The sequence below is a fragment of the Vibrio sp. Vb1018 genome (assembly GCF_033338775.1).
In the GTDB taxonomy this organism is placed as follows: Bacteria; Pseudomonadota; Gammaproteobacteria; order Enterobacterales; family Vibrionaceae; genus Vibrio; species Vibrio alginolyticus.
In genome coordinates, this window is sequence record NZ_JAWOTI010000003.1 from 115,343 (window position 1) to 171,007 (window position 55,665).

Below are 55,665 nucleotides of genomic sequence, written 5' to 3' on the forward strand. Positions count from 1 at the left end.
TGCTGGTGGTGTGATCTCAAACGTTGCACTTGCTGACACTTACATGGGCGGTAAAGTAGGTTACAACTCTCTAAACGATGCGTGTTACCTAAACGAACCTTGTGACGACGACAGTTTTGCAGCATCTATGCACTTAGGCTACAGCTTCAACAAGTACGTTGCGGCAGAGTATGGTGTTGATTACCTTGGTGACTTCACTGCAAACTTCAAAAAGCCTGGCCTAAACACCGTTGATGGTGATCTTTGGGCATTGACGCTTGCTCCTAAATTTAACCTACCACTAACGGATTCTTGGAATCTATTCGCGAAAGTTGGTGCTGCATACATGATGGCTGGTGACGAGAAAGATTTCGTACCAACTGGCTCTCTGGGTGCTGAATACCAAATCAACTACAACTGGAGCCTACGTGCTGAATACCAACGCTACCAAGATATGTCTGATGATGTAATTGAAGACATGGATTCAGATTTCTTCGGTATCGGTTTCAACTACAAGTTTGGTTCTGAGCCAGTCGTTCAAGAAAAAGCCGTTGAAGAGGTGGTAGAAGCACGTCCTGCAACACGCATTGTAGATCACGTTTACCCTGCTCAAACAACAGCGACAGTACAATTCGACTTAGAAAGTGCAGAAGTGAAAGACGCGTCGAACCTTTCTGGTACCGTTGATTTGATGAATACTTACCCACAAGCTCAAGTTGAGATCACGGGTTACAGCGATACGACAGGTTCTGCTGCTTACAACAAGCAACTCACAGAAAAACGTGCGAAAGCCGTTGCTGACGAGTTCCAAGCAAAAGGTATTGCGGCTGAGCGTATGACAGTGAAAGGCATGGGTGAAGCTAACCCAGTGGCAAGCAACGAGACACGTCAAGGTCGTCAAATGAACCGTCGTGTTGAAGTGGTTGTTCCTGCGTTTGAATACCAAACAACTGAAAAAGCAGAATAATTCCTGCTTAAGATAAAGTTCCAAAAGCCAGCGTGTATCACGCTGGCTTTTTTGATCCCGCTTAACAAACTCAGTAGTTGTGTAGAAACATAGTTATATCGGGACGCTTTGACATGTGCTCAACATACGTAAACTCAGCTCCTTCATCAATTTGTCATCACCAGTTCATAGCATGACAGCCAAGTGCTTGGGAGAATGATATGCAAAGTTTACCGCCGCTCAATTTGCTCCGAGCTTTTGAAGCCACGGCGCGACTACAGAGTTTTACAAAAGCCGCAGAGGAGCTAAATGTGACTCGTGCGGCCGTAAGCCAACAGGTGAAATCGCTAGAGTCACAGCTCAATGCGACGTTATTCGTGCGCAAGGGCACTCACCTTACGCTGACCTGCTCCGCACAAGAATACTGGCCTGTGGTTAATCATGTGCTTCAAACATTATCGACCACGACGCAGCATTTATTTACTCGTCCCAAGAATACGCAAGTTAACTTACATGTCGCTCACAGCTTTTGCTCTCAGTGGTTAATGCCAAGATTGGCTGATTTTCAGCGACAATTCCCAGACATTTCCTTTAAAGTCTCGACAACTGCTAATACAGTTCCAAACGCCAGTGCGATTGCGGATATCGAAATTATTAACGGAGATGGAGATTGGCAAGAGCAAGAAGCCATACGATTAACCCAAGAAAACTGGATTGTTGTCGCAAGCCCCGGCTTTATGCATTTAAACCCGATAAATGACCTCTCGCAGTTAGCTAAAGCGCCTAAAATCTGTACTAGCGGTTATCATGAATCTTGGCAAGAGTGGCTTACGCACCAAGGTTATCAAGGGAAGGTGAGCAAAGTCGTCGCCGAGTTTGAACACTCATTGCTTGCTATTCATGCTGCGATTAATCAACTTGGCGTGTTGCTGGTAAGAGACTTTCTTGTTGAGGATGAGCTGCAACAGGGCGTATTAGTCCAGGCTGGAAATTGGCATATGCCAAGTTCTGGTGCACATTATATGATGGTTCGAGCATCCGAAAAATCACACGTAAACACCTTTGCTCAATGGTTAATACAGAGTCTTTAATGTTCGTTCAGCGAGTAAGTAGAGCGCATGTGTGGTTTGGCTATTATTAGCAGTAGCAAGTCATCAGTCTAGGACTGAGCGACATGCTTAATGACATCTAATAACCACTGATTTACCGGAGCTTGCTGTTGAGAGCGACGACAGCTCATCACGTAGCGAACATCAAGCTCTAGCCCAGCAGGAAGCGCGATACTCCGGCAACCCTTAGGAACATGTCCACTCATCGTTATGCCAAAATGATTCGTTTGCAGAAGCACTTTTTTAATCATCGCTGGATGCTCAATTTCCACTTTAGGCGTGGTTCTAAAACCCATATGTTTGAGCCTTTCTAACACTGGGTATCGGTAGTCGTTCCATCCCGGCGTTTTAAAAAGTATAAAAGGGTATTCTTCTAGTTCTTGGGAGTTTTGAGCGGGATGATCTTGTCGAACAAAAAATACCGCTTTTCCTCGCCCTAGCTCGGTCTGAACAATTGACTGTGGCAGATCTTCATCAAAGTAATGAATCGCAATGGCGTTTTCACCGTCAATTAATCGTTTTTTTGCTTCGCTACCCCAGCGCAAACATGAGAATTTTGCTTCTGGAGCGTGCTTTAGTAACTCCAAGTAAAACTTGTCACCGAAGTACTCCCAAAACAATGTGTTGGCATAAATAGTGATTGAGCCGTCAAAATGAGCTGGTGAAAAATGCTGTGGTTTGATGGAATCAATACTGTTGATTATTTGCTCAAAATGCGCAATGTTCGCTTCCACAAAAGCTGTTGGTTCAAAGCCATTTTTGGTCTGAACGAATAGCGGATCATTGAGCTGAGTTTTCATCTTAGTCAGATTTTTGCTGATTGCTCCTGACGTTTTACCGAGTGATTCTGCGACTAACCGGACGTTACGTAGCTCATACATCCGTTTTAATACCAAAATGTTTTGAATATCCAGATTAACGCTCATACATTCTCTCGCTTGGCTTTTGTCGACAAATCATATCGCTGAATTTCTTAAGAAAAGACAACGCTCGGTCAATTTAAGTTGCTGCCTTATCCCTGATTTATTGAAGGTAACGATAAGTTATTCTTGGTTACATCAGTTTATTAGCATGGATTTCCATTTGGTAAATAATGGCTTTCCTCGTATGAGCGCGTTTCTGTTGTTACAGTTTTTCCACCGACAGAAAGTAAGAACGATAATAGAGGTGATGTATGAAAAAACTAATCGCACTTGTTTTGATGGTTTGCTCAACAAACGTAGCATTTGCTGGCGATGGGTCATACACGGGCACGATTGATATGACGATGGCAACGAAAAATCAGGTTGACGTAGAGCGTGCAGATTCTCAATTGACGCTGAAGGGTCGCAATGAAATGGCCTATGGCGGTGTAACAATCCATTCGGATGCTGCAACTCAAAAAATTGAACTTCGTGGTCGACGTGATTAATCGAATAGTTTCTTGTTAAGAAAATGCCGCGAAGAACGCGGCATTTCTATATGTAATATCATCAGATCATAATTACCAGATAAGCGTATGGTGAGAAGCTAAGCACAATGACCACTTGCCATTATTCGCATGGCGGTGCCATATGAATGACAGCTAAGCCCCCCAAAGAGGTTTCACGGTATTTTTTATTCATATCTTTACCAGTCTGATACATGGTTTCGATAACTTTATCTAACGAAATTAAACATTTACTTGTGCGCTTTAATGCCATACGCGATGCATTAATCGCTTTCATTGCTCCCATGGCATTTCTTTCAATACAAGGTACTTGAACCAAGCCGCCAATCGGGTCACAAGTCATACCCAATGAATGCTCCATCGCAATTTCCGCAGCAATACAAATCTGCTCGTTACTGCCCCCTCTTAGCGCTGTTAAGCCAGCGGCAGCCATGGATGAAGAAACCCCAACTTCTCCCTGACACCCCACTTCTGCACCAGAAATTGACGCGTTAGTTTTATATAAGATGCCGATAGCGCCGGCGACTGCGAGAAAGTCTTTTAGCTGTTTAACATCGAGCTCTTTGATGAAGCGATGGTAGTACATCAATACCGCCGGAATCACCCCTGCTGCACCATTCGTTGGAGAAGTGACGACTTGCCCTCCTGCTGCATTTTCTTCACTAACCGCAAAGGCGAAGAGATTGATCCAATCCATGATCTCCATCGGATCGTTTTCAACTGCAGCGTTGGCTTCGAGCTTTTTCAAAAGGTTTGGTGCTCGACGAGTGACATTTAGACCACCTTCCAAAATCCCTTCCGTATCGAAGCCACGTTGCATGCAGAGCGACATCACTTTCCAAATTTGCTCTGCTCTTTGGTTAATTTCTTCGTCTGAGCGAAATGCGAGTTCGTTTTGGAGGATCATGCCTCCCAAGCTGAAACCGTTCGTCTCGGCTTTTTCCAGCATCTCATCTGCGGATGTAAACGGAAATGGTACTGCGACCTCATCTTGTTGCGTGCCGTTCTCTAGTTCGTCGGCGGTGGCGATGAATCCGCCCCCAATGGAGTAATAAATTTCAAACGCTACTTGATCTCCAGCTGCGTCTAATGCCGTAATCGTCATGCCATTTTCATGCAGGGGAAGGTTGTCGCTATGAAAGACGATGTCATGGTCGTAGCTAAACTCAATCTGGTGTGTACCGGCGAGCATGAGCGTATTATTGTCTATGGTATTTTGTAGCGCACTTTTGGCACTGCTCATTTTGATGGCATCAGGTTTATTTCCCATCAAACCAAGGACCGTGGCTCGGTCTGTATGGTGCCCTCTACCTGTCAGTGACAATGAGCCATAAAGGTCCACTTGCACCCGATGCACTTTCGCCATAGAGTCGCTAACTAGCTGAGTGAAATGGAATCCGGCAAGCATAGGACCATTAGTATGGGAGCTGGATGGCCCGACACCAATTTTAAATATATCGAAAATCGACAGCATAATTGACTTCCTTTAGCAGTGAACCTTTATAAAGGTCTCTAGAACAGTGTTGTTAACTAGATGTTAAAGCTTGTGGGTCGGGAGTGAAAGAAGATTTTTGTAACACTGCCAACTAAGCGCGAGATTTTAAAATGAAGTTAGACAACATCGTCATCGTTTTAGGTAAACGCCTCGTCAATAACAGGTTGACCTCTGAGGGCATAACCAGAGTCGAAGCTTTGTCTTGTAGGACTGCATCACTACCGATAGAGCGAACGGTGATTGTTTTTTGTGGCGGAGTAACGCAAGGACAAAGCGTTTCTGAAGCAGAGGCGATGTACGCGTATTTTAGAGCCCTAAACACAGACTCTGTGAATCCGTTCCCTGAACGTCATATACTCTTAGAAACGGAGTCGTTGAACACGTTTCAAAACATGCGTTATGTTTCCCAAGTTTTGTGCAAAAGTGGGTTGTTCGAGTTATGGTCGGGGCATCCGGTTGAGGTTATCTTGCTGTCTAATGACTACCACCTCGAACGAATCATTGATATCCAGAATTTGATGGATGAGCAAGGCTTATTACGAGTACTTAAATCCGATTGCGAATCCATGGGGGTGACCCTCAATATTCCACTGGATATCAGCAAACATATTAGCGTGCCATACCCACATAAAGGGCTTATGGCGGAGACATTCTTGCTACTCGATGAACTCACAACCTACCGAGTTTATTTAGAAGGGGTCAAGCATGGCGTATTTTTCCGAGATTTATCAATTGTCCGAAAAAAGCCACTGATGATCGCAAGAGATGCTATTCACAAATTGCTCTCTTTCCCGCTCGATAAAGAGGCTTTGCAAGATATTGAAGAAATGAAAAAGGCCGTCGAAATGACGGCCTTGGATGAATCTGTAGGTGCTGCGGAAAAGGCATTAAGTATCTTCCATCCGATACTGACTGCATTGAACCGTCGCTTTGATCCTGAGTCTATTCATTAAGCTCGCGTTTTGTACGGACGGCGCTTAATGCGATCAAACAGTAGCAAAGCAGTTCTATACCTTCTTCTGAGATATTTTTAACATCACGGATGTAATTTTCATCCATCACTTGTTGCCAAAAACTGCCCATACCATACAAACGAGAGAAGACTAATAATAGCATCACAGCGCCTACTAATAGCTTCATATGTGGCACCGTTAAAATGGTCGCCATTTCGTTCATGGTACCTTTACCACCTTGGTAGGCTTTGGCGCAAGCCAGTGCGGTGACAGCAAGTGCTGGGAAAACCCAAGAGCCATGATGAATCATGTCTGTCCAATAGTCCGTTTCGCGAATAATAAGTACTGCAAAAAATCCTGCAATCAAAATAGCCGCATGCTTTAGCTGAGGCTGTTGTTTCGATAAGCTGAAAAACGACCATGATGCAATAGCAAGCATCACAAGCTGGAGCGTTTCTGTAACGGAAAGCTCGCCAAGGCTTGATCCCAACACGACATAATCAAGACGAAGACTAAGGTTAACGAGAATACTGATAGCGACAATCATCAAGGCGTTTAAACTCGATTTATAAATAATGCGCTTCGATTTTTCAGTAACAACGTTGCTTGGGGCTGACTCGGCTTCTTTTACTATTTGTGTTTTCATCTTGCTCACCTGTCCCAGAAAATGTGGAAGAAATGTGAATTAGTGTGATCTGTGTTTGGAATTTTATTGTCCAAGTGGAAAGTTATGTCAGGGGAATGTCAAGAATAGAACACTGTTCGATATAGGGTCGATGTGCGGTAAAGTCAGAGATATGTAAAAACAACGTAAGAACACTTTGATAAATCAAATAAAAAAGGAGCCCAAAGGCTCCTAAGTGATAGAGGGAAGGTGACGTATCGATAAAAATAATTAGTAGTTGTCACCCTCATTTTCTTTGTGATTCTCGCTATAGTATTCCCATTGCTCGACGCGTTCATTGTCCGACAGCACACAGTAAGTGACACGTTCGCCGTTTTCCGACACGGTATCCAGCTCACCACCTTGCTGAACACAGTATACGGCTGCGGGATTTGCAACGGAGGTATACTCAGTTGATCGGGTCGCTCCCTCGTAAGTTGAACAACCAGCCAGTACCAATGTTGCAGCCATAGCCATCATTAAATTTGTCTTTTTCATTCTTTATCTCCGCATGGGGTGGGCGAGTATTGTATTGATTATAGGCAACTTTAAGAGATTATTGTCTTATCGATGTTAAAAGTAAGAGGGACGTATAAGAATTTAGATATTCTCATTTATTGCTGATTAGCACGTCACACTTCTGTTCTTGGCGTATTGTTGTGAAGGTCATATCAATCACTTCCTGACAAGCGCTCGAACGTACCTGGCCTACAACAATGATTTAAAGTGTGAAATTCGGTAATATGCGCACAAAACATTGACCGTGGTATTTTCGATGAGACATTTAAAATCGACCGTTCATCCAGACATAGAGCATTTGGATGACAAAATTGTTTTTCAGCGCAATGCAGCGCGAGCCATTGTACTTGATGGTGAAGATGTGCTGTTGCTCTATACAGAACGTTACCATGACTACACGCTACCAGGCGGTGGTATTGATGATGGTGAAGATGTCATTGCTGGATTAGTCCGTGAATTAGAGGAAGAAACGGGCGCCCAAAATATACATGGTATTAAGCCTTTCGGAATCTTTGAGGAGTTTCGTCCGTGGTACAAGGATGACGCTGACGTGATGCACATGGTGTCGTATTGTTATACATGTAAAATCGAACGTGAGCTAGGCGAAACGGCGTATGAAGATTACGAAGTTAAAAATGGAATGCGCCCGGTATGGATGAACATACACGAAGCAATTGCACACAATGAAAAAACGATGGCAGAAAGCCCGAAAAAAGGCATGAGCATTGAGCGCGAAACGTTTTTACTTCAGTTGATTTCTAAAGAATTACTATAAACAGCTAGTTTGCATCATTACGACTTAGCTTCTGTTGGCTCTATTGTGGGCAAAGATTTTAGAGCAATAAAAAAGTCCGGACTCCCCCCCGGAACCCGGACTTATTCCAGACGCGCAAGCGAAGCGTCATCTTGATATGTTAGATTTGTTTCGAACTATGAAAACAATAGCTGTTTTACATTTAGTGTGTAAATAATTATTAGGTCTGACCATTGGTTTTCATGTTTTTTTGCAAACGCAATGTGACGCATATCTACCCAATTGCCAAGCGCAATTGGGGCGCTTTTTAGTAAACCACTACTCTTTCTTATCTTTGAGATACCTTACCTCAACTTTTTTGCACACGTTTGCATAGAGATCACGAGTTTTCAAATTCGCCGAACAGGATCTTGTAATTTTACGTTTCTCTGACATTGAGCTCTGTCGTAGCTTTTATCACAAATTAACTAGCGGAGGCAGTCGGCTAAAGTCGACCAGCGGTTGTGAAATCATAGGAGCGTCTGGAGCAAACAAGAGTAAAGGTTGAAATGATGAGGATTGTAACTGACCGATATCTATCAACTTTTCCAATGCATAGAAGCGGCTGACATATTGGCGAGTCTCGTTAGGCAGCGTGAGTTGTTGGAAATCTCGACTTCCTGCTCGCTGAATAGCACGTGCAACACGTCCTTCTCCGGCATTGTATGCAGCTAAAGTGAGAGCCATATTTTGATCGAATTTGTTGTATAAAAACGCCAGGTACTTGAGCGCGGCCGTTGTGCTGGCTTCTGTGTCAAAGCGATCGTCTTGTTTTGTATTTATCGTTAATCCGAATCGTTTCGCTGTGGTTGGTATCAATTGCCAAAGTCCGGCGGCGTTAGCGTGAGAAACGGCTTTGGGGTTGTAAGAAGATTCTAACATTGGCACTAAGGCTAGGCTATTTGGTAATGAGTGGTTTTGAAGCTGTTTGAAAATGTGGTTAATTACCGGCTTGGATGAATCGAGACGCTTGGCAATTTGTGGTTTGTATGGTGCTAATACTTGATACTGCGTTTGAATATCGACAGCATTTGGTTTTGCCTGGCATGTGATTGGAAGGTAGGACAGAAAGGCAATAAAAATAAAAAGGCCTACAGTACTCAGCCGAGATGGCGACTGAATCTGTAGGCAAGACGAACATCGTTTAGAACGATTTATCTTCATAAGTGTGTTGCACAGGTTGTTTGAGTTGACTGACCAACTCATGGAACGCCGCAGAGCTGTGGCCATTGCTCTGATTGTATTGTTGGCACTGACTTACCAACGTTTCCAATAGCGCCCATTGTTTTCTAGCTTGCATACCTATTTGGGCAGGCAAAGCATTGAAAATTCGTTTTACGCTGGCGTCATTACACGCTAACCCCAGCGCTCGCATACACTGGCTTCTGTCATTGGCGGAGCGGCTGAGTTTATTGAGTATCGGCATTTGTTTCTGAACATTGTCGTTCAGTGCCTCTCCATCAAACTTTAAGTACAATACCTTTTGCTGCTGCAGCAAAGGAAGCAGTTGTTGATAAAGCTTAATATCCTCAGATATAGAGCGAACAAATTGTTGAATTCGCTGCGATACTGCGCTTGCCATGATGTCTTCCTAGCGTTTTATTACTCGTGACCTGTATGGAACTGCATGATTGCCTTGGATAGCACTTTTGTATCTAGGCTAAGTTCACCACGCGCTAATGCGTTGCGTACTTGTTCTACTTTTTCCATATCAACATCAGGTAGTGATGCCATTTCAGCTTGAGCGCGATCTATCGCTACGGTATTCGCTTGAAATGCAGGCTCGTGTACTTTGCTCTGTTCGACGACGTCGACAGGCTGTTTGCTTGCTTGCTGTAATTTTGTTTGTGGGACATGACCGCCCGCGACTTTGTCGATTTTCATGCTGTGGTCCTCATCATCATGTTCTAAATTAAGTAGGCGGTTCGAATGTGATAAACATTAAATATTTTTTTTGTACTCGAAGTTCAGTGTTACTGACGAGAGCCAAAATTAAAAAATGTTACCCCGAGTCCAAAAATCAAAATTGAGTATGAACCTGGTTTAATCCAGTTACGACTGCTCTTATGACCTTGCCCGAACTTGGGTTTTCCACGTCAATTTGTTGCCCTTTCGCTCCATCTTCTAAGGCGACTCCTTTTGTGCTGGCACTAAATCCATTTTTGCTCGCAATGACTATGACTTCATTGCCTTTCTCGATTAGAGGTGGGGCCGACAAATTGGATGGATTAACCACTTGTCCAGCCCGCAAACGACGAGAGGTTTCTAAGCCTACTGCTTGCTCGGGGCGAGTATAAAAATCGTCTTGGCGAGAGATGGTTCGGGTTTCAAGCTTTATGTGTTTAGCCGTTACGACTTCATTTCGGCCAACCGTGGTTGTCGCGACCAAAACAGGCAGAGTCAGCGAAGACTTTATCGTAACGTTAATTCGCCATGGTGATGCGATATTGTCGCAGCTGACTGAGCGCTTGAGGTTACCGACTGGCAACGTGTTGTTGTCACGACCTGTGATAACTAAAGGCGATTCACATTCTGGCAAGTGATTGGCTGAACCGGGCACCCACATGTCGAAGTCCAGTTTGTACTTCCCCCACTGATTGGAGAGCGCTACGCGATCCACCTCTTGTTCGAAATCCGTTGCTACAACGGACCTTATCTCTTCAACGCTTAGGGTTTTGTCATTGGTGTTGGCGAATGCTTGTTCTGATGTCAAAGCGAGTAACGTCAGCATTATTGTTGAGGAAGTGGACACTTTCCTCTTGTTTTTAATGCTTTCCGAGAACCGGAAGTTTGGCTTCCATCCTTGTTTGTAAATCATTGATATATATGGCTATTTTTTATGGCACGTATCTTGTTTGTATGTTGGCGTATTCGAGCCAACTGTAAGGAAGATGCATGGCGATCACATTTGAAAATGCTTTAGGAGTACATCCAGAGGCACTTAATTTTCGCGTTCAGCGTACCAAAGTCCTCGCCAGTAACCTAGCAAATGTTGACACCCCTGGGTATTTGGCGAAAGACCTAAGTTTCACCACCGTAATGAACCAAGTAACGGCAGGTGGTGTGAACAAACCGGTGCCAAAGTTCCAGGTTCAGGCCCAATACTCGGTGCCTTACCAGAATAGCAAAAATGGCAACACCGTAGAGCTTGGTGTTGAACAAGCAAAATTCACGCAAAACAACATGGACTTTCAAACTAGCCTGACGTTTCTCAACATGAAATTTAATGGCTTAGCGAAAGCGATTGAGGGACGTTAATTATGTCATTCACTGATATTTACTCGATCACTGGTTCCGCGATGACAGCACAAACTGTGCGTCTGAATACGGTAGCCAGTAACTTAGCAAACGCAGATGCAGTATCTGCAAATCCAGAAGATGCTTATAAAGCGCTTAAGCCAGTATTTGCGACTGTGTACCAAAAAACGCAAATGACAACAGAAAATGGAGCTTATCCCAATGCAGAAGTTCGCATTGTTGACGTTGTTAAAAATGCTGGAGATGCAGAGAAGCGTTTTGAGCCGAACAACCCACTGGCTAATGATGAAGGCTATGTGTTTTACCCAGATATTGATGTAGTTGCTGAAATGGCAGACATGATGTCCGCAACACGCAGCTTCGAAACGAATGTTGAAGTATTAGCCAATGTAAAAAGTATGCAGCAAGGTCTGCTTAGATTAGGGCAGGGTAGCTAATGAGTATTGCACAATACACCCCTTTATCGTCTGACGCTCCAGTAAATACAAAAGCAAAAGACAGCAACGGTATCTCACCAAACCCTAAAGACATGAACAGTGCTTCTTCATTGGAGAATGAGTTTATTTCTTTGATGGTGGCTCAAATTCAAAACCAAGACCCACTTAACCCCCTTGATGGTACGGAATACGTTGGTCAATTGGCTCAGTTCTCGCAGGTACAAAGTACCGAGAATATGTCTAAGACAATGCAACAGAGCATGGTGTTACTGGACAACATGCAAGTGCTATCAACAGCGGGCCTTGTTGGGCAAACGGTTTACGTCAACGCGGATGAATTTCAGCTTGGTGAAGACGTACAAAACGGAAAAATCGAACTCGCTCATAGCTCAAACCAAGTCACGTTAGTTGTTAAAGATGAATTTGGTCAATCAACTAAAGTGCCACTAGGTGCTCACGGCAAAGGTGACGTCGACTTTTCAATTAATCCTGAAGAACTTGGTCTTAAACCAGGCAAATACTCAGTGGCCGTAGAAGTGCAAGAAGGGCAAGCAAGTCCAAATGTGCTGATGGCAGGCACTGTTGAGCAAGTGCGCATTCCTAATACCGGTGGCGCAGCATTAGTCAATGTCCATGGCGTTGGCAACGTTCCTTTCTATCAAATCACTCAGTTTGGTGCTTAACCAAATACGGAAATCAGAGGTCTATTTATGAGTTTTAACATCGCACTAAGTGGTCTGGACGCGACCAACACAGAGCTAAACACAATCAGCCACAACATTGCCAACGCATCAACGTATGGTTTTAAAGGTGGGCGCACAGAATTCTCCGCTGTATACAACGGCATGCAACCTGGTGGTGTGGAAGTCGCGTCAATTTCACAGAACTTCGACAAAGACGGCAGTATCACAGGAACTGGCCGTGCGATGGACCTAGCTATTAATGGCGGTGGCTTTTTTGTTACTAAAGATAATATGGGTCAAATGTTGTACACACGTTCAGGTGTGTTCTCAACGGATAAGAACAACTTTGTTACGGCTAACAGCGGTGCAAAGCTTCAAGGTTACAGTGTCGATAGCAACAACAACCTAATGACAGGTTCTGTGGGTAATATTCAGGTATCGACTTCCTCACTGAATGCTAAAGCAACAGACAGCTTAGATTTTGTTGCGAACTTCGACGCAAGCGCGTCTGTTATTGATAAAGCCGTAACGCCATTCAATCCAAAAGATCCAAGCTCATTTAACTCGTCTTACACAACAAAAGTCTACGACTCATTGGGTAACTCGCACACGGTAACTCAGTACTTTACTAAGACTGCTTCTAACTCGTGGGAAGTGAACGTTCAAGTAGATGGCGGTACGACGCCAGTAGCAACTGTGCCTGTAACGTTTGGTAAAGATGGCTCGCTTTCAACACCAACTGCGCCGTTTAATGTTTCATTCCCTGCAGCAGGCGCGAACGCGATGAGTGTAGACATTAACCTGAAAGGCAGCACGCAATTTGGTGCAGCTTTTGGCGTAAGTACTAATAGTCCTAACGGTTACACATCAGGTGAACTTGCAGGTGTACGCGTTGAAGGTAACGGCATGGTTTACGCGACTTACACTAACGGCCAATCACAGCTACAAGGTCAGGTTGTTCTTGCTGATTTTGCAAACACACAAGGCTTAGCGAAAGTGAGTGGAACATCATGGACTCAAAGCTTTAGCTCAGGTGCTCCAATTATGGGTGTTCCGGGTTCAGGTACGATGGGTGACCTAACTCCGGGTGCATTAGAAGGTTCTAACGTTGACTTAACCAGCGAGCTTGTTGCTCTAATGACTGCACAACGCAACTACCAAGCAAACGCAAAGACAATTTCTACCAGCGACAAGCTTACTCAAGCTTTGTTTAACGCGGTGTAATGGGAGTTTTGCATGGATAGTTTGTTATTTACGGCAACGTCGGGTGCCAGCCGAGTTCTTAAAGCGCAGCACGTTCGTTCAAACAACTTATCAAATGCTGATACTGCGGGTTTTCGAGCGGATATGGAGCGTGTGCGTAGTGTAGAGATGCAAGGCCCAGGTTTTGATGGTCGCACTATGGTTGTGACCAACTCTGCCTCAACACGTTTCGACGCTGGCGATATTGTGAAAACAGGACGTCCGTTGGACGTTGCGGTTATGGGTGAGGGGTATCTCTCTGTAGAAACCCCAGCGGGTAACGAAGCTTACACCCGTGCAGGCAATATTCAGGTCGATACTTTTGGCGCTCTAACAATCAATGGGTTCCCTGTCCTCGGTGACAATGGTCCTTTGGTTGTGCCGGATTATCAAAAGATTGAAATCAGCGAGCGTGGTCAAGTCTCAGTGATCCCACCAGGTGGCGGCGCAGAAATTGTGGCAGGCACTTTGAAGTTGGTTAAACCGGAAATTAATCAACTGCAAAAAGAGAGCGATAGCTTGCTGCACAGCGTAGATGGCGTGCCATTCGCGGCAGATGAAACCGTGCAACTCTCTCCTGAGCACATTGAGGGCAGTAACGTATCTGCTATTGATGAATTGGTTAGTGTGATGTCGCTGACGCGCAACTTTGAAATGCAAGTTCGCATGATGAAAACGGCGGAAACTTTAGCAAAAGCTGGTAACAAATTAATGGCGGCGAGCTAAGTCTCGCCCCGCAAGGAGTAAAAAATGCATTCAGCATTATGGGTAAGTAAAACAGGCATGGCAGCGCAAGACACGAAGATGACTGCCATTTCTAACAACCTAGCAAACGTAAACACGGTTGGCTTTAAGCGTGACCGAGTTGTATTTGAAGATCTTTTCTACAGCATTCAGCGTCAACCAGGCGCTCAAGTAGACCAAGTTAACGAACTACCAAGTGGTATTCAGCTAGGTAGCGGTGTTCGCGTTGTTGGCACACAAAAAGTATTCACTCAAGGTAATACCCAAAACACAACGCAAGAGTTGGATCTTGCTGTAATGGGTCAGGGTTTCTTTCAAATAGAAAACTCGGACGGACAGATCATGTATACACGTAATGGTCAGTTCCATAGAAACTCAGAAGGCTTAATGGTGAACAGTCAGGGCCTGCCTTTAGAGCCTCAAATCCAGATCCCAGACAATGCGGTCTCTTTCTCTGTGGGTGTTGATGGCACCGTGACTACAACAACAGCAGACGATCCAACACCTCAGCAGCTTGGTCAAATTACACTTGCAAAATTCATCAATCCAGCAGGCTTAGAGGCCATGGGTGGCAACTTATTCCGTGAAACGGAAGCCAGCGGTCCAGCTGATGAGCTGATTGCAGGAGCTGATGGTGCCGGCATTATCAAGCAAGGTGCACTGGAAGGGTCAAACGTACAAGTAGTAGAAGAGATGGTCGACATGATCACCACTCAACGTGCGTATGAGATGAATGCGAAAGTGGTCTCTGCTGCAGATGACATGCTGAAGTTTGTTTCGCAATCAATGTAAGTATGAAATTGGTGATGATGAAGGAAAAAGCAATGAAATGGCTTTCTAAGAGTTGGGCAGTAGCCGCCGTGTTGCTGGTGGGATGTGCTGGCCGTCAGGAATTTATTCCGCCTGAGCCGAATGCTGAGGAATATGCACCACCAACGCTCGATTACACGCTGCCGGAAACCCAATCTGGTAGCCTTTATCGTCACCAATACACGATGACCCTGTTCCAGGATCGTCGTGCTTACCGAGTTGGCGATGTATTAACGGTTCAATTATCAGAAGAAACCTCATCGAGTAAAAATGCGGGTACTAAGTTCGGTAAAAGTTCAGCAATTAACTTTGTGGCGCCGACCATAGGCACGAAAACTATCGATGAGTTAGGGGTTAGCGTGGATGGCAAACGTAACTTCGATGGCAGTGCATCAAGTTCACAAGGCAACAAGCTTCAAGGTGCCATTACGGTAACGGTACATGAAGTATTACCTAATGGCGTATTGCGTATCAGCGGTGAAAAATGGCTTCGTCTGAATCAAGGCGACGAGTTTATTCGTCTAACCGGTATCGTCCGTGTGGATGATATTAACCGCAGTAACCAAGTTTCTTCTCAACGAATTGCTGATGCAAGAATTACCTACGCAGGTCGCGGAGCGCTAGCTGACAGCAACGCAGCCGGGTGGCTAACTCAGTTCTTCAACAGCCCATGGGTACCTTTCTAATGAAGACAATGCAATCTTTCTTTATGTCTCTCCTATTGGTGTTGACCTTGGGACTACCAGGCACTTCACGTGCTGAAGCGGAAATTCCGATCATGGACTTGGTCGATGTTCGCGGCATTCGAGAAAACCAACTGGTTGGTTATGGTTTGGTAGTTGGCTTAGCCGGCCAAGGTGACCGAAACCAAGTGAAATTTACCTCTCAATCTATTACCAACATGCTACGTCAGTTTGGGGTTCAAATTGATGACAGTATGAACCCTAAGCTACGAAATGTGGCTTCTGTGAGTGTGACAGCGTCCGTTGACCCAATGGCAGGCCCAGGACAAACGTTGGATGTGGTTGTGTCTTCAATCGGTGATGCAAAGAGCCTTCGCGGTGGTACGTTATTGCTAACGCCTTTACGTGGTATTGATGGCGAAGTGTACGCGATTGCGCAAGGTAACGTGGTTGTGGGCGGCTTATCTGCAGAGGGGCGAAGTGGCTCCAAAGTAGAAGTAAACACACCAACGGCGGGTCGCGTTCCGAATGGTGCGACTTTAGAGAGAGAAATCAAAACCGATTTCAACCAACGTGATGAAATCACCCTAAACCTGCGCAAGCCTAGCTTCACTACAGCAAAAAATATTGCGCGTGAAATTAACAACACTTTTGGACCTAACGTTGCAGTTGCGATCAATAAAGCGCGCATTGATATGCGTGCACCAAAAGATACACAGCAGCGTGTCGTCATGATGTCGATGCTTGAAGAAATGAGCGTCGTTGAAGGCCGTAAACCTGCTCGTATTGTCTTTAACTCTCGCACTGGCACCGTAGTGATCGGTAAGAGTGTCAAAGTGAGTGAAGCAGCAGTAAGTCACGGTAACTTGACCGTGCGAATTTCTGAATCACAACAAGTTAGTCAGCCTAATGCGTTTGCAAATGGCGATACGAAAGTCGTTAACCAAACGGACCTTGATGTGAATGAAGATCTTGCTCAGATGGTGATTTGGCCTCCAGGCACGGAACTTAACACCATAGTTAATGCGGTAAATAGTTTAGGTGCCACGCCTACAGACTTGATGTCTATCCTGCAAGCTTTGAGTGAAGCGGGTGCATTGAACGCTGAATTGGTCGTGATATAAGGAGTTAAGGATGAAGCTAGACAGTACCAATGAACAAACTCAGTTAAATTCGATGCTTTATCACGACAATAGTGCATTGGCTAACATCAAGCATAGTCGTGATCAAGAAGGCGCACTTGAAGTCGTCGCAGGTCAATTTGAGGCAATGTTCCTACAAATGGTGTTACGCCAAATGCGCAGCAGTAGTGACGCTCTTGCTGATAAAGACAGCCCGTTTGCCAGTCAGCAACAAGGGGTGTTCCGTGATATGTATGACGGTCAGCTGGCGATGGAACTAGCAAAGAAACAGAGCTCAGGCATTGCCAATATGCTCATCCAGCAGCTGAGCCCGTCTATGCGTGAGGTTGCTTTCGATGCTGCGCGCAACATCTCATCCGCTAACGATGGTAAAGGTTCGAATTCTGAATCTATCTCACAAGTAGATTCTAAAGAGGTGGAGAAGAATTCAAGCCTATTTAATACCGCTTCTCAAGCCGTCGCCTCTGTTAAACAGGTATTCGGTGAGGCCGGTATGACTACCGCGTTTTCTCAGCCGTTGATCAGAAAAATGGAGCTGTAAATGAACCTAGTTAATATTGCCCTTTCAGGTTTAGGCGCGAACCGTGTGGCCCTAGACGTAACCGCGCAAAACGTGGCAAACGTGAATACCGTGGGTTACAGTCGTCAACAAGCGTTGATGGCGTCTGTCGATGATGGTAAAGCCAATCGCTTAAGTCCAGGTTTAGGGGTAGAAGTCACTAGCATTCGCCGCGTTACTGATCAATTTCTGATTAAGCAAACGTGGTCGACTAACAGTATGGCGGCATACGCATCTGGATACACCAGTAACATGAGTCAGCTGGAGAATACGCTTGGTGCCGATGGTTTCAGTATATCGGCTGGCTTGGACTCGCTAAACGCTGCGCTTAACGATGCGACCGTTAAGCCGGAATCCATACCTTACCGCCAGCAGATCATTAACGAATCTGAAGCTTTGGCCCGCCGTTTTAATACGCTTACCGAATCTTTATACAATCAACATAAAGACATGAGCGATCAACGTAATGCAGCGCTTAACCACGCGAATAGCCTTATGGAAAATATCGCGAAGGTGAACAAGCAACTGGTAGAGATGCAAGGTACAGGTGGTAACCCATCACAGTTAATGGATGAACGAGATAGGTTAATCGGTGAGTTATCTCAAACCATTGAAATCAAAACAACACAGCAGCATGACGGCAGTGTTCAGGTCACACTAACCTCTGGTCAACCGCTTGTGATGGGTACGGACCATGGCAAACTGGAAGCCATTCCTGACCCGAGTGATCCTTACTTGGCGGACTTACACGTCACGTTCTCGAATCAAAGTTTTGCGATTGGTGACTCGCTTGGTGGCAAATTAGGTGCGATTAATGACTATCAAACCGAAGTGTTGAAACCAAACCAATTGGCTCTGAATGACATGGCGAAAGCTCTCGCGGATGAATACAACGCCGTACTTGCGACTGGCAAAGACTTAAATGGCAACCCAGGTAAACCTTTGTTCAGCTATGACCCAGCAAACCCTGCAGCCAGTTTGGATATTACCAAGCTAACTCCAGATGAGCTTGCGTTCTCAAGTGATGGAACACCTGGTAACGCAGATGCGTTGCAATCATTGATCGAGTTAAGCAACAAGCCAGTGGCGGTATCAGGTTACGGCTCAGTAAGCTTGAACGATGCCTTTAGTTCAATGGTGGGTCAAACCGCAATTAAAGCACGCCAAGCTAATGCTGATTATCAAGCGAAGTTAGCCATGAACAAGCAAGCGCACGCAGCTCGCGATAATGTTAGTTCCGTAAACAGCGATGAAGAAGCGGCTAACCTAATGATGTTTGCTAATGCGCACAATGCCAACATGAAAGTGATCAGCACAGCAAATCAACTGCTCGATTCTATTCTGCAGTTATTCTAAGAGGAAAGTTTAGATGCGAATTAGTGACAATCAATTTAGTCAAATGATGTTGCACAGCTTGCAGAGCAATAGCGCGGGATTAGGCGAAGCTCTGCAACAGATGTCTACTGGCAAGCGCTTAACCAAGCTGTCTGATGATCCAATGGCTTCGATCAAGTTGCTTAACTTAGACCGAGAAACCAGTGCGATTGCTCAGTACAAAAACAACATTGAAAACGTAAAAACGACGCTATCGAGTCAAGAAACCCATTTAGATTCGATCAAAGAAAGCTTAAAAAGCATGCGAGACATCGCGCTTTGGGGTGCGAACGGCTCTCTTACTGACGAAAGTCGTGGCGGTATGATTACAGAGCTTAAGAGTTACCGTGACTCTATTGAGTCGTCTTTTAACGCGCAGGATGAAGAAGGGCACTACCTTTTCTCTGGTACTAAAACGGATACTGCGGCTGTAAGTAAAGCGAGCGGCAGCTACGTAATTGAAGGTAATAGTGACAAGCGCGTAGTAACAATTGCTAAAGGTGTCACGATGGATTCCAATATGACTGCAAAAGAAATATTGGACCTTGGGGGAGGCCATAACGTGCTTAACCAAATTGATGCGCTGATCAAAGAGTTTGAGAGCCCTACCGCCAACTTCAGAGCTGAAGTTGAGGCGAGTATCAGCGCTATCGACGATACTTTTTCAAACGTACTAGGGACCATGACTGAGATTGGTGGTCGACACAACAACTTAGATCTTGTTGGTGGCGCGCACAGTGAAAACAAGCTGTTCGTTGACAAAGTATCTGGAGACCTCTCTGCTCTGGACTATGGTGAAGCGTCGGTACGATTGAGTAATTACATGGCCGCTTTGCAAGCAACGCAAGCAAGCTATGTGAAGATCGATGGTTTGTCGCTGTTTGACCGTTTATAAGGTTAGGAAGTTCTTTTTATGGTAATGAGTACAGTAGAGGTTAGACCCCATAGCATACGCTTAGGTGGACAAGAACAAGCCTCTATCATGCCGACCCGTTCTGCAGACTCAAGTACGGCAATTAAACCGCGCCCGGCGCAAATTCAGGCTGACACTGCGTCAGCCTACTCTGTATCTGGTATTCAGCTTACGCAGGGTCAGCAGCAAGCCACGGCGGTTCAGATCGCGTCCAAATCGCTGCAGGTGATTGGCAAAGAGCTCACGCAAATTAAACGTGGTTTGACGCAAGCTATTAATCAAGGCGTACAAAATGTTCCTGGTTTGCAGGATACATTGGTTCGTTCTAAAGCCACCATCCAAAAAGTCGTTGAGCAAGCACGTTTCGATGGCCAGAAAGTCCTAAATAACGAACTGCACTTAAAACTGGATAAAGCGGATATTCGTCGCTTTTCTATTCCAGGTTTGAATGTTCATCGCTTAAGCGACAAGGCCGAGCAAATCCGTTTGGATTTTCCTCAAGGTCAAGCGGTGATGATTCAGTTTGATGGACAATCAGACGGTGAGCGAACGGTCAAAATGCTGGATCGCAGCTTGATTGCGTTAGGAATGCGAGCCTCATTAGCCGATGATGGCAGCATTTTATTTGAAGCCAGAGACAACGCTTATCAACAAATGCAGCAAAAGGTGATGGTAACGGGGGAAGGGCACCGATTCCCTGCGGGACAGCCTAACGTTTTGAACTTAAAGTCTGAGCCAGATGGTATTGCGGAGCTCGGGTTTGATCTAGGCTCACGCGACGGCATCAAGCAGACGATTGCCAAAGTAAATCAGCATCTGAAACAAGTTCAAACGAGTTTGCAAGAAGCGAAAGCTTTTCATGGTGAACTGAATACTCAAATGCGTTCTATCCAAACCAAAACCGCACAGCTTTCAGTCAATGAGGTGAATGCAAAACTGGATGGATTCATGCAAAAGTCTGGCGAGTTTACTTCGACTTTTCAGGCATTGAATGCGCAAGCAAACGTGCGTCGTCATACCGTGGTCGCTTTACTGAAGTAACGAACACTCCAATGATTCCCGGCTTTACACTGTTATCGTCCCCCAATAACGAAAACAGCGCACTGTCGGGAATCTCTCTTTGACTCGTCTAGGGCTCGAGTGCTTTTGCCACCGAACGATTCAATTTCTGGAATAGCCATCCAAGTGCTATCAAAGACGCACCTAAGCCTAAGAAGCTTATTGCTCGCCAGAACCCATCCAGAGAGCTCACATCCCATAAGAATACTTTCAGTGCGACACAGGCAAGGACCACTAGACCGACACGCTGCATCATCAGCCCCTGTTGGGTCACGCCGCGCCAAGTCAGCAATCCACCTACGAGCAAGCCAGCCACTGAATAACTGAACAACTCTGCCATGCTGGTTGGCTGATACAGCATCATCGATGTGGTTTGCCAGAATTGACGGATAGACATCCCCAACCAAATGGCTGCAAGTAAAAAGCCTAGACTAGCAATCGCAAATCGATGAACTTGCAACGTATTCCAGCGTTTAAAGGTTGCGATAAGCAGGATGCAAGCTGGTAACAGCCAGCCGATACTCAGCATGTTAAAGATGGGAAGTGCTTGTGCAGAGACGTTATCAGTCACCAACGGCGATTCTGCCGTATTAAGCAAAATAATCAATATAGCGAACGCGCACCAAAGCAAGTAACTATAGATTTCGTAGATACGGCTTAAGCGTTGCGCAAATTGGCTGCGGTAGCTGTATACCAAACCCATAACTAATGCTTGATTGGCAAAGACTGCCGCACTTGTGAAGTCGATGTTCCCCAAGTAACCATATTGTCCCGTTAACCAGTAGTTAGTTTGGGTGAACAATGCCATTAAGAATACATGTAAAAACGCCCCTTCAAACCAGTTGGTCAGTTCTCGGTCCACTTGTTTTAGTGTTGAACGAGCATAAGACAAGATGAAGAGAGAAGGCATATAACTCACAAGAACCCAAGCCCAATGCCCAGCTTCTACCGGTTGCCATTCGGGGATGAAAGGTAGCAGCGTGAGTCGGATAACCAGTATTCCCATTGCCACTTTAATCGCCCAACTCGCAGGTCGAAATAACCCGACTTGAGCCTGTAAGGCCATTATCGCAACTTGTATTGAGATTGCTGTTGTTAACCAAGTATCGCTCAACCAAACAAAAGCAATACCTATGATTAAAGCATGCATAACGGCAGAGCATTCTAATGCCAACGAACGTGCACGCTGACCAAGCACAACGTAGTAAGTGGCCATCAATGCGCAGAATGCAGTCCAATACCACAGGTAGCCCTGCATAAATTCGTCAATATAAAACAACGTAATTAAGCTCATCGCGGGAGCCAGTACCAGCAGAAGCAGCCCACTGAGTTGCGAACGGTCACTAAGTGATTGGCAATATGTTCGATAGCAGATCAGCGCAATACTCACCGCCAATGCGAATAGGATGCTAGCTTCTCGCTCTACCATATACAGCGCATCAAAAGCGATGGTAAGAACTATCAGCGCGGTTGCCGAGACGAGTATGGATGGCAAAAATACACGTAATGACCAGCCTGTACGAAGTGCTGGTAGCCAGATGATCGCAACAAGCAGCGTATAACAGTACGCCATTTGTAGAGTGTTCAGCTCCGGCATTCTGGTGACGGCAGAAAAGGTCAATAAAGCAGTTGCGAGAGCGGTAGCGGTCGGCGAGTTTGTCCACTTGCTTTGATAGTGACGAAAGCGAGGATTGAGCATCCAACCCATTCTCGGAACCGCGAAAATGAGATACAAAGTGATGGAGAGATAAATCGCGAGCCACGAGAACAACCGTTCTGTTGGTACACTCTCAATCAACAGCAACATCCAAATGACATGTGGAATCGCGATACTTGGCGTAATCCATGCCCTACGCACTTTTTGCATCAATAAGGTCGCCGCGAACGAAATTGCGCAGATGTATCCGGCTAACAAGAAGTAGTTGGGTTCATTACCCCCAATCCACAGTGGTGCTGTGTAGCCACCAATTAAGCCAAGCACGGCCATTAACGGCCCTTGTCGCAATGATAATGCTAAACTGAAAAATGCGGCTGAAGCCAAAATGATCAACGAGATACTCGGCGTTAGCATTTGATAAACCACAAAGGCAAAAATGACGGTGCAGTAAATGCCCGTTAATCCCGTACCGGTAACGGCAGCAGGAACATACGTAAAGCCTTGGGCTCGTGCTGCCCGTTGCGGATTCTGTTGTTCTTTACGGTGAAACCACTCGCCAACAAGCACCATAAGTAATGAGAGCACAAAGGCAAAGGATACTCGCATAAATGGCGAAAACTGGATGTGGCTACCAATCACCTGTACGAGATAACCTCCACCGATCAGCATGGCCAATGCGCCTACCCAAACCAACCAATTTTCTTGAATGTTGCTAAGCAGGCTCTGAACTTTACTCTGAAGGAATGACTCATTTTCTTGACTAAAAACATCCAGTTGCACTTCTCTTGTCTGGGCGTACCCTTGATTCGCAGCGCTCTGGTCAAAATCTAGGTTGGCAGCTGGATCATGTTCCCCAGAGGATGAGACATTTTTCTGTTGTGATTCTATGTGAGGTGACGTCGCTACAGATGGTGTGTCTTTTTCGATGCTGGATTGTTGGTGCACTTGTGGGTTTGAGCCCCCATGGACACTGGCTCGTAGTGATGTGACTTCCTCACGAAGTTTGGCTAGTTCTTTTTCTAAAAGTGCAGCTCGGTTGGCGGCTTTCACTCCGATGAGGATGGCGAGACACGCCATGAACAGTGCTAGTATTACGTACAATCCATTTCTCCTTGCGTACGTCGCGTGACCCACGATTCTTAACTTTGAGCACTTACGCTAAAGCTTAGTTCATGCTCTATGCCTTAGCCTCATATAGTGCTAGGTTCCGCGCTTTCTTTAGAAATCATTCTACATAATGAAACTCAATGCGTAATGATGAATTCGACAAAGTCGCACACTTGTGTGCCACTTTAAGACCTGATGAACAAAAATGAGTCGTTAAGTCATTGGGGGTCAACTATATTCATAATTCTGATGCGATCGCCAAAGGACTTCAAACATGTGCGTTTCGTAGCGATGTCATCGAAGGTCAGTCGTTTGATTTGCACGTTCGGTTGTTTCTATTTGACCGTAAGGCTGAATGTATTCGGGTATAGCGCATTCACGCGAAAAAAGACAAAAACAGGTAATTATTGATGCAAGTGGGTAATGAAGCGCTGGTGCTGTCAGCGGTTGGGGTTATTGGTTTAGTTTGCCAATGGTTAGCTTGGCGATTGCGTTTGCCAGCGATTTTATTTTTGTTGTTGGCAGGGCTGATCGTCGGGCCATTTATGCAGTGGTTAAATCCTGATGAGATATTAGGTAATTTGCTCTTTCCGTTGGTTTCTTTAGCGGTGGCAGTGATTTTATTTGAAGGCAGTTTGACCTTAAACTTTAAAGAAATTCGTGGCGTGAGTGGTTCGGTATGGAGCATTGTTTCCATCGGGGCGATCATTTCGTGGGCAGCGACCAGTATCGCAACACACTATTTCCTCGGCTTTACTTGGGAGCTTTCCATGTTGTTCGGCAGCTTAACCGTAGTAACAGGGCCGACGGTCATCGTGCCACTTCTACGAACCGTAAGACCTAACAGTACGCTTGCTAACATTTTGCGCTGGGAAGGGATTTTGATTGACCCGCTCGGTGCGCTTTTTGTTGTGATGGTTTACGAGTTTATCGTATCTCACAGTGCGATAAATAGCGTCGAAGTGTTTGGGACGATCATTGCTGTCGGTGTCATGCTAGGTGCGGCCTCAGGCTATGCAGTTGCGACGATCATGCGTCGCTCTTGGCTACCGGAATATTTGCAGCCATTTGCGGTTTTGATGGTGGTTCTAGGTGTATTTTCGGTCTCTAACCACATTGAGTCTGAAGCTGGGTTACTAACCGTCACCGTAATGGGTATGTGGCTCGCAAACGCTAAAGACATCAATATTCAGCAAATTCTGCACTTTAAAGAGCATTTAACCATTTTACTGATCACCGGATTGTTCATCTTCCTTGCGGCTCGAATCAGTCTGGATGATTTTGCTGCGCTAGGTAGCGGTGCGTTATTGTTGTTTGTATTTATGCAGTTAGTGTCGCGTCCGTTATCGATTTTTCTTTCAACCTTCCGCAGCAACTTGCGTCTCAAAGATAAGCTGTTTTTGTCTTGGGTTGCACCGCGCGGTATTGTTGCTGCTTCGATTTCGTCTCTTTTCGCGATCAAATTGACCGAATACGGCATTGATGAAGCGATTTTACTGGTCCCTATGACCTTCATGGTGATTATAGGAACGGTCGTGTTACAAAGTGCGACGGCACGTCCTGTAGCGCTGACGTTGGGCGTCGCAGAGCCAGCACCATGCGGCTTCTTGTTGATTGGTGCTAGCCGAGTAGCAAGAGAAATAGGGCAGGCGTTGTCGCGTTATGACCGTCGCGTATTAATGACTGACTCAAACTGGGAGTACATCAGTCAGGTTCGTATGTTGGGACTGGATTACTATTACGGCAACCCTATTTCTAGTCACGCGGACGACAACTTGAACTTGATAGGAATAGGACAAGTGGTTGCATTAACGCCCGACCAGCATTTCAACATTATGGCTTGCATGCAATTCGTCGACGAGTTTGGGGAAGATAAAGTTCACTGCTTACAAAAAGTGAAAACCAACGGCAATGGCAGCGAGAAGCACTCCGTGGCTCAGGAGTACCATGGTAAATTGCTGATGGGCGGCAATGTAAGCTACACCCAGCTAGCCAGTATGTTAAGTCGTGGTGCAGAGGTTAAACACACGAAATTGAGCGATAACTTCACGTATCAAGACTATTTAGCGCATCACAAAGGTAGTTCAGTTGTACCGCTGTTCCATGTAGAAGAAAAAGGAAAAATTCAATTCTGTGATGATCCAGAGCAGTTTGAACCAACGACGACAAGCACTGTTGTGTCGCTAATTCTGTCGGACAGCGTAAAGTAAACTACAGAGCAATGTGATCCATTTGCATCATGGGTATCGTACGCTGATTATCTCAATTTGAAGAGAAACTTGCCGGCTTGTTTAAAACGGAAAGCGAGTTTCTTTTCTTATAATGTCAGGGGCAGTCGAGATTCATTACTCGTTTCGGAAAAGTAATCCGGCAAATTCACAAAATTCGCATTGACGTTACTGATAAGGATCGCAATACTGCGCGACTGTTTTACTTTAGGGTGACATTATGGCTCCGCAAACTAACCGAAAAGATTTACACCTAGATGCTGTTTTACATCATGATATGAGCATGAAGCATAAAACGGCGGGTTTTGAGTCTGTCGAGTTTGAACACTGTGCGCTGCCAGAATGTGACTTTCACGCGATCGATTTATCGACAGAGTTTCTTGGTCATCAATTAGCGCTACCGTTTTTGATTAGCTCGATGACTGGCGGAGCAAAAGACGCAGAAACGATCAATTGTCGTTTGGCTGAAGCCGCAAGTGAATTAGGTATTGCCATGGGTGTGGGCTCGCAACGGATTAGCTTAGAAGAAAGTCAGCATTCGGGCTTGGGTAAAACCATTCGTGAGTTGGCGAAAGAAGTACCGTTGTATTCCAATCTTGGAGCCGCTCAATTGCTCGATAAAGGTAAACTCGATAATGCGCAACGTGCGGTTGAGGCGATTCAAGCCGATGCCTTGTTTGTGCACGTTAATCCAATGCAGGAAGCGTTTCAGAAAAATGGCGACCACAATTGGGTTGGTGTTTTCCAGGCAATTGAGATGCTTAAATCTCGCGTGAAGGTTCCTATCATTATCAAAGAAGTCGGTTTTGGTATTAGCGGACACGTTGCGCAGCGATTAATTGATGCTGGTGTGGATGCAATTGACGTTGCGGGCGCGGGTGGTACAAGCTGGAGTGCGGTTGAAGGGTATTGCCAAGACAATCCGAAAATGCAGCGTGCAGCCGAGCTTTTCCGCGATTGGGGTGTCCCTACAGCAACATGTTTGGCTCAAATCCGCGCACTGCATCCTACATTACCGTTGATCGCCTCGGGAGGTGTTCATAACGGACTTGAAGCGGCGAAAGCCATTCATTTGGGTGCTAATCTCATTGGGCAAGCTGGTGCGGTATTAAAAGCTGCGACGATCAGCACGCAGTCTGTCGTCGAACACTTTGAACAAATGGCATTAGAGCTGCGTTTAGCGTGCTTTGGTACTGGCTCTTCTAAGGTTGGTGAGCTAACGAAAGCGCGCTGCCTATAGCTTTTAGAATGGCGCGCTTTACACAGAGTCGCTCAATAATTTTTCGATGTCTTAACACGTAGACTGATAATTTCGTTATAGTTGATACAAAAGTCACTTCAGCTAGTGACGCCTTTATTCAGACACTTGAATGGGCACGTGTTGAAGAGATTGAGTTTAATTTTACTATTGTTTGCAACTGGAACCTTAAATTTATGAAAAAACTAGTCATGCTGATGTTGGCGGCTTCTGCTTTGACCGCTTGTAGTGATGAAGTGGGCACTGAAGGCTGGTGTAACGACATGCGCGATAAGCCAAAAACAGAATGGACAGCAGACAACGCGGTAGACTTTGCAAAGCATTGTGTTCTGCAAGATGGTGTCGGCAGCGAGCAATGGTGTGAAAACCTGAAAGATAAGCCGAAAGGTGACTGGACTGCAAACGAAGCGACCAGCTTTACTAAACACTGCATTTTTTAAGCACAGCGGAAAGCGCCTTTTCTGAGGCGACATTCTGTGAGGTAAACACCAAGCGTTATTGCTTGGTGTTTTTGTATCTAAAATAGCTCGATTTTTCACGTGTCAGCGCACCTCCCTCTGAATGGAAAGTTTTACATTTTCGTTTCATTTTTGAAAACCTGTATTGCCTGTCTTTAATTTTTCGTACTGCAATGGCATGGTGTCGAGATAGCCATCTAATTCAATTAGATTCATAACAAAAAGGAATTCAAATGGAAGTACTAAAAGGCTCATGTCTGTGCGGCAAGGTAAAGTTGGAAGTGGCAGATGAATTTAAGTACATGGGAAATTGCCATTGCTCTGAATGCCGCAAGTTCACAGGTTCTGACTATTCATCTGCCGGTGGTATTGCGTTGGATAAACTGCTTATTATCCAAGGGAAAGAAGATATTCAAACTTATCAGAAAAGCGAAAATACCATGCTATGCTTTTGTCGCCACTGCGGATCAAGTCTGTATTCGAAAAAGAACAATGGGATCGTCAATATTCGCCTTGGTATCTTGGATGACACATCTTCTCACAAGCCTGATTTCCATATTTTTGTCGCGTCGAAAGCGCCGTGGCTCGAGATATCGGATAACCTGACTCAATTTGATGCAGGGCCAAAGTAGAGTTGTTGTAGATAAGTATTTAGAAACAGAGCGCGTTACAATACGCTTGCGACGCGCTCTGTGCTTTTACTTTGTATATTAGAACGGAGACGACTATTTGGCGTCTTGTAGTTCTTCAAAGCCACCTGCATTGTGCAGATTCGTAAAGCCTTGCGATTGTAAGTATTGATACGCTTTGCCAGAGCGGTTACCACTGCGACAGTACAACACGATAGCTTGATCTTTATCGACGTCTTGAAAATGTTTATCAAGTTCAGATAAAGGGAAGTTGACGGCATTATCCAAATGCCCTTCAGAAAACTCTTGCGGCGTGCGCACATCGACAATCATCGCGCCCTCGTCAATCAATTGCCAACCTTGTTCAGCGCGTTCAGAAGCTGACACGTTGGGTGAGAGGAAGCCAACGCATAACGTTGCAAGAAATAGAGATACGGCCTTTTTCATTGTTTGATTATCCTTTTTAAGAGTACGTAACCACTCTAGATTTGATTGAGCACATTTTCCATCATAAAGAGATGCTAAGTGGTTGTGAATGCGATAATTCGATAGAAAATTTTATTTAATTTAATAAAAAATTTTTATCAAATTCACCTCTTGAACTCTAATTTTTCGACCTTATTATTTTCATCGAAAGCGAGCTGTCGACTCGCAAATCCATCTTGATGTTTATTTTGTCTTTTATTTTTGGTTCCAAGTAGGAGGCACTTAAAAATGAAAATTCGTCCTTTAAATGACAAGCTAATTGTTGAAAGACAAGAGGTGGAAAATAAATCTGAAGGGGGAATCGTTTTAACTTCTCAGTCGGTGAAAAAATCAAACCGCGGGAAAGTCATTGCTGTTGGTTTAGGTAAACGTCTTGAAAATGGCGAACGCGCTGCGATGGAAGTCAAAGTGGGCGACCAAATCATTTTCAATGACGGTTACGGCGTGAAAACCGAGAAAATTGACGGCGCAGAATACTTAATTCTGTCCGAATCTGATGTGTTAGCAATCGTTGAGTAATTATTTTTGTAGTAGTTTTTTGAGGAGATAACCATGGCTGCAAAAGACGTATTATTTGCTAATGACGCACGTCAAAAAATGCTGAAAGGTGTGAACTTACTGGCGGACGCAGTAAAAGTGACACTAGGCCCGAAAGGCCGCAACGTTGTGCTTGATAAATCTTACGGCGCGCCAACCATCACCAAAGATGGCGTGTCTGTAGCGAAAGAAATCGAACTGAAAGATAAGTTCGAAAACATGGGCGCACAAATGGTGAAACAAGTGGCGTCCAAAGCGAATGATGAAGCGGGGGACGGTACAACGACCGCTACCGTACTGGCGCAATCTTTCATCAATGAAGGTCTTAAAGCGGTAGCCTCTGGCATGAACCCAATGGACCTAAAACGTGGTATCGACAAAGCCACTGAAGCGGCGGTTGAGAAACTACGTGAAATGTCTAAGCCATGCAGCGACAAGGAATCCATCACCCAAGTGGGTAGCATTTCTGCAAACAGCGATCGCGCGATCGGTGAAATCATTGCAGAAGCGATGGAGAAAGTGGGTCGCAATGGCGTGATTACGGTTGAAGAAGGCCAAGGTCTAAACAACGAATTGTCTGTGGTTGAAGGTATGCAATTTGACCGCGGTTACTTGTCGCCATACTTCATCACTAACCAAGAAAATGGCAGCGTAGAGCTAGACAACCCTTACATCCTATTGGTGGACAAAAAAGTCAGCAGCATCCGCGAGATATTGCCTGTACTAGAAGAAGTGGCGAAATCTTCTCGCTCGCTATTGATCATTGCTGAAGACATCGAAGGTGAAGCGCTAGCGACATTGGTTGTGAACAACATGCGCGGCATCGTGCGTGCGACCGCGGTGAAAGCGCCTGGCTTTGGTGACAACCGTAAAGCGATGATGGAAGACATTGCGGTACTAACTGCTGGTACGGTCATCTCTGAAGAAATCGGCCTAGAGCTCGAAAAAGCAACGTTAGAGCAACTAGGTAGTGCGAAGAAAGTGACCATCACCAAAGACACAACAACCATTGTGGGTGGTGCAGCAGAAGCAAGTGCGATTGCTGATCGTGTGGCTTCGATTGAAAAACAAATCGAAACAACCACCTCTCAATACGATAAAGACAAGCTTCAACAACGTGTTGCGAAGCTTTCTGGCGGCGTAGCGGTGATCAAGATCGGCGCTGCAACCGAAGTTGAGATGAAAGAGAAGAAAGACCGCGTGGACGATGCGCTACACGCTACCCGCGCAGCGGTTGAAGAAGGTATTGTTGCTGGTGGTGGTGTTGCCCTAACTAAGATCGCGAAAGAATTGGCGGATCTAAAAGGCGACAATGATGACCAAAACGTGGGTATCCGAGTTGCGCTACGTGCAATGGAAGAGCCTCTTCGTCAAATCGCAACTAACGCAGGTGACGAAGCTTCTGTTGTGGCGAACGCTGTCAAAGCGGGTGATTCCGATTACGGTTACAACGCTGCAACAGGTGAATACGGCAACATGATCGAAATGGGCATCTTGGACCCTGCGAAAGTAACACGCTCAGCGCTTCAATTCGCTGCGTCTGTTGCTGGCTTGATGATCACCACTGAAGCGATGATCACCAACCACGTTGAAGACAAAGAACTTGATATCTAACGTCATCAACCGTTAGTGATTAAGTAAGCGTTAAAATAACAATAACATTGCAAAACCTAAGCGGGCTCGCTTGAGCCCGCTAATCAGTCATTTGAGGTAAGTGTTATGACCCGTTTACCTGCGTTTTCTTTCTCAATATCTGAGCCGGGCGGTAATGAAGCTTCGTCAACGTGGCCGACTGCTATTCACTTCCCCCTCGTTCCAGCTGGGCCAGAGTTTTCGATCGAAAATGCTCTGCCTAAACGTCCGACAGTGACGATATTCACTATCGATCTGTCTCAGTTATTTAAAGGGGACGCTCGGGTCATCCATTAACTGTATCGAAACAGCCAGCGCACGTTGGCTGTTTTTTTCTAATTTAAAGTATTGATAATGTAGATTTTTATTTGATTACTGCCACTTGTTCAATGATCAATTTGAACTGGGGTAATCGGACCGCAAGCGCACTACACCTTTAAGCCCAGCATTGCGCCGAAAATGATTAATCCCGCCCCACATGCTTGATTGAGTCGATGCTTAATCTTCAACAAGAAAGCTTGTAGCTGGGATGACGTGAATAAAACAGCAACGATAGAAAACCAAATACCATGCAGCGCAATCATATAAATCCCGTAGAACAAGGCGATGTGTTGCTGACTAGAGTCGGGAGAAATCACTTGGCTAAAAATACTCAGAAAAAACAGCATCGTCTTGGGATTGAGTAAATTACACAGAAATCCCTGCATGAAAAATCGCCACATTGAATACTCGCTCTGTTGAACGGTTTCTGAGTTTGATGCAGGTTGCGAGGAGAATATTCCTTTAATCCCAAGGTAGGCAAGATAAGCGGCCCCAAGATAGCGCACGAGATTAAACAACCATTCATTTTGTGAAATTAAGTAACTGATCCCCAGCATGGAGTAAGCGATGTGGATGCTGATCGCCATGCTGATACCAATCGCACTGTACACGCCTGCTTTTCGTCCTTGATTTAAGCTATTTCTTAATACCAAAACAAAGTCTGCGCCAGGGCTAATAACAATAAGCACACCTAATAACGCAAGAGTTACAAATTCCATATCGATTTCCTGTTTGAATGATGAAGTCTGGGATGTAGCGGAATTGTAGGCGTCTTTATTACTGACTATAATCGAAAAATATTCCCATATTGGTGAGAAAAACTCACAGATGCGTCACCTGAAATCTTTTTATGTATTCCACGTTGCGGCGAGCTCTTCAAGCTACACTGAAGCGGCTGACAAACTGAACATTACCCACGGAGCCGTGAGTAAGCAGATCAAGCAACTTGAGCAATATCTGTCTCAACCTTTGTTCTTCAAAGAGGGCAGGAAAGTCGTGTTGACGGCAGAAGGCGAATTACTCAAGACATACACAGAAACGGCATTCCAAACGCTAGAAAAAGGCGTGAATACGCTTATGCAAGAGAAGCATCAGCATCTTGAAGTGTCTTGTGAACCGACATTAACCATGCGCTGGTTGATGCCAAGGTTGGCCGCGTTTAATGATGAACACCGTGCTGATGTTCGTTTGTCGACGGCTGGTGGCCCGGTAACATTAGGATCAACTGGGCTTTCGATGGCGATTCGTCGAGACGATTTTGCGCAGCATCACGATTACGACAAAACCATTCTTGTGGAAGAGTGGGTGGGGCCGGTATTTTCTCCTGAGTATTGGCAATCCATTAAAGACAATTTGAAAGCAGCTCGATTGTTGAATAGCCAAACCAGACCGAATGCTTGGGCGGATTGGCAGCAATCAACACGTTGTGAAACTTTCAACGGCAACACTCAGCAATCATTCACGCATTTTTATTTTTGCATACAAGCAGCGGTGGATGGCTTAGGCGTCGCAATGGGATCGTATCCTTTTGTCATGGACGATATTAAGCGTGGTAATTTGGTCGCACCATTTGGGTTTTCTCCATCAAGTTGCAATTACGTTTTATTGAGTCAAGATAAAAAGCGTACAGAACTCGAACATAAATTTATCACGTGGTTACAAACGCAAATGGCAGAGTGTGTGCCACTGTCATCACAGCAGATTACGCAAGGCGAATAGAAGGCATAGAGCGAGATTACGTCAGTCAGTTTTATGGAAAAAGGCTTAGGAAATTGGAAATGGAAAACCTCAATATTGTTGAAATCAAATCATTTGTTCCGGCGAAAGATTACGCGCTATCAAAACGTTTTTATGAGGCGATTGGCTTTGAAATGGCATCGGACTTCGGTGATGTAGCATATTTCTCTCAAGGTAGCTGCGCGTTTCTTTTACAGAATTTTTATGAGCCAGAACACGGCAATAACTTCATGATGCACTTGCTCGTAGAAGACGCAGAAAGCTGGCATCAGCACTTATCCAAAGTGGGTCATGAAGAATTTGGTTCGCGTTTGACTGAGCTGGTCGAGCAACCTTGGGGCATGCGCGAATGTTGTTTGTTTGACCCTAGTGGCGTTTTATGGCGAATTGGCCAGAACATGAATACTGACTAACGCCAGTCTTATTTTCACCATATCTACGCGCAGGTATTGAGATCTCGATATCTGCGCGTTTTCTTTTTTACTTAGCCTTGCCAACGTTTGTAGCGCACTCACGCCTTTTTCGAGGTGGTGTGCGATGGGCTAACGCCAAAAAACTCCTCAAGCAGCATGGCTTTGAGTTCTGCTCTGACTTCTGCGCCACCGATTAACGCCAAAAGTGCGAGTCCTCCTGGAATAAGGATGACCATTAATATCGGTCTTAAAATATACGAAAAGCAGAAGATGGTCGGGAAGAAAATCAATCCTTGGCCTAGTTTGTTTAATACGTACATGAGCGATTCCTTTTGTTTTTATATAAAATGAGCGCGCTCAATTTTATAAATGAGCGCGCTCAATTTGTCAATCTCAACCACGCAAGGTATGATCCTTTCAGGCTCATTAAGCAGACACATCAATGACGAAGCGACAACAAACCAGAGATAAAATTCTAAAAGCCGCATGGGCATCTTTTGCTCAAAATGGCTATGACATGACGACCACAAGGCAGATAGCGAGAGAAGCAGGAGTAGCCGATGGCACAGTGTTTAGCCATTTCCCGACTAAACTGTCGATTTTGCGCGAAGGGATGCTGACGCAACTGCAACAGATCAGCCAAGAAACGCTAGTCAGTGTGGAAGGTAAAACCGATATCGACATTGGTTTGGCGCTGACGGAGAAATACTATCGCTACTATTTTGCGAACGTTGAGCTGAGCCGAGCTTTGCTGAAAGAGGTGATTTGGGATTTGGATTATTATCAGTCGTTTAACCAAGCTTTGTTTCAATCTGTAAACGGAAGCTCCGTCCTTGAGGGAAAAATACCGCTGATTTTTGACTGCTATTTTATGACGTTAATCTCGCACTTGAGCCGTGCAGAACCGGATGTTGAAGCGGCACTTGAAGAGCTTCATGCTAAGTTTCAGCAAATCATTGCGACTGCATAACATGGCCCCAACGCAGGATCTGAAAGAATATACTGCCTGTCATTTTATTTGCTGGACTCCCATTTTCTCGTTTCAGTTGGCGTCTCACCAAATAGCCGCTTGTAGCTTTGACTGAACTGCCCGAGATGGAAAAAACCAAAGTCAAAAGCGATTTCTGCAATTGTTCGATTATCTTCAGGGCTTTGTAGCACTCTACGTACTTGATTTAGGCGCATTCGATGTATGAACTGCTTTGGGGAAGTATTACAGCAATGTTCAAAGGTGTACTGTAGTGTGCGACGACTGACGTGTACTGCGTCACACAGTTCACTGACGGTTATTGGTGTACGGTAGTCTAGATCCTGTAGCTGTTGTTTTATACGCTGCATCACGTGTTGACGATGAGAGATTGATATCGGATGGCTCGTGTGCAGTGAACTGAGTGAGAACAACTCCAGCACAATGTCTTTTAAGATTGCTTGATGTGTGGTTTCAGACCATCTTGGCTCGGCGGAACCAAGTAACGTGCCTAAGTAGTATTTAAGTTGTTGAATGTGTTTTTCCGTCAAACCCGTTAAGTGAAATGTGTTGTTTTGGATACTCCCAAGCTCAAGTTGATTTTCTATGATGTGAACGAAGTTTTTGTCGAGCACTATTCCATAGATAGAAAACTGCTCCGGTGTCATTAACTCAAAATCAGCGCCACCTTGCCTAAGCAAAAGCTGGCTTGAATTAAACTGACTGTGATTTAGGTGTAGCGGCTTATTTTCCGCACTCAAACCCAACCAAATACCTCCCTCTTCAACCCTGCATTGCTGTCTTAGCGAGCGGTTACTGTCTTCACGAAACACATGGAAATTGGGAAATCGTCGTTCTCGAATTTGACCTAAAAATCGACCATCGCTGAGTTGGTCATATTCCTGTTGCCAGTTTATCAGACTCGCAGCTTGTTGGTTTGCATCCTTAGTGTGATGGATGCACAGCATTGGTGCAGTTTGGGGCATTTGGTTACTCATCCTTGTGATGCTCATTCCTTTTTTGTGAGTCATGTTGGAGCAGTATTTACATAACTCATTGTTTATTATTGGTTTATAAATGTTGCCAGTTTTTGATAACGCTACGGAACACATTTGGCAATACTTTCTTAAAGCTTATTGATAGTTCAGCAAAAAGCGAACCAAATAGTGAAGAGGAAGAGCAATGACGGCAACTTATCGTCGGCAACAAGGAAGTAAAGTCTATACCTTTAAGTCATTAGCTGACTTGATGGCGAAAGCGACACCGGAGCGCTCAGGCGATGCGTTAGCCGGGGTTTGTGCTCAGTCAGCGGCAGAACGTGTAGTCGCACAAATGGCGCTGTCTGAGTTACCACTTAAAACGTTTCTTAACGAGGCGGTTATTCCATACGAAAGCGACGATATCACTCGCCTAATTATCGATACGCATGACCTTGAAGCCTTTAAGCCGATTGAGCACTTGACGGTCGGAGATTTTCGAAATTGGCTGCTGAGTGAAGAAGCCGATGGTGAAACGTTGGCTAAAATTCGTCAAGGTTTAACACCAGAAATGGTGGCCGCAGTCAGTAAGATTATGCGCAACCAGGATTTGATTCTCGTTGCTAAAAAATGCCAAGTTGTCACGGCTTTTCGGAATACGATAGGTTTGCCGAGTCGCCTGTCTACTCGCTTACAGCCGAATCATCCCACTGATTCTCTCAACGGTATCGCAGCGACCATTTTTGATGGTCTGATGTACGGAAATGGCGATGCGGTTATCGGTATCAATCCGGCAACAGATAATGTACCTCAAGCTATTAAGTTAATGAACTTAATGGATGAGGTGATTCAACACTATCAAATACCGACTCAGTCTTGTGTGTTAACTCATGTCACGAACACGATCGAAGCCATTGAAATGGGTGCACCAGTCGATCTCGTTTTTCAGTCGATAGGCGGCACGCAAGGGACGAATGATACCTTCGGAATCGACTTGTCGATTTTGAAAGAGGCCCATGAAGCCGCGTTGTCTTTGAATCGAGGTAGTGTAGGAAACAATGTGATGTATTTTGAAACCGGACAAGGTACAGCGCTGTCTGCGAATGCATTTCATGGGGTCGATCAGCAGACTTGTGAAGCCCGCGCTTATTCTGTCGCGAAACAGTTCGATCCTTTGTTGGTTAATACTGTCGTTGGGTTTATTGGCCCTGAGTATCTGTTTGATGGCAAACAGATCATTCGTGCTGGGCTTGAAGATCATTTCTGTGGGAAGTTGCTTGGTTTACCTATGGGTTGCGATATCTGTTACACCAATCATGCCTATGCCGATCAGAATGACATGGATAACTTGCTGACACTATTAGGTGTGGCCGAGTGCTCGTTCATCATGGGTATTCCAGGGTCTGATGACATCATGCTCAACTATCAAACTACCTCATTTCACGATGCCCTTTACGCAAGAAAAGTACTCGGTTTGAAGCCAGCACCAGAGTTTGAAAAATGGTTAATGGAGATGCAGATTTTCGAGAGCGTGCAAGACGTTCGGTTAAGTGAGCAAATCTCTCGCTCGTTTTCGGGAGCAATTAACCAACTGAATAAGGGGTATTCTCATGGGTAAAGTAATCACCATTGCTCAGTCCCCACAAGATGAGTCTGGAGTTGTCACACACAACCCTTGGGGCAAGTTACGCGACTTCACCTCTGCTCGGATCGCTCTGGGTCGCAGCGGAAACAGTGTACCAACCAACGAGTTACTCTCATTTCAGCTGGATCATGCCCAAGCTATGGATGCAGTGCATTGCAGTTTGAATATTGAGTCTCTCGTTGCTGGTTTGTCGGACTCTTACTCGATTCTTGAAAATACCTTAGAGCCTCCAGTGGTAGTGAGCAGCCAAGTGAGTGATCGGCTTATGTACTTGCAAAGGCCCGATTTAGGACGGCAGCTCGATGAATCTTCTTGGAAAACGCTCAACTCGATAGCAAATGAGCATAACACTGACATTGATCTTGCGATTGTTATTGCTGATGGACTTTCTTCCGTCGCAATTCAAAACCATGCCGTGCCTGTTGTTACGCGATTGATTTCTCTTTTAAGCGCTGATGATGAACATCAATGGAAATTCACACCTATCACAATCGTAAAGCAAGGAAGAGTAGCGGTAGGGGATGATGTTGGTGAATGTTTTAACGCTAAGGCCGTGCTGGTTTTAATTGGAGAGAGGCCCGGTCTAACTTCTCCGGATAGCATGGGTATGTATCTCACTTGGGGGGCTAAACGAGGCTCTAAAGATTCCCAAAGAAACTGCATTTCCAATGTGCGCCCTCAGGGGCTCAACTATGACGATGCCTGTGAACGCGCATTTTACTTGCTCAAGGAAGCTCGAAAATTACAACTGTCAGGAGTGAATCTGAAAGATCGCTCAGATATCAATGAGCCAAGTGGCGCAAGCGTTGAAGATAAACACAGCGACAACTTTTTAATTTCATCAAAGTAGAAGGATTTACTATGTCTAAACATCAGGAGTACTTGGCCAAAAGGCAGCTAAAAAGAGGCACCGCAGGTTGGATTTTACTTGCTGGCTTAGGTGTCTCGTATGTTATATCTGGTGACTTCGCCGGTTGGAACTTTGGCATCGCTCAAGCAGGATGGGGAGGCTTTCTTATTGCTGCTATCGCGATGGCAGTAATGTATTTCACGCTAGTATTGTCTTTAGCTGAAATGTCTGCGGCTATTCCTGCTGCGGGTGGTGGTTACAGCTTCGCAAGACAGGCGATGGGGCCGACAGGCGGCTTTTTCACTGGCTTATCAGTTTTGATTGAATATGCGCTCGCGCCTGCTGCGATAGTGATTTTTATTGGCTCAGCCGTGAATGAATTGGTTGGTATCGATGGCCCTGTTGTTTACGCACTTTTCTACGCCGTCTTTATCGCTATTCATATGGCAGGTGTTGGCGAAGCTCTCAAAGTGATGATGGTCATCAGCGGTTTGGCTGTGCTAGCTATTCTCATTACTGCTGCTGTGCTTATTGGTCACTTTGATGTTAATAACTTATTCGATATTGCTCCGGCGACGGCTCAGGCAACAGAAATCTTGCCGTTTGGGTGGTATGGCGTATGGGCTGCGTTGCCATTTGCAATGTGGTTGTTTCTTGCGGTTGAAGGTGTGCCTTTAGCGGCAGAGGAGGCAAAAAATCCGGCAAAAGATGTTCCCAAAGGCATCATTGGTGCGATGCTGTTTTTATTGCTAACCGCAACTCTCGTAGTCGTCCTTTTGGCTGGTGCGGTTGGCTCAAAGGTCATAGGCGATAGCGCGGTGCCATTAGTTGACGCCCTAAAGCTTACGGGCAATTCAACGGTAGCAATGGCCGTGAACTTACTTGGATTGGCTGGCCTTATCGCTTCTTTCTTTTCAATCATTTATGGTTACAGTCGCTTGGTGTTTGCGCTTTCCCGCGCGGGTTATTTACCGCAAACTTTGTCATTAACCAGTGACAAAAAAGTGCCTTCTCGTGCGCTTTTGGTTCCGGGCGTTTTTGGGTTCTTGGTTTCACTTACGGGTGAGGGGGACTTAATCTTGGCGATGGCTGTTGTCGGTGCGACTGTATCGTACGCATTAATGTCCTTGAGCCATATTTTATTGCGAATTAAACAGCCGGAATTAACTCGTCCATATAAAACGCCTGGTGGGATAATTACTTCGAGTATTTCTCTGGTGCTTTCTTTGATCGCAATGACAGGTGTTTATGCTTTTGATCCCTCAGCCTTTTTCATGACAATGGGATTGTTTCTTATCGGTGGTGTTTATTATGGGTTATACAGCCGCAACAAACTGGTGGCAGCAACCGCCGAGGAAGAGTTTGCCATGCTGTCTGTAGCAGAGCTAGAGCTTGAATCAGATGTCGTACGATAGTCACTTTGATTCTTGTTATTCAGCATATTAAGGGAGCCATAGGCTCCCTTTGTCATTTCTATCAAAAGTGCATAGCGCACAAATGCATCACTTTAACTTTATAAGTGTTTAATCATGTGAAAGTCTAGTCTGGATAACGATGGCGCAGATCCATCACAGGTAAAGGTTAAGTTTTCAAGGAAAGATCATGATAAACAAGGTATTTAATACACTTTTGGGAACAGAGTTACCGATTATTCAAGCGCCAATGGCCGGTGTGCAAGACAGCCAAATGACCATCGCCGTCAGTAATGTTGGCGGGCTTGGCTCGTTACCTTGTGGAATGCTGAACAAAGACGCCATCGTAAAAGAACTTCAACTTATCAAGCAGGCAACTAACCGACCGTTTAACCTCAATTTCTTTTGCCATGAAATGCCGGAGTATGACGCCAACAAGCACGAAAAGTGGCAAAAAACGCTGCAACCGTATTTTTCCGAGGTTGATGCAACCGTTCAGGCTCAGCCAAACGCTCCGACAAGGATGCCTTTCAATCATGATATTGCTGACGCGATTGAACCATTTGCACCGCCAGTGATCAGTTTCCACTTTGGTTTGCCAGACGATGATCTGTTAGCTCGAATTAGAGGGTGGGGAGGGAAGATCCTTTCGTCAGCGACCACGGTGGACGAAGCACTTTGGCTAGAAGCAAAAGGCGTTGACGGTATTATCGCCCAAGGCTTGGAGGCTGGTGGACACCGAGGTATGTTTTTATCGGATGATTTAACTACTCAATTAAGTTTGATGGCGTTATTACCACAAATCGCCAAACGGGTGAATTTGCCCGTTATTGCTGCAGGCGGAATCGCTGATAGAAGTGGGGTGGAAGCCGCGTTGAGATTAGGAGCGAGTGCCGTTCAAGTTGGCAGCGTCTATTTGTTGTGTGATGAGGCGAAAACATCGTCTTTACATCGATATGCCATTGCCAGTGAACGCGCGCAACATACCGCAGTGACCAATGTTTTCTCGGGCCGACCAGCGAGAGGCATTGTGAATCGCGCGATGTCGGAGCTAGGCTACATCAGTGAGTTTGCGCCGAAATTCCCATACGCCTCCATTGAAATGGCTCAACTAAGAGCGCTTATGGAAAAGCAAAACCGAGATGAATTCACACCGTTGTGGTGCGGACAAAACTCGTCGGGTTGTAAGGAAATATCGGCGGCAGAAATGACATTGTCATTAGTGGAAGGCATCGATTTAAACTGATATGCATCTTGCCTTTTAAAGCGATGCTGACCGAATGGTTACGAGTTATCCCTGTATTTATGTAGTAAATCTAATGGGATGTGGCAGTAATCATTCGGAAAGTTTGTGAGTCTGTCTTGGTGCTCATCATCACTTGGCACATAATTTGTGAGTGGCAGTACTTCTACGGCGATCTTGTCGGCGTCCGGTCGTGCTGCGATAAACGCTTTCGCGATGGTGAGATGCTGTTCGTTTTGGCTATAAACACCAGTACGGTACTTCTCACCTACGTCTTCACCTTGCTTGTTAACGCTGTAAGGGTCGATTATCTCAAACAAATACCCCATTAAAGTTTCAACCGAAACTTGCTCAGCATCGAACTGGGTTTTCACGCACTCTGCGTAGCCATCGTATTCGGATTGAGTGTTATCCGTTGTGCCATTTGCTCGCCCGGCTTCTGTGTTGATTACGCCCGGAAGGTGGCGCATAAATTCTTGCACGCCCCAAAGGCAGCCGCCTGCGAAGTAAATTTCTTCCATTACTTTTATCCTAGTCTCTATCGTTGTTGGGATGTAGGGAGTTAACCCCTCTTCTTCCATCCCATTTTCGTTGCCCTATTATCTGTTGATGGGAGCGATATTCGCAAGGTACAGCTTGGCTAATCAGACCACGCGTTTTTTCCTTTTTACTTTCAAGTTCTTTTCTTATGAAACATCAGGTGAGTATACTGTAAGCTCATCAATAAGGAGCGAACCTGTGAACCCAAGACAAAATGAAATCCTGCAATTAGTGAACGACCGTAAACGCGTTCAAGTCACAGAGCTTTCTGACATCATTGGCGTGTCGGGTGTGACCATCAGACAGGATTTGAACTTTCTGGAGCAACAGGGCTACCTAAAGCGCGTTCACGGCGCAGCTACCGCGTTGCAAAGTGATGACATTGATGCCCGCCTAGAAGTACGTTTCGATATTAAACAATCGCTCGCAAACCAAGCTGCGGATTTGGTCGCACCGAATGAGACAGTGCTGATTGAAGGAGGCAGTGCCAATGCGTTGTTGGCTCGGACATTGGCTGAGCGCGGCGATGTGACCATCATTACGCCATCGGCGTATATCGCCCATCTCATCCGTAACACTTCTGCCAACATTATCTTGCTTGGTGGCGTGTATCAGCACCAAGGCGAGAGCTTGGTCGGACCGCTGACTAAGTTGTGTATTGAGAACATTCATTTCAGCACGGCCTTCTTGGGTATTGACGGCTTCCATCAAGACACTGGCTTTACTAGCCGCGACATGATGCGCGCTGAGATCGCAGAAACCATCATTGCGAAAAAAAGGCGCAATATTGTTCTAACGGATTCTAGTAAATTTGGGCAAATTTATCCCTCATCAATTGGTAAGACTGACGAAATATCAGTGCTGCTGACTGACAAAGCCGCTCCGAAAAGCGACCTTGAACAAATCAAAAAGCGAGGTGTGGAAGTTATATTAGGCTGATTAAGCCACGCTTCGTTTTCGCTTCGCGAGCATTGCTGTTGGGGAGAAACCGGTGACTAGCATAGTGCCGCTAAGCACTAGAATTGTTCCTATGATGGTGTTAGAGCCGACGGGCTCATCTAGCACCAAGTAGCCCCATAAGATACCAAAAACAGGAACAAGAAAAGTGACAGTCAGTGCTGACGCTGGGCCGATATCAGAAACTAAGCGGAAATAGAGCAAATAAGCGAACCCTGTGCATACAACGCCGAGCGTGACAACAGAGCTCCATTCGAAATGACTTGGTTCTGCACGCATTGGTAAGAATGGTAGCAGCGGCAGTACCCAAATAACCGCCGCCCACATGCTGCCGTGAGCATTATCAAAAGCAGGTACTTGTGGCGCATTTTTAGTGTAGTTGGTAGCAATGCCATAGCTGAAAGAAGCCATCAAACTGGCGGCAATAGGGAGCATGGCTTCTTCACCTATGGTTGAAGTATCTAAGCCGACCAAGACTGCAACGCCTCCAATGCCTATTAGCATACCGAGAACAGATTTCGCTGTGAGTGGGCTGCGGTACCAAACAAAGCCAACTAGTGCTCCCCATATTGGGGCGGTTGAGTTCAATATTGCTAAAGTTGATGCATTCAGTGTCTGGGCTGCGTACGCAAAGAGTAAAAATGGAACTGCGCTATTGAATAAGCCAATAATAAAGAAGTGTTTAGTATGCGCAGTTAACGTGAGTCTCTTCTTCAAATATACGGCGATCAATAACAAAGCGACGGCGGCAAATGTAACTCGAAATTCGATTAAGTAAGCCGGCCCGAATGTGTTGGCGGCGACTCGCATAAACAGAAACGAGCCACCCCAAATAGCAGCGAGGCAGAGTAAGCGAAAAAAACTGACGGCAGTCATTTGACATCCTTGGTCGAGGTCTAGCGCCTCATCGATTAATTGTTGCGCTAACAGTGAATTAAACCAAGGATGAGGTCAACCAGAAATGTAATACCAGTTCCGGATCTGGCTAGCTTGGGCTCACGTTGATGGTGTGTTGTTGATGTGTGATGACTTAATGGCTCTCTGACCATACTGCGAATTCATTTCCACTCGGTTCAGTGAAGTGGAATCGACAGCCGCCGGGGAATTCGAAAATAGGGCGGATAATTTTTCCACCATACTGCTCTACTTTTGTCTGAGTGGCCTGAATGTCTGAGCTATAAAATACTAAAAGTGCGCCACCATTTGCGGTTTGGTTTATAAACTCAGATTTGAAAAATCCGCCATCCAACCCTTGTCCTGAAAATGCAGAATATTCTGGACCATAATCGGTAAAGCTCCAGTCAAAAGCACGCTCAAAAAATTGTTTGGTCGCACTGACATTAGTGGAACCAAATTCAACGTAATTCAATTTTTCATGTTGATGCATGGTGAAATCCTTCTCGGTTACTATCGTTTCTAGGCGAACTTTTCTACGATGATGTCGTCCGCTTTTTCGACAAATAATGCGCCATTATCTCTGAGCTCTGTCAGCACATTCTCTACATTATCAGGCAGCACCGCACGAGTTGAAGCAAGATTAACTACCACATTGTAGCCAAGTTCCAGCGCTTGCATGACGGATTTTTTCACGCAAAAGTCTAAGGCAAGGCCACCGATAACTAAGGTATCAATCCCGTTGAACTTTAGAAATTCATGCGCGCCTGTCGTTTTGGTGTCGGCAATATCATGGAAAAAAATACCGTAAGGGTGCGCATCAGGATCCATGCCTTTATTAACTTGAAAATCGTAGTCCAACACGGGTGGTAAGCCATCTAGCAGCTCAGAACCTGTTGTGCCAAGCACACAGTGACGGTTCCACTTTATATCCACATTCGGTAAACCAACGGGCTCAAGCATATTGGATGGCGATTCTGCATCCCACTTTGCTTTTGGTGGGTGTAAGTCACGACTGACCAGTTTTAATCGGCCTTTGGCATGATTGTTCAAAAGCTCCGGTACGATGTCCAACGCACCTGCAACGGGCAGTTCATTTGGACATAACTCACTAAAGCCTTTCTCTGGATCAACGTCGATCACTGCTGTAGTTTGATAGTTTACTCGAACAGTCATGGCAGACTCCTTGTCTGTCTGATTGTCTGCGTTTATCCACGCAAACAGTTTTGAAAAAAGGTTACTTCGTCGCTAGTCAGCGTATATACCATTGCGGGTTTTCCACCTTTGCCTTTGTTGGTTGAAGCGACTTTATTAGTGGGTTTTAGTACGCCTGAATCTATCAAGCGGCGCTTAATCGTCATTCGGCTGATATCAATACCAAACTCTTGATAAGCAGAAATGATGTCCGCAACCAAAAACTCTTTGTCTAATGCAAACAAAAGAACCGATGTGTATTCAATGGATGCACGAAGCTTTTGCCACGCTTTTTCAATGGTTTTTTGATGATCAAATGCGAGGGTTTCTTCTCCATTGAGAATAGCCTGTAGCGAAAACCATTTAAGTTGGCATTCCGGTACACCTGCATTATTTATTTGCTCTACATTGTTACGATCAACTAAGGCGTAGTGCGTAATGTTTAAGCTCCAGTCTTCTGGATCGCGCTTTGGATCACCGTCGATAAACGCTTCGCTAAAATGGCGAGGGTAGGTATGGATTTTCTCACGGCAAATTCGGCGACGCGCCGCTTCAAAGTTTTCATCGGCCGGGCGTCCGCCTTCACTGGTTAAGTCTTTATCAAAGACAAATCCGCCCGGTAGTGCCCAGACTCCATGGTATGGCCGATTTGGATTTGAACGTTTAATCAACAACACTTCCAATCCCTTATCGGCACAGCCAGATAGCCTGAATGGAATAATGTCGACAGATACGATCATGGTTGGGTCCTAATATTGATTTGTAAGTAATCTAGCGCATAACAAGTGGTCAATCAATGGGTAAGTAACGAGTTGTTAGAAACGTTTTTGGTAGTGTTCGTAATACGGTTTGAGCATAAATTTACGGATGACTCTGACTTATTCACAATGCTTGCTCGAATTCTAGACAAAAAAACCTTATAAAAATGAGTGGTTAGTAACAAAAGTTGACAAACTATAGATGGGTGTTTATTGTTTACGCAAATTAGTTAGTAACAAAAAGTTATATACCCAGGAAGGGCATGTAGAAGGGCACCTAATGACCACCAAACTATTTTCTTCCCGCATCATTCAAAGTGCTTTGGATTTCGATGTCTACAAAGTCAATATGATGAGCGCTGTAACAGCGCTTTACCCTGATGCGATGGTGTCATATAAGTTTATCGTGCGCAGTGAGGAAGACCTCTCTGAGCTTTTGCCCGAGGTAAAAGCCGAAGTCCTTAAACTGCAAGATATTCAATTTACGCAAGAAGAAATTGAATATATTAAGCGTGTCGCGCCTTACCTGAATCCTGACTTTGTTGATGCACTGCGCCATTTCCGTTTCAACCCACAAAGCGATGTCTCTTTCCATAACAAAGCCATGGCTGATGGCTCAAGCCAGTTAAGAATTACCATTAACGGTTTGTGGCGAGACACCATCTTGTACGAAACGATCATCATGAGCATCGTGTCTGAAGTTCGTAGCCGTCAGCGTTGGTCAGATATCCCTGTTGCGCAATTTACCACTGTTTTAGAAGAGAAAGTTCGACACCTAAAGTCGGAACTAAAACGTCGTAACATTACTAACTTTAAATTTTCTGACATGTCGACGCGTCGACGTTTTTCCTTTCAAGCTCAGCGCACTATGCTGGAATATTTGTGCCAGGAAGTGCCGGAATGTTTGACAGGAACAAGCAACTATCACTTAGCAAAAGAGCTAAACTTGACGCCTATCGGCACGGTTGCTCATGAATGGTTTATGGGACACCAAGCTCTGGTGAATGTGCGAGATTCGCAAAAAGTGGCGTTGCAACGTTGGCAAAAAATGTTTAATGGTGCACTAGGTATTGCGTTAACCGATACGATTGGTATCGATGCTTTTCTTAAAGACTTTGATGAAGAACTAAGTAACGCGTACTTCGGTGTACGTCACGATAGTGGTTGCCCTTATAGCTGGGGTGAAAAAATGATTGCACACTACCAGTCGCTGAATATAGACCCATTAACAAAAACACTGGTGTTTACCGACGGACTTAACTTCGAACAAGCGTTAGATATTTGCGAGTATTTCCAAGGACGTATTCAGGTGAGTTTTGGTATCGGTACTTTTCTTGCCAATGATATGGGTGATTATGTCAATAAAGATGGTGACGCCTACCAGCCACTTTCTATCGTGATAAAAATGGTCACGTGCAATGGTTCACCGGTCGCCAAAATCAGTGACGAACCTGAGAAAGCCATGTGTGAAGATATCTTCTTTTTGATGAATCTCAAGCGCCGCTTTGAACAACCTCTTGATTTAAATGAGTGTCGTAAAATGATTGATCGTTTAGAAACTGAAGGTCAAAATTATCTCATCGACGTGTAGGCGTTATCCTCTCTCCTTGATAAGCACCCTCTATCGTTACGACAAATTTATATAGGTAAACGTGGAGGGTGATTTCGTTATAGTAATATACAGAAGTAACCAGATACAGCGCAGGAAAGCACTCAAAAGTTGATGTGTTATCTGCCTTTGATTGGTGTAAATCGATACGTTACAGCATCGTGGACGGTGTATCTCATCCGACACTAAACTCAGTCTAATCACGTAGTTTATTCCCACGTACCATGAGCTCACTCGGGTATAGACGTCTATCTGCTTTTATGGCTTTGGGCTTCACGTAGTTGCTTGAATCAGGAGTCAAAATGAACCTAGTAGTACATTTGCAAAAGAAAGCGATCCGAAAATATGGCTATGAGATGGCTACTCGCCAAGCATGGAAGTGTGGTATCAAGGCAAATCTTGTAAAGCGCGTGATTGGCCTTTTTAAAGGACAAATTGTTTGTGTGGTTGAAGGTTGCCGAGCAGAGTTTTCTTCTCCTCTTAATAACCCCCTTCACGAAGATGACAAGCAGGGGCGATATGTGTTTGTTGGCGGTGTATGCTGGGAACCAAATAACATTATAGCGCCTGGTTTCCCTGATTTTATGTTTATGCACGTGCGTAATCTAAGCCACCGTCATAAGTATTTAACGGATGACGAACTATTTTTGAGCTTGGCTTAAAAATAAATCTCATAGACTAGTTCAGCCCAATCATAATCAGTAGTGATACAGTTTTAGCTCTGTTGACACGTTGCTGAGTGTTTCTTGACGTATCTTTTATAAAACAGTGTTTCTTTACTTGTTAATGACAGAGGGTTTGTTTTCGTCTGATGTGATTTCCCTTTTGCGATTTACCATAACGCTCATCAAAGCAAACCATACTGGGATGTAAATCATGAATATGAAATCTATCGCAATTGCAACGGCAGTTGTTGCTGTACTAGCAGGCTGTAAAGACAAAACGCCACCAGCTCCAACTCAAGCAAACATTACTTTGGTTGAAGCGGTGACTGAAACGGTGAAAAAGCCGCACCAAGTATGTAAAGACGTGGTAGTAACCGAGCAAGTTGCCCCTGCGGATGACAATAAAATTATTGGTACGGTTGGTGGCGCAGCAGCTGGAGCAGCGCTGGGCAACCAAATCGGTGGTGGCTCAGGTAAAGTGATTGCAACTGCAGCTGGTACGATTGCTGGTGCACTGACAGGTCGTAAGATCCAGGAAAATGTGCAAAAAGGTGATGTAGTAACAACGACGAAAAAACAGTGTCATACAGAATATACGACATCTGATAAAGTAGTGGGTTACGACGTCACTTACGAAGTTTCAGGTGCACCAACGACGGTTCGTTTGGCGAGCAAGCCAGCGACAAAAACGTTCCCAATTCAAGATGGTAACGTTGTTCTACCACAATAGTTAGCGACTTAACCGAAGCGATTAACAAGCCCTTTTATCTTTGAGATGAAAGGGCTTTTTCACATAAGCGGCGTTTTCATCTGTTTTCCCATTGGAATGTGCGGCCAGAAATACCCGTTAATTTCCGCGTTCGATACAATCACTTTTCTTAAAGTACGAACGGAAAAAACATGGAAGATTTTTACCTGACCGAGCACGGTTTGGCTGGTTATTTCGAAGCGCAATGGTTCGACAAGTTCATTGAGGCTCAACAGATTGAGATGATAACCAGTCGCTCAAAACAAGTCCCACTTTCTTTTTTGTCATCACCTCACTGCTCCCAAGTTGCTGATTTTATTGCGCAGGCGGTAATCGAAAGCAGCGTTCAGCCGTATTCCCTACTTGAGGTTGGGGCGGCGCTGGGAAGAAATTATTATGAGTTAGTGCAACGCTTACCTAACCTTAGAGAAGCGACGCTTGTGGAGCCTTCAAATAGGTTAATGGATGGCTTGAAGCAACTATTAATAGAAGAACAACGCGTCGAGCTTACTTACCTTCACGATGTGAACACCTTAAACACTTTAGAGGTAGAGAATAGAGATATCGTACAGAAATGTGCTCATGTTGATTTGACGCTAATTAACCAGCCTTTTGAGCTTGATACTCTCCAATCTCGCTTTGATTTAGTCGTATGTTTAAATGTGATTGATCAATGTGAGTCGCCACTTAGCGTGATCAATGCTCTAAAAAAAACCACCAAGGTGGGTGGGCTGATCGTTGTCTCTTGCACTTATCAGTGGAACGCGAAACACATCAAAAATAAAGAAGAGGCGGTTGATGATATCAAAGAATACTTTGCTGAAGGCTGGCGTCTAGTGTCGGAAGCCGATCATGAATATCGCATCCGGTTTAATGATCGCTTCGCAAGGCAGTTTTTATCTCACGTAGTCGCTTACGTAAAAACCGATTAGAGCCACATAAAAAAACCGAGCACTTACGGCTCGGTTTTTTAGTCTTTGGGTTAGAGCACAACTTTAAGTAACGTGCGCTTCTTGTTGCTCTTGCAACTTTTTCTTGCGACGTTCTCGTTTAGAAAGCCAAACCAGAGGCACAACAATCATAATGGTTCCTATTGCCATAAATATGTCTGGCACTTCTCCAAACCAAATCAATCCCACAAACACGGCACCAATTAAGCCACTGTATTCAGCGCTGGCAATTTTGTTGCTATCGATCGAGCGGTAAGCGATGACACATGTTGCTGCATAAATCATGATGAACAAACTTGAGCCAGCAGCAACAGGGAAAGCACTCCAGTCCCAAGGTTCTGCTTCGATCAGAACAAGCAAGAAGGCTACTGGAATACCTGCCAAGTTTGTCATCAATAACGTTTGCATCACAGACTGATTTTTTGGCAGTTTTCGAATGAGCAAGTTATTGATTGCTAAAGTAATTGCAACAACTAAAGCTGAAATGGCTGCCCAATCGATTTGGTCTGGACGAATGATGACCAATACACCGGCAAAGCCCATTATCGCTGCGGCGACCGATTGCTTAGACAACTGTTCTCCAAAAAAGATTGCTGCAAGCGGCAACATGATTAATGGCGCGGCGTAAAAGATCGCGTTCGCAGTTGCGAGCGGTAAAGATGAGATCGCCAAAACCATGAATATTGCACCAAGTAACCATACGTGAGCGCGAACAGCATGCCACTTAAACCCTTCAAGAAAAGGCGCATTTTTTGTTAGCAAGTAGACTGGCAGCAGGAAAAGCACCGCTGAAATTTGTCGGAAAAAGACAAATTGAAAAATAGGCACTTCATTTCCGACACTTTTAATTAAAGAGTCCGAAAGCACCGCAATGAGATTTCCAACAATTAATAGCAGCATCGCTGCTCCGACCGATGTAACTTTCACTTTTTCCTCTCCTCTTTCTTTGCCAAAGAGTAGGTGATGTCATAGGATGAAGTGAAGTGATATTTATTAGTTTAAGTATGAGATTTTTAGATAATGAAATTGCCACCACTCAGAGCGGTTCACTGTTTTGAATCTGTTGCCAGAAACTCTAGCTTTTCGCTTGCTGCTGAAGAACTCAATGTGACGCAAAGTGCCGTTAGCCACCAGATACGATTATTAGAAGATTACTTGGGTGAATCATTATTTATCCGCCAAGGCAGAAAGCTTTCTTTGTCCGATACGGGCACCCGCTATTTAGAGGATATTAGCCCAGCAATTAGCTCAATTGCGATGGCCAGCCAAAAGGTGCGAGAAGGGGACAAAGGCAGCATACGGTTGGCGATTTATAGCTCGCTTGCCGTAAAGTGGCTTATTCCGCGTTTGTCTGATTTTAAGCGCTTACATCCAGAAATCGATCTGACACTCAATATGGTCGTTGGTGATCCTGAACAGACAGACAGCGTTGGCGATTGTTTTATCACGGTAGAAAAGCCAAAGCGAAACTACATGTCGGTAAAGTTATACGCGGAGACGCTGTATCCGGTCTGCAGCCATAAAATTTGGAAAGAGTTGCAAGATCAACCGATTCCAGAAGCGCTTTGGCGATACCCTATTTTGTCGACAGACTCAATTTATCGTGAGAGAGGAAAAGACTGGGCTGAGTGGTGCAGAGCGGGCGGTTACACCTTGCCGAAAGATGTCGATGTTCAACATTTTAGTCATATGTTGTTGGCAATAGAGGCGGCGCGTTATGACCAAGGTATCGCATTTGCGAATGATTTTATGCTCAATGAAAGAGATAAAGCGCACGATTTGGTGTATATCCCTTCTCATGGATTGGAAACCGGAGACAGCTTTTATTTTATTCATAAAAAGAGTCGAGCCAAGCAAGCGGAAATCATCAAACTCACTAACTGGTTGAAGCAGCAATGCTTGTGAAATGACTAAATTGTCAAAATTAAGAAAGAAAGTGGCAAAGTTGTGTCTAAATATTTCATGTTTTATTGAGTTTTTATTCATTAACATCCACTTGGTTTTGAAACCAAGTGAAATGGATAGCATGGCATGCTTAAGGATGGGCAAAACACAACCTCAATAATTAACAGGCAGTGAAATACAATGTTTAAAAAAACATGGCTAATGACAGCCCTTCTAGCAACATGTTCTGTTGCAAACGCAGCTCCTTACGTTGGTGCATCTGTAGGTCAAGCATCGTTTGGTGATGTTAATGGCTCTATCAATGGTGGTGGTACTAACGCTAGCACTAAACTTAAACTTGAAGATGACTCAAGCCTTTCAGGCAAAGTATTCGGTGGTTACAAATTCAACGAATACATTTCTCTAGAAGCAGCCATTGGTGGCTACGATGCTTTAGACGGCAAAGTTGTTACTGTTGGTGATATGAAGTATCTATCGATTCAGCCAAAAGCGACTCTACCGATTGGCGATCGTTTCAACCTTTTTGCTAAAGCTGGTCTTTCTTACTTCAATGCTGAATTCAAAATTAGCAACTCTGTGATTGACGGTAGCGCAGGCCATACCACCATTTCTGACAGCACTGTAACAGGCATGTACGGTTTAGGTGCAGAGTTCGCTATTACTGAAAACTTTGCTCTACAAGTTGAATGGGAATACATGATGCCTGAGCTAGACATTGCGAAATTTGGCAATGAAAAAGTAACGGTTGATGCAGACATCAATGTATTCTCTGTAGGTATGAGCTACCGTTTCTAAGAATACTTATTCAAGTTACCTCTTGGCTTAGTAAACGTTTTTGACTTCTGTTGGTCGAGCTGAGTCCAAGCTTTGAATTTGTTTAGATATAGCACAGGAAGTTTAGTTGCTAAGCGTCCTGTGCTATTTTTTTGCTTTGGAATAACTCTTAGGAATCTTTGTGAACGATGTCAATCTTAGGTATCTGGATCTACTGTTAAAGCACTTTGAACCTCACCAGTATCACCTTGTTACGCTTTCTGAGCTAGAAGCGGTGATTTGCACGTCGAGGCGCAATGTTTCTATTGTGATGAAAAAGCTTGCCACTTACGATTGGGTCGATTGGCAACCTGCGATTGGCCGAAGTAACGCTAGCCGTCTCAGTATTAATATTTCCCTCCAACAAGCGATGACCGAGTTTTTGGTTGAGGAGCTTGGCAGAGGAAGAATGAACTCAATAACGAAACTTATTGATTGGTTCGGTCAAACCGCGGTTAGAGCACTGACTATCGCTTCTGAAAAAGTGAATCGATTGAACGAATCAAATAACGCTATTTTGATTTCTTCTTACCCTTGGGTATCCAAAATCGACCCTGCGAATACTTACCGTCACACTGAATTACACGTCGCGAAAAGCGTTTATGACGTATTGCTGACCCAAAATTCCAATGGTGGTATCGAGCCATCGTTAGCACACGAATGGAAAATGGAAGGCAAGGTAATGACGTTATGGTTGCGGCCAGGCATATATCGCCATGATGGCGAGCCCCTTAATATACAGGATGTGGTTTGGAGTATAGAAAGACTCAGGGAGATAAAAGGACCAGTTCACGAGCTCTGGCAATGCATTGATAGCGTGGTTGCAGAAACATCTAACTGCTTAAAAATCATATTGAAGTATCCGAACAAGTTGTTTCCATACATGCTAGCAACTCCTCATGCGTCTATTCTGTGTCGAGATGTCGTCTCTTTCGGTTCTAGTTATTCCTACCACATAGGGACTGGGCCATTTAAAATCAGCGGCTGGAACCAGGAGAGTATGACTCTTGAAGCGCACAAAGAGTATTTTTCAGCACGCGCATTGTTAGATCAAATAACGCTGTCTCATGGTGATGTTAAAACCTTAAATATGTTGAGCTTTAACCAAAGCTCCGATCACGTTGAAGTGGAAAAAATTAGCGCATTTTCATATCTGACCTACCGCGAACGCGCGGAATCCCAACTCACAAAAGAGACTTGGTATCAACTCGCTGATTACATCCATGTGCAAAAGCGAATTTATGATGCGCCAAGTGCCGTTGACAGCATTCAGTTAGAGACTCATGAGCAAGATTTATCAATAACAGATGGTGGTGTGATACCTAAACTGAAAGGTAAAGTGGTATTAGCTGAACCTGTCTGGACGATTCCGAGTTTAATTCGTCATTCCGAATGGTTGCACAGTGTGATTCGTGCGACGGGATTGGAGTTGGAGATCGTCGTTATTGATGACATTAGTTTTCCTGAGGTAGTGTCTCACCAAGCAGATTTGCTCTTCATTGAGGAAGTCATGGAAGCACCATTTGAATATGGCATCTTCGAATGGCTGTCGATAGCAACTGGACTGCGTTTTAGTTTTGATCAAAGCCAGATGTTAAGCCACAGAGAAAAGGTTCGCAGGGCGATGGCTGATGATCACTCGCTGCAGTCTTTATTAAACCTAGAGAAAGCGCTGCGCGATCAGTACCTATATTTGCCTTTGTTTGTTGGCTACGAAGAAGTGACAAAAACACAGCAAGTGCGAGGTGTGCAGGTGAAGAATACAGGCTATAGCGACTTACATAGGTTATGGATTGCTCATTCACACTAACGTCTGTGTGCAAGATGATGCAAATGTCCAACGCATAAAGCCATCGAAATGATGGCTTTATAAGGGCGTGTCGGATTAGAAGTTGTACGACACACTTGCGCCAACAACCCATTGGTTTGCACTATCAACGATAGAAGAGTCGCTGATACCGCTGCCTAGGCGCGTGTATTGTGTCATTTGGCTTACTTGCCAGTTGTCGTTGATTGGCATAACAAGTTTGTAGCCCACACCATAGCTTACCGTTGAATCACCTTTGTATGCTTTGCGGTTTGCGTTTGCTTCGCGTTGTTTTACACCAAAGTAGTAATCTACGTAGTCTTCACTTTGATAAGTTAGGTTAGCAAAAGGAACAAAATCAACACTACCGAATTTCATTATGTGGAAGTAAGTCGCGCCCGCTAAGTAACCTTTGTAAGCACCGCTGATATCGTGCTGAAGGTATGTAGAAATGACGTTGTTTTGATCCAGTGTAAAGTCTGCGTTTAAACCTAGATCGACGGCGAAACGGCGTTTATCTGTGCCTTTCAGGCTTTTCGCTGTATCACCGTCGCGCATTACACCGCTACCTACAAGGTAGGCACTCATGTTGATTAACTCATTGGTGTTACCGAAGAAGCGGTAGTTAATGCCACTTAGGTCGGCATTAAAGTCGTCACCATGGTAACCACCGTTGAGAATTGGTGCTGTATTATGCTTTTGATCTTTGAAAAGATCGCTGCCTTGAGCCACACCAGCTTCTACGTTCCAACCGCCTTCGTTGTTGTAGATGTTACCGTTACGAATGTAAGTATCGCCAGCGAAAGCTGAGCCAGCAGCTGTCAGAGTAAGTAGTGCAATTAATGTTTTTTTCATCATTTTTCCGAGTTGTTCTGTTTTGTTTTGAACACTGTACAAAATGACGTTGTAAGCATCTATCGGCAAAGCGTATGGAAATGTAATGAACAATCAGGGTAAGAAGCAGAATGTTGCTTCAGAATAGAAAGGTTGCTGGAATAGCTTTCGTTAAAACAGCGAAAAAATCCGAGCTGGGGTGGCTCGGATTTTGGGTATTTATCAGGTATTGATACTAGCTTCTTACTGTTTCGTTAAGTTGTATAGTGGTGCTAGGTCACCCGTTACTTTTTCGCCATTCATGTCTAGCTTCATAAGTACGTTTTCACCAACAAAGTATTGGTTTGGTGCATCTTCATTTGTCAACGTTACGATGCTGCCATTTGCGTCCCAAGTGAATTGACCTTCAGATTTTGATTGACCGTCTTCTTTGTCTTGGTAGCTTTCTTCAAGTACGTAAGTGCCATCTTGATTTAGTGTGATGGTCATATCGATACCAGCACAATCCGCGCAAGGTAGTGTTCCTTTGTAGGTGCCGTTCCAGTCCAGAGCACTTTGTGCGTTGTGTTCAGAGTCTACAAATGTCTCTTCAGTAATTACCTGTTCTTCTTCTACTGGTAACGTGTCAATTGTCTCAGTCGTAACGTCTGCACTGGTGGTGACTTCAGTTTCCGTTGCCTGAGGTACTTCAACTGCGCTTGTTTCGGCAGGTTTCTCATCTTGACAGCCTGCAAGAATGATTACCGCGCCTGTTAGTGCCAACATTGTCTTTTTCATTTTATCCCTCTTTAAATCAAGATTTTGTATGAGAGTAATAGTAGACATTTATCGAGGATTTGCGTCATCAAAAAGCAATAGAATGATCTAACTATGTCAATAAAACCGGATATGAGCATGAAATTGTCAGGAAAATCAGAACAATGTAAATGTTGCTTTGGGTATCAAGCTTGAGCCCACAGATAAATATCTAAAAAGGGGAGTGGGAGTGAGTTAATTGATAACAGCCCACATTGTTGTGAGCTGTATTATCAACATCATCTAAGAAACGTTATTGAAGCTTGAGTGTGAAGTGCCTCGTTTTGTGCTTCGTTGATCAGAAAACAGCTCCGCAATAACCTGACGATTTAATTCGCCTTTCAAATGGCCGTGCTCATCGATGACGGGCAGTGAATGTTCACACGACATGACTTCAGTCAGCACTTGCTCAATGGCTAAATGTGGAGAGATGATAGGCACCTCTTCATAGATATCATCACGCCAATCTGATAGGTGAGTTAACTTCGCTGCGTTTAGCAATCCTTGCTGTGTTATCACGCCTTGATAGCCTGCATTGGTCTCATGGTAGGCATAATCACGTTTAACACGTTTCATTTCACTCAGCGCATCTTCAATGGTTTCAGCGCGAACACAGTACGAAGGTGGCTGCATCAGCGTTTCGACCGTCAGTGCTCGCGCTCTATTGACGTCTTTTACAAAGGCTTCAACGTACTCATCGGCAGGATGCAGTAAAATTTCGTCTGGTGAACCTTGTTGGACAAGTTCACCGTCTTTAAGAATCGCGATGCGATCGCCAAGTCGAAGCGCTTCATCTAAATCATGAGTAATGAAAATAATGGTTTTGTGCAGCTTCTGTTGCAGCTCTA

The 55,665-nt window shown here is 44.8% G+C and carries 61 protein-coding genes (2 of these 61 only partly in view); 39 read left to right on the forward strand and 22 right to left on the reverse strand.

Features of this window, described 5'->3' with window-relative positions:
- Positions 1–946, forward strand: the 3' portion of a protein-coding gene (locus R7Z10_RS05205) for an OmpA family protein (protein WP_005374035.1). The gene continues 35 nt to the left of window position 1, outside the view; 946 of the gene's 981 nt are visible here — the last part of the coding sequence; its start codon lies off the left edge, out of view; it ends in the stop codon at positions 944–946.
- 200 nt (positions 947–1,146) lie between these two features.
- Positions 1,147–2,016 carry a LysR substrate-binding domain-containing protein gene (locus tag R7Z10_RS05210; RefSeq protein WP_005374033.1) on the forward strand — a complete coding sequence of 290 codons (870 nt, stop codon included), beginning with the start codon at positions 1,147–1,149 and terminating at the stop codon, positions 2,014–2,016.
- Between the two features lie 68 nt (positions 2,017–2,084).
- On the opposite strand, the gene R7Z10_RS05215 is transcribed toward R7Z10_RS05210, so the two are convergent.
- The gene (locus tag R7Z10_RS05215; protein WP_258509820.1) at positions 2,085–2,960 is read right to left on the reverse strand and encodes a LysR family transcriptional regulator; all 876 of its coding nucleotides are present in this window, start codon (positions 2,958–2,960) and stop codon (positions 2,085–2,087) included.
- Between the two features lie 248 nt (positions 2,961–3,208).
- Here R7Z10_RS05215 and R7Z10_RS05220 point away from each other — a divergent pair, with 248 nt between their 5' ends.
- Positions 3,209–3,445 (forward strand): hypothetical protein, encoded by a 237-nt coding sequence (locus R7Z10_RS05220; protein WP_005374030.1) that lies wholly within the window; start codon positions 3,209–3,211, stop codon positions 3,443–3,445.
- 121 nt (positions 3,446–3,566) lie between these two features.
- Here R7Z10_RS05220 and R7Z10_RS05225 read toward each other — a convergent pair whose 3' ends face one another.
- Positions 3,567–4,937, reverse strand: coding sequence for an L-serine ammonia-lyase (locus R7Z10_RS05225; protein WP_318104225.1), 1,371 nt, complete (start codon positions 4,935–4,937; stop codon positions 3,567–3,569).
- A 131-nt stretch (positions 4,938–5,068) separates the two neighbouring features.
- On the opposite strand from R7Z10_RS05225, the gene R7Z10_RS05230 reads away from it, so the two are divergent.
- Positions 5,069–5,911 carry a YdcF family protein gene (locus R7Z10_RS05230; RefSeq protein ID WP_225491670.1) on the forward strand — a complete coding sequence of 281 codons (843 nt, stop codon included), beginning with the start codon at positions 5,069–5,071 and terminating at the stop codon, positions 5,909–5,911.
- On the opposite strand, the gene R7Z10_RS05235 is transcribed toward R7Z10_RS05230, so the two are convergent.
- Both R7Z10_RS05235 and R7Z10_RS05240 read right to left on the reverse strand, forming a co-directional pair.
- Entirely contained in the window at positions 5,901–6,557 is a 657-nt protein-coding gene (locus tag R7Z10_RS05235) for a hypothetical protein (RefSeq protein WP_005374025.1), read from the reverse strand. The genes R7Z10_RS05230 and R7Z10_RS05235 overlap by 11 nt on opposite strands.
- 249 nt (positions 6,558–6,806) lie before the next feature.
- Positions 6,807–7,073, reverse strand: coding sequence for a DUF333 domain-containing protein (locus tag R7Z10_RS05240; RefSeq protein WP_318104228.1), 267 nt, complete (start codon positions 7,071–7,073; stop codon positions 6,807–6,809).
- Between the two features lie 277 nt (positions 7,074–7,350).
- Between R7Z10_RS05240 and R7Z10_RS05245 the strand changes: the two genes are divergently transcribed.
- Positions 7,351–7,869, forward strand: coding sequence for an NUDIX hydrolase (locus R7Z10_RS05245; protein ID WP_005374021.1), 519 nt, complete (start codon positions 7,351–7,353; stop codon positions 7,867–7,869).
- Positions 7,870–8,304: 435 nt separating this feature from the next.
- On the opposite strand, the gene R7Z10_RS05250 is transcribed toward R7Z10_RS05245, so the two are convergent.
- The 4 genes from R7Z10_RS05250 to flgA all read right to left on the reverse strand — a co-directional run bounded on the left by R7Z10_RS05250 (position 8,305) and on the right by flgA (position 10,705).
- Positions 8,305–9,051, reverse strand: coding sequence for a lytic transglycosylase domain-containing protein (locus R7Z10_RS05250; protein WP_054576173.1), 747 nt, complete (start codon positions 9,049–9,051; stop codon positions 8,305–8,307).
- The gene (gene flgN / locus R7Z10_RS05255; RefSeq protein ID WP_005374018.1) at positions 9,032–9,469 is read right to left on the reverse strand and encodes a flagellar export chaperone FlgN; all 438 of its coding nucleotides are present in this window, start codon (positions 9,467–9,469) and stop codon (positions 9,032–9,034) included. Before flgN ends, R7Z10_RS05250 begins: the two co-directional genes overlap by 20 nt.
- 20 nt (positions 9,470–9,489) lie before the next feature.
- Positions 9,490–9,771: a flagellar biosynthesis anti-sigma factor FlgM gene (gene flgM / locus R7Z10_RS05260; RefSeq protein WP_005374016.1), complete on the reverse strand. Its 282-nt coding sequence runs from the start codon at positions 9,769–9,771 to the stop codon at positions 9,490–9,492.
- A gap of 136 nt (positions 9,772–9,907) precedes the next feature.
- On the reverse strand, positions 9,908–10,705 hold the full coding sequence (gene flgA / locus R7Z10_RS05265) for a flagellar basal body P-ring formation chaperone FlgA (RefSeq protein WP_005384406.1): 798 nt from the start codon (positions 10,703–10,705) through the stop codon (positions 9,908–9,910).
- Between the two features lie 77 nt (positions 10,706–10,782).
- On the opposite strand from flgA, the gene flgB reads away from it, so the two are divergent.
- From flgB to R7Z10_RS05325, 12 genes are read left to right on the forward strand one after another with little or no spacing between them, the layout of a single operon-like run.
- Entirely contained in the window at positions 10,783–11,145 is a 363-nt protein-coding gene (flgB, locus tag R7Z10_RS05270; protein ID WP_005374013.1) for a flagellar basal body rod protein FlgB, read from the forward strand.
- Positions 11,146–11,147: 2 nt separating this feature from the next.
- Positions 11,148–11,582 (forward strand): flagellar basal body rod protein FlgC, encoded by a 435-nt coding sequence (gene flgC / locus R7Z10_RS05275; RefSeq protein WP_005374012.1) that lies wholly within the window; start codon positions 11,148–11,150, stop codon positions 11,580–11,582.
- Positions 11,582–12,265, forward strand: a complete 684-nt coding sequence (flgD, locus tag R7Z10_RS05280) for a flagellar hook assembly protein FlgD (RefSeq protein ID WP_005384410.1) — start codon at positions 11,582–11,584, stop codon at positions 12,263–12,265. Before flgC ends, flgD begins: the two co-directional genes overlap by 1 nt.
- A gap of 27 nt (positions 12,266–12,292) precedes the next feature.
- Positions 12,293–13,489, forward strand: coding sequence for a flagellar hook protein FlgE (gene flgE, locus R7Z10_RS05285; protein WP_017635110.1), 1,197 nt, complete (start codon positions 12,293–12,295; stop codon positions 13,487–13,489).
- Between the two features lie 12 nt (positions 13,490–13,501).
- Positions 13,502–14,233, forward strand: coding sequence for a flagellar basal-body rod protein FlgF (flgF, locus tag R7Z10_RS05290; protein WP_005374009.1), 732 nt, complete (start codon positions 13,502–13,504; stop codon positions 14,231–14,233).
- A 24-nt stretch (positions 14,234–14,257) separates the two neighbouring features.
- Positions 14,258–15,043: a flagellar basal-body rod protein FlgG gene (gene flgG, locus R7Z10_RS05295; RefSeq protein WP_005374008.1), complete on the forward strand. Its 786-nt coding sequence runs from the start codon at positions 14,258–14,260 to the stop codon at positions 15,041–15,043.
- A gap of 32 nt (positions 15,044–15,075) precedes the next feature.
- A complete protein-coding gene (flgH, locus tag R7Z10_RS05300) occupies positions 15,076–15,747 on the forward strand; it encodes a flagellar basal body L-ring protein FlgH (RefSeq protein WP_017635111.1) in 672 nt (223 codons plus the stop codon).
- The gene (locus R7Z10_RS05305; protein WP_017819770.1) at positions 15,747–16,868 is read left to right on the forward strand and encodes a flagellar basal body P-ring protein FlgI; all 1,122 of its coding nucleotides are present in this window, start codon (positions 15,747–15,749) and stop codon (positions 16,866–16,868) included. The genes flgH and R7Z10_RS05305 overlap by 1 nt, the downstream gene beginning before the upstream one ends.
- Positions 16,869–16,878: 10 nt before the next feature.
- Entirely contained in the window at positions 16,879–17,427 is a 549-nt protein-coding gene (locus R7Z10_RS05310) for a rod-binding protein (protein ID WP_005384422.1), read from the forward strand.
- Complete coding sequence (gene flgK, locus R7Z10_RS05315; protein ID WP_005374000.1) at positions 17,428–18,801, forward strand: flagellar hook-associated protein FlgK; 1,374 nt, start codon at positions 17,428–17,430, stop codon at positions 18,799–18,801. It begins immediately after the preceding gene.
- A 13-nt stretch (positions 18,802–18,814) separates the two neighbouring features.
- Positions 18,815–19,714, forward strand: a complete 900-nt coding sequence (gene flgL / locus R7Z10_RS05320) for a flagellar hook-associated protein FlgL (protein WP_005373998.1) — start codon at positions 18,815–18,817, stop codon at positions 19,712–19,714.
- Between the two features lie 18 nt (positions 19,715–19,732).
- Positions 19,733–20,773 carry a flagellin gene (locus R7Z10_RS05325; protein ID WP_005373996.1) on the forward strand — a complete coding sequence of 347 codons (1,041 nt, stop codon included), beginning with the start codon at positions 19,733–19,735 and terminating at the stop codon, positions 20,771–20,773.
- 88 nt (positions 20,774–20,861) lie between these two features.
- On the opposite strand, the gene R7Z10_RS05330 is transcribed toward R7Z10_RS05325, so the two are convergent.
- The gene (locus R7Z10_RS05330; RefSeq protein ID WP_318104230.1) at positions 20,862–23,549 is read right to left on the reverse strand and encodes a DUF2339 domain-containing protein; all 2,688 of its coding nucleotides are present in this window, start codon (positions 23,547–23,549) and stop codon (positions 20,862–20,864) included.
- 416 nt (positions 23,550–23,965) lie between these two features.
- Here R7Z10_RS05330 and R7Z10_RS05335 point away from each other — a divergent pair, with 416 nt between their 5' ends.
- The 4 genes from R7Z10_RS05335 to R7Z10_RS05350 all read left to right on the forward strand — a co-directional run bounded on the left by R7Z10_RS05335 (position 23,966) and on the right by R7Z10_RS05350 (position 28,131).
- The gene (locus R7Z10_RS05335; RefSeq protein ID WP_318104232.1) at positions 23,966–25,765 is read left to right on the forward strand and encodes a sodium:proton antiporter; all 1,800 of its coding nucleotides are present in this window, start codon (positions 23,966–23,968) and stop codon (positions 25,763–25,765) included.
- A gap of 238 nt (positions 25,766–26,003) precedes the next feature.
- On the forward strand, positions 26,004–27,023 hold the full coding sequence (fni, locus tag R7Z10_RS05340) for a type 2 isopentenyl-diphosphate Delta-isomerase (RefSeq protein ID WP_025768016.1): 1,020 nt from the start codon (positions 26,004–26,006) through the stop codon (positions 27,021–27,023).
- A gap of 194 nt (positions 27,024–27,217) precedes the next feature.
- Positions 27,218–27,481: a DUF3012 domain-containing protein gene (locus tag R7Z10_RS05345; RefSeq protein ID WP_005373992.1), complete on the forward strand. Its 264-nt coding sequence runs from the start codon at positions 27,218–27,220 to the stop codon at positions 27,479–27,481.
- 251 nt (positions 27,482–27,732) lie between these two features.
- Positions 27,733–28,131 carry a GFA family protein gene (locus R7Z10_RS05350; protein ID WP_017635116.1) on the forward strand — a complete coding sequence of 133 codons (399 nt, stop codon included), beginning with the start codon at positions 27,733–27,735 and terminating at the stop codon, positions 28,129–28,131.
- Between the two features lie 93 nt (positions 28,132–28,224).
- Here R7Z10_RS05350 and R7Z10_RS05355 read toward each other — a convergent pair whose 3' ends face one another.
- Positions 28,225–28,575 carry a rhodanese-like domain-containing protein gene (locus tag R7Z10_RS05355; protein ID WP_025768015.1) on the reverse strand — a complete coding sequence of 117 codons (351 nt, stop codon included), beginning with the start codon at positions 28,573–28,575 and terminating at the stop codon, positions 28,225–28,227.
- A gap of 267 nt (positions 28,576–28,842) precedes the next feature.
- On the opposite strand from R7Z10_RS05355, the gene R7Z10_RS05360 reads away from it, so the two are divergent.
- The 3 genes from R7Z10_RS05360 to R7Z10_RS05370 all read left to right on the forward strand — a co-directional run bounded on the left by R7Z10_RS05360 (position 28,843) and on the right by R7Z10_RS05370 (position 31,080).
- Complete coding sequence (locus R7Z10_RS05360; RefSeq protein ID WP_005373989.1) at positions 28,843–29,133, forward strand: co-chaperone GroES; 291 nt, start codon at positions 28,843–28,845, stop codon at positions 29,131–29,133.
- Between the two features lie 33 nt (positions 29,134–29,166).
- Positions 29,167–30,765: a chaperonin GroEL gene (gene groL, locus R7Z10_RS05365; protein ID WP_154204180.1), complete on the forward strand. Its 1,599-nt coding sequence runs from the start codon at positions 29,167–29,169 to the stop codon at positions 30,763–30,765.
- 105 nt (positions 30,766–30,870) lie between these two features.
- Complete coding sequence (locus R7Z10_RS05370) at positions 30,871–31,080, forward strand: hypothetical protein (RefSeq protein ID WP_005373984.1); 210 nt, start codon at positions 30,871–30,873, stop codon at positions 31,078–31,080.
- Between the two features lie 131 nt (positions 31,081–31,211).
- Here the strand turns inward: R7Z10_RS05370 and R7Z10_RS05375 are convergent, their stop codons facing one another.
- Positions 31,212–31,823 carry a LysE family translocator gene (locus R7Z10_RS05375; protein WP_213905994.1) on the reverse strand — a complete coding sequence of 204 codons (612 nt, stop codon included), beginning with the start codon at positions 31,821–31,823 and terminating at the stop codon, positions 31,212–31,214.
- A 109-nt stretch (positions 31,824–31,932) separates the two neighbouring features.
- Between R7Z10_RS05375 and R7Z10_RS05380 the strand changes: the two genes are divergently transcribed.
- Together R7Z10_RS05380 and R7Z10_RS05385 are read left to right on the forward strand one after the other, a co-directional pair.
- Entirely contained in the window at positions 31,933–32,823 is an 891-nt protein-coding gene (locus R7Z10_RS05380; RefSeq protein ID WP_017819777.1) for a LysR family transcriptional regulator, read from the forward strand.
- A gap of 59 nt (positions 32,824–32,882) precedes the next feature.
- Entirely contained in the window at positions 32,883–33,254 is a 372-nt protein-coding gene (locus tag R7Z10_RS05385; RefSeq protein WP_005373979.1) for a VOC family protein, read from the forward strand.
- Positions 33,255–33,352: 98 nt separating this feature from the next.
- Here R7Z10_RS05385 and R7Z10_RS05390 read toward each other — a convergent pair whose 3' ends face one another.
- Complete coding sequence (locus R7Z10_RS05390; RefSeq protein ID WP_017635120.1) at positions 33,353–33,574, reverse strand: hypothetical protein; 222 nt, start codon at positions 33,572–33,574, stop codon at positions 33,353–33,355.
- A gap of 122 nt (positions 33,575–33,696) precedes the next feature.
- Between R7Z10_RS05390 and R7Z10_RS05395 the strand changes: the two genes are divergently transcribed.
- Positions 33,697–34,224: a TetR/AcrR family transcriptional regulator gene (locus R7Z10_RS05395; protein ID WP_213905992.1), complete on the forward strand. Its 528-nt coding sequence runs from the start codon at positions 33,697–33,699 to the stop codon at positions 34,222–34,224.
- Positions 34,225–34,268: 44 nt separating this feature from the next.
- Here R7Z10_RS05395 and R7Z10_RS05400 read toward each other — a convergent pair whose 3' ends face one another.
- Entirely contained in the window at positions 34,269–35,219 is a 951-nt protein-coding gene (locus R7Z10_RS05400; RefSeq protein WP_031781237.1) for a helix-turn-helix domain-containing protein, read from the reverse strand.
- 184 nt (positions 35,220–35,403) lie between these two features.
- Between R7Z10_RS05400 and R7Z10_RS05405 the strand changes: the two genes are divergently transcribed.
- From R7Z10_RS05405 to R7Z10_RS05420, 4 genes are all read left to right on the forward strand, one after another.
- Positions 35,404–36,816 carry an ethanolamine ammonia-lyase subunit EutB gene (locus R7Z10_RS05405; RefSeq protein WP_213905991.1) on the forward strand — a complete coding sequence of 471 codons (1,413 nt, stop codon included), beginning with the start codon at positions 35,404–35,406 and terminating at the stop codon, positions 36,814–36,816.
- Positions 36,809–37,693, forward strand: coding sequence for an ethanolamine ammonia-lyase subunit EutC (eutC, locus tag R7Z10_RS05410; RefSeq protein WP_213905990.1), 885 nt, complete (start codon positions 36,809–36,811; stop codon positions 37,691–37,693). Before R7Z10_RS05405 ends, eutC begins: the two co-directional genes overlap by 8 nt.
- Before the next feature lie 11 nt (positions 37,694–37,704).
- The gene (gene eat / locus R7Z10_RS05415; RefSeq protein WP_005373969.1) at positions 37,705–39,108 is read left to right on the forward strand and encodes an ethanolamine permease; all 1,404 of its coding nucleotides are present in this window, start codon (positions 37,705–37,707) and stop codon (positions 39,106–39,108) included.
- A gap of 187 nt (positions 39,109–39,295) precedes the next feature.
- Positions 39,296–40,351 carry a nitronate monooxygenase family protein gene (locus R7Z10_RS05420; RefSeq protein WP_033906298.1) on the forward strand — a complete coding sequence of 352 codons (1,056 nt, stop codon included), beginning with the start codon at positions 39,296–39,298 and terminating at the stop codon, positions 40,349–40,351.
- A gap of 38 nt (positions 40,352–40,389) precedes the next feature.
- On the opposite strand, the gene R7Z10_RS05425 is transcribed toward R7Z10_RS05420, so the two are convergent.
- Positions 40,390–40,869: a peptide-methionine (S)-S-oxide reductase gene (locus R7Z10_RS05425; RefSeq protein WP_005388723.1), complete on the reverse strand. Its 480-nt coding sequence runs from the start codon at positions 40,867–40,869 to the stop codon at positions 40,390–40,392.
- Between the two features lie 217 nt (positions 40,870–41,086).
- Here R7Z10_RS05425 and R7Z10_RS05430 point away from each other — a divergent pair, with 217 nt between their 5' ends.
- Positions 41,087–41,827: a DNA-binding transcriptional regulator YciT gene (locus R7Z10_RS05430; protein ID WP_017635127.1), complete on the forward strand. Its 741-nt coding sequence runs from the start codon at positions 41,087–41,089 to the stop codon at positions 41,825–41,827.
- Here the strand turns inward: R7Z10_RS05430 and R7Z10_RS05435 are convergent, their stop codons facing one another.
- The 4 genes from R7Z10_RS05435 to R7Z10_RS05450 form a co-directional block, all read right to left on the reverse strand.
- Positions 41,828–42,721: a DMT family transporter gene (locus tag R7Z10_RS05435; RefSeq protein WP_213905989.1), complete on the reverse strand. Its 894-nt coding sequence runs from the start codon at positions 42,719–42,721 to the stop codon at positions 41,828–41,830.
- Positions 42,722–42,875: 154 nt separating this feature from the next.
- Complete coding sequence (locus tag R7Z10_RS05440) at positions 42,876–43,232, reverse strand: VOC family protein (protein WP_171344253.1); 357 nt, start codon at positions 43,230–43,232, stop codon at positions 42,876–42,878.
- Between the two features lie 29 nt (positions 43,233–43,261).
- The gene (locus tag R7Z10_RS05445; RefSeq protein ID WP_213905988.1) at positions 43,262–43,915 is read right to left on the reverse strand and encodes an isochorismatase family protein; all 654 of its coding nucleotides are present in this window, start codon (positions 43,913–43,915) and stop codon (positions 43,262–43,264) included.
- Between the two features lie 32 nt (positions 43,916–43,947).
- Positions 43,948–44,673, reverse strand: a complete 726-nt coding sequence (locus R7Z10_RS05450) for an NUDIX domain-containing protein (protein WP_005373953.1) — start codon at positions 44,671–44,673, stop codon at positions 43,948–43,950.
- 298 nt (positions 44,674–44,971) lie between these two features.
- Between R7Z10_RS05450 and pncB the strand changes: the two genes are divergently transcribed.
- The 4 genes from pncB (at position 44,972) to R7Z10_RS05470 (ending at position 48,645) form a co-directional block, all read left to right on the forward strand.
- Positions 44,972–46,282 (forward strand): nicotinate phosphoribosyltransferase, encoded by a 1,311-nt coding sequence (gene pncB, locus R7Z10_RS05455; protein ID WP_025998656.1) that lies wholly within the window; start codon positions 44,972–44,974, stop codon positions 46,280–46,282.
- Between the two features lie 320 nt (positions 46,283–46,602).
- On the forward strand, positions 46,603–46,962 hold the full coding sequence (locus tag R7Z10_RS05460) for a hypothetical protein (protein WP_005373947.1): 360 nt from the start codon (positions 46,603–46,605) through the stop codon (positions 46,960–46,962).
- A gap of 214 nt (positions 46,963–47,176) precedes the next feature.
- A complete protein-coding gene (locus R7Z10_RS05465) occupies positions 47,177–47,695 on the forward strand; it encodes a glycine zipper 2TM domain-containing protein (protein WP_005373945.1) in 519 nt (172 codons plus the stop codon).
- 170 nt (positions 47,696–47,865) lie between these two features.
- On the forward strand, positions 47,866–48,645 hold the full coding sequence (locus R7Z10_RS05470) for a methyltransferase domain-containing protein (protein WP_213905987.1): 780 nt from the start codon (positions 47,866–47,868) through the stop codon (positions 48,643–48,645).
- 63 nt (positions 48,646–48,708) lie between these two features.
- Here the strand turns inward: R7Z10_RS05470 and R7Z10_RS05475 are convergent, their stop codons facing one another.
- The gene (locus tag R7Z10_RS05475) at positions 48,709–49,590 is read right to left on the reverse strand and encodes a DMT family transporter (protein WP_005373940.1); all 882 of its coding nucleotides are present in this window, start codon (positions 49,588–49,590) and stop codon (positions 48,709–48,711) included.
- A gap of 93 nt (positions 49,591–49,683) precedes the next feature.
- Between R7Z10_RS05475 and R7Z10_RS05480 the strand changes: the two genes are divergently transcribed.
- From R7Z10_RS05480 to R7Z10_RS05490, 3 genes are all read left to right on the forward strand, one after another.
- Positions 49,684–50,568 (forward strand): LysR family transcriptional regulator, encoded by an 885-nt coding sequence (locus tag R7Z10_RS05480; protein ID WP_005387224.1) that lies wholly within the window; start codon positions 49,684–49,686, stop codon positions 50,566–50,568.
- A gap of 180 nt (positions 50,569–50,748) precedes the next feature.
- The gene (locus tag R7Z10_RS05485; RefSeq protein ID WP_005373936.1) at positions 50,749–51,363 is read left to right on the forward strand and encodes an outer membrane beta-barrel protein; all 615 of its coding nucleotides are present in this window, start codon (positions 50,749–50,751) and stop codon (positions 51,361–51,363) included.
- A gap of 160 nt (positions 51,364–51,523) precedes the next feature.
- On the forward strand, positions 51,524–53,191 hold the full coding sequence (locus tag R7Z10_RS05490; RefSeq protein WP_213905986.1) for an ABC transporter substrate-binding protein: 1,668 nt from the start codon (positions 51,524–51,526) through the stop codon (positions 53,189–53,191).
- Between the two features lie 75 nt (positions 53,192–53,266).
- On the opposite strand, the gene ompV is transcribed toward R7Z10_RS05490, so the two are convergent.
- From ompV to R7Z10_RS05505, 3 genes are all read right to left on the reverse strand, one after another.
- Positions 53,267–54,043 (reverse strand): outer membrane protein OmpV, encoded by a 777-nt coding sequence (gene ompV / locus R7Z10_RS05495; protein ID WP_017635134.1) that lies wholly within the window; start codon positions 54,041–54,043, stop codon positions 53,267–53,269.
- A gap of 222 nt (positions 54,044–54,265) precedes the next feature.
- Positions 54,266–54,799 carry a copper resistance protein NlpE gene (locus R7Z10_RS05500; protein ID WP_005373930.1) on the reverse strand — a complete coding sequence of 178 codons (534 nt, stop codon included), beginning with the start codon at positions 54,797–54,799 and terminating at the stop codon, positions 54,266–54,268.
- Positions 54,800–55,060: 261 nt separating this feature from the next.
- A protein-coding gene (locus tag R7Z10_RS05505; RefSeq protein ID WP_318104248.1) for a glycine betaine/L-proline ABC transporter ATP-binding protein crosses the window boundary here: on the reverse strand, positions 55,061–55,665 show its 3' portion. 625 nt of this gene lie beyond the right edge of the window; the window shows 605 of its 1,230 coding nt (coding positions 626–1,230); its start codon lies off the right edge, out of view — the gene reads right to left on this strand; it ends in the stop codon at positions 55,061–55,063.

What these genes read in the sequence shown, in the direction of transcription:
- R7Z10_RS05210 (WP_005374033.1), top strand. Translation starts at nt 1,147, where the DNA reads ATGCAAAGTTTACCGCCGCTCAATTTGCTCCGAGCTTTTGAAGCCACG.
- R7Z10_RS05215 (WP_258509820.1), bottom strand. Translation starts at nt 2,960, where the DNA reads ATGAGCGTTAATCTGGATATTCAAAACATTTTGGTATTAAAACGGATG.
- R7Z10_RS05220 (WP_005374030.1), top strand. Translation starts at nt 3,209, where the DNA reads ATGAAAAAACTAATCGCACTTGTTTTGATGGTTTGCTCAACAAACGTA.
- R7Z10_RS05225 (WP_318104225.1), bottom strand. Translation starts at nt 4,937, where the DNA reads ATGCTGTCGATTTTCGATATATTTAAAATTGGTGTCGGGCCATCCAGC.
- R7Z10_RS05230 (WP_225491670.1), top strand. Translation starts at nt 5,069, where the DNA reads ATGAAGTTAGACAACATCGTCATCGTTTTAGGTAAACGCCTCGTCAAT.
- R7Z10_RS05235 (WP_005374025.1), bottom strand. Translation starts at nt 6,557, where the DNA reads ATGAAAACACAAATAGTAAAAGAAGCCGAGTCAGCCCCAAGCAACGTT.
- R7Z10_RS05240 (WP_318104228.1), bottom strand. Translation starts at nt 7,073, where the DNA reads ATGAAAAAGACAAATTTAATGATGGCTATGGCTGCAACATTGGTACTG.
- R7Z10_RS05245 (WP_005374021.1), top strand. Translation starts at nt 7,351, where the DNA reads ATGAGACATTTAAAATCGACCGTTCATCCAGACATAGAGCATTTGGAT.
- R7Z10_RS05250 (WP_054576173.1), bottom strand. Translation starts at nt 9,051, where the DNA reads ATGAAGATAAATCGTTCTAAACGATGTTCGTCTTGCCTACAGATTCAG.
- flgN (WP_005374018.1), bottom strand. Translation starts at nt 9,469, where the DNA reads ATGGCAAGCGCAGTATCGCAGCGAATTCAACAATTTGTTCGCTCTATA.
- flgM (WP_005374016.1), bottom strand. Translation starts at nt 9,771, where the DNA reads ATGAAAATCGACAAAGTCGCGGGCGGTCATGTCCCACAAACAAAATTA.
- flgA (WP_005384406.1), bottom strand. Translation starts at nt 10,705, where the DNA reads ATGATTTACAAACAAGGATGGAAGCCAAACTTCCGGTTCTCGGAAAGC.
- flgB (WP_005374013.1), top strand. Translation starts at nt 10,783, where the DNA reads ATGGCGATCACATTTGAAAATGCTTTAGGAGTACATCCAGAGGCACTT.
- flgC (WP_005374012.1), top strand. Translation starts at nt 11,148, where the DNA reads ATGTCATTCACTGATATTTACTCGATCACTGGTTCCGCGATGACAGCA.
- flgD (WP_005384410.1), top strand. Translation starts at nt 11,582, where the DNA reads ATGAGTATTGCACAATACACCCCTTTATCGTCTGACGCTCCAGTAAAT.
- flgE (WP_017635110.1), top strand. Translation starts at nt 12,293, where the DNA reads ATGAGTTTTAACATCGCACTAAGTGGTCTGGACGCGACCAACACAGAG.
- flgF (WP_005374009.1), top strand. Translation starts at nt 13,502, where the DNA reads ATGGATAGTTTGTTATTTACGGCAACGTCGGGTGCCAGCCGAGTTCTT.
- flgG (WP_005374008.1), top strand. Translation starts at nt 14,258, where the DNA reads ATGCATTCAGCATTATGGGTAAGTAAAACAGGCATGGCAGCGCAAGAC.
- flgH (WP_017635111.1), top strand. Translation starts at nt 15,076, where the DNA reads ATGAAATGGCTTTCTAAGAGTTGGGCAGTAGCCGCCGTGTTGCTGGTG.
- R7Z10_RS05305 (WP_017819770.1), top strand. Translation starts at nt 15,747, where the DNA reads ATGAAGACAATGCAATCTTTCTTTATGTCTCTCCTATTGGTGTTGACC.
- R7Z10_RS05310 (WP_005384422.1), top strand. Translation starts at nt 16,879, where the DNA reads ATGAAGCTAGACAGTACCAATGAACAAACTCAGTTAAATTCGATGCTT.
- flgK (WP_005374000.1), top strand. Translation starts at nt 17,428, where the DNA reads ATGAACCTAGTTAATATTGCCCTTTCAGGTTTAGGCGCGAACCGTGTG.
- flgL (WP_005373998.1), top strand. Translation starts at nt 18,815, where the DNA reads ATGCGAATTAGTGACAATCAATTTAGTCAAATGATGTTGCACAGCTTG.
- R7Z10_RS05325 (WP_005373996.1), top strand. Translation starts at nt 19,733, where the DNA reads ATGGTAATGAGTACAGTAGAGGTTAGACCCCATAGCATACGCTTAGGT.
- R7Z10_RS05335 (WP_318104232.1), top strand. Translation starts at nt 23,966, where the DNA reads ATGCAAGTGGGTAATGAAGCGCTGGTGCTGTCAGCGGTTGGGGTTATT.
- fni (WP_025768016.1), top strand. Translation starts at nt 26,004, where the DNA reads ATGGCTCCGCAAACTAACCGAAAAGATTTACACCTAGATGCTGTTTTA.
- R7Z10_RS05345 (WP_005373992.1), top strand. Translation starts at nt 27,218, where the DNA reads ATGAAAAAACTAGTCATGCTGATGTTGGCGGCTTCTGCTTTGACCGCT.
- R7Z10_RS05350 (WP_017635116.1), top strand. Translation starts at nt 27,733, where the DNA reads ATGGAAGTACTAAAAGGCTCATGTCTGTGCGGCAAGGTAAAGTTGGAA.
- R7Z10_RS05355 (WP_025768015.1), bottom strand. Translation starts at nt 28,575, where the DNA reads ATGAAAAAGGCCGTATCTCTATTTCTTGCAACGTTATGCGTTGGCTTC.
- R7Z10_RS05360 (WP_005373989.1), top strand. Translation starts at nt 28,843, where the DNA reads ATGAAAATTCGTCCTTTAAATGACAAGCTAATTGTTGAAAGACAAGAG.
- groL (WP_154204180.1), top strand. Translation starts at nt 29,167, where the DNA reads ATGGCTGCAAAAGACGTATTATTTGCTAATGACGCACGTCAAAAAATG.
- R7Z10_RS05370 (WP_005373984.1), top strand. Translation starts at nt 30,871, where the DNA reads ATGACCCGTTTACCTGCGTTTTCTTTCTCAATATCTGAGCCGGGCGGT.
- R7Z10_RS05375 (WP_213905994.1), bottom strand. Translation starts at nt 31,823, where the DNA reads ATGGAATTTGTAACTCTTGCGTTATTAGGTGTGCTTATTGTTATTAGC.
- R7Z10_RS05380 (WP_017819777.1), top strand. Translation starts at nt 31,933, where the DNA reads ATGCGTCACCTGAAATCTTTTTATGTATTCCACGTTGCGGCGAGCTCT.
- R7Z10_RS05385 (WP_005373979.1), top strand. Translation starts at nt 32,883, where the DNA reads ATGGAAAACCTCAATATTGTTGAAATCAAATCATTTGTTCCGGCGAAA.
- R7Z10_RS05390 (WP_017635120.1), bottom strand. Translation starts at nt 33,574, where the DNA reads ATGTACGTATTAAACAAACTAGGCCAAGGATTGATTTTCTTCCCGACC.
- R7Z10_RS05395 (WP_213905992.1), top strand. Translation starts at nt 33,697, where the DNA reads ATGACGAAGCGACAACAAACCAGAGATAAAATTCTAAAAGCCGCATGG.
- R7Z10_RS05400 (WP_031781237.1), bottom strand. Translation starts at nt 35,219, where the DNA reads ATGAGTAACCAAATGCCCCAAACTGCACCAATGCTGTGCATCCATCAC.
- R7Z10_RS05405 (WP_213905991.1), top strand. Translation starts at nt 35,404, where the DNA reads ATGACGGCAACTTATCGTCGGCAACAAGGAAGTAAAGTCTATACCTTT.
- eutC (WP_213905990.1), top strand. Translation starts at nt 36,809, where the DNA reads ATGGGTAAAGTAATCACCATTGCTCAGTCCCCACAAGATGAGTCTGGA.
- eat (WP_005373969.1), top strand. Translation starts at nt 37,705, where the DNA reads ATGTCTAAACATCAGGAGTACTTGGCCAAAAGGCAGCTAAAAAGAGGC.
- R7Z10_RS05420 (WP_033906298.1), top strand. Translation starts at nt 39,296, where the DNA reads ATGATAAACAAGGTATTTAATACACTTTTGGGAACAGAGTTACCGATT.
- R7Z10_RS05425 (WP_005388723.1), bottom strand. Translation starts at nt 40,869, where the DNA reads ATGGAAGAAATTTACTTCGCAGGCGGCTGCCTTTGGGGCGTGCAAGAA.
- R7Z10_RS05435 (WP_213905989.1), bottom strand. Translation starts at nt 42,721, where the DNA reads ATGACTGCCGTCAGTTTTTTTCGCTTACTCTGCCTCGCTGCTATTTGG.
- R7Z10_RS05440 (WP_171344253.1), bottom strand. Translation starts at nt 43,232, where the DNA reads ATGCATCAACATGAAAAATTGAATTACGTTGAATTTGGTTCCACTAAT.
- R7Z10_RS05445 (WP_213905988.1), bottom strand. Translation starts at nt 43,915, where the DNA reads ATGACTGTTCGAGTAAACTATCAAACTACAGCAGTGATCGACGTTGAT.
- R7Z10_RS05450 (WP_005373953.1), bottom strand. Translation starts at nt 44,673, where the DNA reads ATGATCGTATCTGTCGACATTATTCCATTCAGGCTATCTGGCTGTGCC.
- pncB (WP_025998656.1), top strand. Translation starts at nt 44,972, where the DNA reads ATGACCACCAAACTATTTTCTTCCCGCATCATTCAAAGTGCTTTGGAT.
- R7Z10_RS05460 (WP_005373947.1), top strand. Translation starts at nt 46,603, where the DNA reads ATGAACCTAGTAGTACATTTGCAAAAGAAAGCGATCCGAAAATATGGC.
- R7Z10_RS05465 (WP_005373945.1), top strand. Translation starts at nt 47,177, where the DNA reads ATGAATATGAAATCTATCGCAATTGCAACGGCAGTTGTTGCTGTACTA.
- R7Z10_RS05470 (WP_213905987.1), top strand. Translation starts at nt 47,866, where the DNA reads ATGGAAGATTTTTACCTGACCGAGCACGGTTTGGCTGGTTATTTCGAA.
- R7Z10_RS05480 (WP_005387224.1), top strand. Translation starts at nt 49,684, where the DNA reads ATGAAATTGCCACCACTCAGAGCGGTTCACTGTTTTGAATCTGTTGCC.
- R7Z10_RS05485 (WP_005373936.1), top strand. Translation starts at nt 50,749, where the DNA reads ATGTTTAAAAAAACATGGCTAATGACAGCCCTTCTAGCAACATGTTCT.
- ompV (WP_017635134.1), bottom strand. Translation starts at nt 54,043, where the DNA reads ATGAAAAAAACATTAATTGCACTACTTACTCTGACAGCTGCTGGCTCA.
- R7Z10_RS05500 (WP_005373930.1), bottom strand. Translation starts at nt 54,799, where the DNA reads ATGAAAAAGACAATGTTGGCACTAACAGGCGCGGTAATCATTCTTGCA.